Origin of the sequence: Psychromonas arctica, from assembly GCF_036697365.1 — a bacterium.
GTDB classification, from domain to species: Bacteria; Pseudomonadota; Gammaproteobacteria; order Enterobacterales; family Psychromonadaceae; genus Psychromonas; species Psychromonas arctica_A.
In genome coordinates, this window is the sequence record NZ_JBAHZA010000006.1 from 115,343 (window position 1) to 173,013 (window position 57,671).

Annotated in this window: 49 protein-coding genes (2 of these 49 running past the window's edge); 43 read left to right on the forward strand and 6 right to left on the reverse strand. The window is 37.8% G+C overall.

The genetic code is table 11. The features are described from left to right. The 11 genes from V5290_RS08730 to fliD all read left to right on the forward strand — a co-directional run. Nucleotides 1–753: the 3' portion of a VacJ family lipoprotein gene (locus tag V5290_RS08730; protein WP_333384170.1), read on the forward strand. It extends 24 nt beyond the left edge of the window; 753 of the gene's 777 nt are visible here — the last part of the coding sequence; its start codon lies off the left edge, out of view; the stop codon is at nucleotides 751–753. Nucleotides 754–812: 59 nt separating this feature from the next. Beyond that, nucleotides 813–1,499 carry a (d)CMP kinase gene (gene cmk, locus V5290_RS08735; RefSeq protein WP_333384173.1) on the forward strand — a complete coding sequence of 229 codons (687 nt, stop codon included), beginning with the start codon at nucleotides 813–815 and terminating at the stop codon, nucleotides 1,497–1,499. Nucleotides 1,500–1,602: 103 nt separating this feature from the next. Further along, the gene (gene rpsA / locus V5290_RS08740) at nucleotides 1,603–3,273 is read left to right on the forward strand and encodes a 30S ribosomal protein S1 (RefSeq protein WP_113817975.1); all 1,671 of its coding nucleotides are present in this window, start codon (nucleotides 1,603–1,605) and stop codon (nucleotides 3,271–3,273) included. A gap of 83 nt (nucleotides 3,274–3,356) precedes the next feature. Continuing rightward, nucleotides 3,357–3,644, forward strand: a complete 288-nt coding sequence (ihfB, locus tag V5290_RS08745) for an integration host factor subunit beta (protein WP_113817974.1) — start codon at nucleotides 3,357–3,359, stop codon at nucleotides 3,642–3,644. Nucleotides 3,645–3,837: 193 nt separating this feature from the next. Beyond that, nucleotides 3,838–4,125 (forward strand): LapA family protein, encoded by a 288-nt coding sequence (locus tag V5290_RS08750; protein ID WP_333384178.1) that lies wholly within the window; start codon nucleotides 3,838–3,840, stop codon nucleotides 4,123–4,125. A gap of 6 nt (nucleotides 4,126–4,131) precedes the next feature. Continuing rightward, the gene (lapB, locus tag V5290_RS08755) at nucleotides 4,132–5,304 is read left to right on the forward strand and encodes a lipopolysaccharide assembly protein LapB (protein ID WP_333384181.1); all 1,173 of its coding nucleotides are present in this window, start codon (nucleotides 4,132–4,134) and stop codon (nucleotides 5,302–5,304) included. Between the two features lie 48 nt (nucleotides 5,305–5,352). Further along, complete coding sequence (gene pyrF / locus V5290_RS08760; protein ID WP_333384184.1) at nucleotides 5,353–6,057, forward strand: orotidine-5'-phosphate decarboxylase; 705 nt, start codon at nucleotides 5,353–5,355, stop codon at nucleotides 6,055–6,057. A 29-nt stretch (nucleotides 6,058–6,086) separates the two neighbouring features. Further along, the gene (locus V5290_RS08765) at nucleotides 6,087–6,773 is read left to right on the forward strand and encodes a MaoC family dehydratase (RefSeq protein ID WP_333384187.1); all 687 of its coding nucleotides are present in this window, start codon (nucleotides 6,087–6,089) and stop codon (nucleotides 6,771–6,773) included. Nucleotides 6,774–7,083: 310 nt separating this feature from the next. Beyond that, a complete protein-coding gene (locus V5290_RS08770; protein WP_333384190.1) occupies nucleotides 7,084–8,751 on the forward strand; it encodes a flagellin in 1,668 nt (555 codons plus the stop codon). Between the two features lie 92 nt (nucleotides 8,752–8,843). Then, nucleotides 8,844–9,224 (forward strand): flagellar protein FlaG, encoded by a 381-nt coding sequence (locus V5290_RS08775; protein WP_333384193.1) that lies wholly within the window; start codon nucleotides 8,844–8,846, stop codon nucleotides 9,222–9,224. Between the two features lie 218 nt (nucleotides 9,225–9,442). Further along, complete coding sequence (gene fliD / locus V5290_RS08780; RefSeq protein WP_333384196.1) at nucleotides 9,443–11,503, forward strand: flagellar filament capping protein FliD; 2,061 nt, start codon at nucleotides 9,443–9,445, stop codon at nucleotides 11,501–11,503. Between the two features lie 124 nt (nucleotides 11,504–11,627). Here the strand turns inward: fliD and V5290_RS08785 are convergent, their stop codons facing one another. Further along, nucleotides 11,628–11,927: a hypothetical protein gene (locus V5290_RS08785; protein WP_333384199.1), complete on the reverse strand. Its 300-nt coding sequence runs from the start codon at nucleotides 11,925–11,927 to the stop codon at nucleotides 11,628–11,630. 17 nt (nucleotides 11,928–11,944) lie between these two features. After that, nucleotides 11,945–12,340 (reverse strand): flagellar export chaperone FliS, encoded by a 396-nt coding sequence (fliS, locus tag V5290_RS08790; protein ID WP_333384202.1) that lies wholly within the window; start codon nucleotides 12,338–12,340, stop codon nucleotides 11,945–11,947. A 374-nt stretch (nucleotides 12,341–12,714) separates the two neighbouring features. On the opposite strand from fliS, the gene V5290_RS08795 reads away from it, so the two are divergent. The 6 genes from V5290_RS08795 to V5290_RS08820 all read left to right on the forward strand — a co-directional run bounded on the left by V5290_RS08795 (nucleotide 12,715) and on the right by V5290_RS08820 (nucleotide 20,688). Further along, the gene (locus V5290_RS08795) at nucleotides 12,715–14,166 is read left to right on the forward strand and encodes a sigma-54 dependent transcriptional regulator (RefSeq protein ID WP_333384204.1); all 1,452 of its coding nucleotides are present in this window, start codon (nucleotides 12,715–12,717) and stop codon (nucleotides 14,164–14,166) included. A gap of 182 nt (nucleotides 14,167–14,348) precedes the next feature. Beyond that, nucleotides 14,349–15,431, forward strand: a complete 1,083-nt coding sequence (locus V5290_RS08800; protein WP_333384207.1) for a sensor histidine kinase — start codon at nucleotides 14,349–14,351, stop codon at nucleotides 15,429–15,431. Beyond that, nucleotides 15,431–16,855 (forward strand): sigma-54 dependent transcriptional regulator, encoded by a 1,425-nt coding sequence (locus V5290_RS08805; protein WP_333384209.1) that lies wholly within the window; start codon nucleotides 15,431–15,433, stop codon nucleotides 16,853–16,855. Before V5290_RS08800 ends, V5290_RS08805 begins: the two co-directional genes overlap by 1 nt. Before the next feature lie 197 nt (nucleotides 16,856–17,052). Continuing rightward, on the forward strand, nucleotides 17,053–18,012 hold the full coding sequence (locus V5290_RS08810) for a Fe(3+) ABC transporter substrate-binding protein (protein WP_333384569.1): 960 nt from the start codon (nucleotides 17,053–17,055) through the stop codon (nucleotides 18,010–18,012). Next, complete coding sequence (locus V5290_RS08815) at nucleotides 18,005–19,636, forward strand: ABC transporter permease (RefSeq protein WP_416351610.1); 1,632 nt, start codon at nucleotides 18,005–18,007, stop codon at nucleotides 19,634–19,636. Before V5290_RS08810 ends, V5290_RS08815 begins: the two co-directional genes overlap by 8 nt. Beyond that, nucleotides 19,636–20,688, forward strand: a complete 1,053-nt coding sequence (locus tag V5290_RS08820; protein WP_333384217.1) for an ABC transporter ATP-binding protein — start codon at nucleotides 19,636–19,638, stop codon at nucleotides 20,686–20,688. The genes V5290_RS08815 and V5290_RS08820 overlap by 1 nt, the downstream gene beginning before the upstream one ends. 99 nt (nucleotides 20,689–20,787) lie before the next feature. On the opposite strand, the gene glnD is transcribed toward V5290_RS08820, so the two are convergent. Together glnD and map are read right to left on the reverse strand one after the other, a co-directional pair. Next, nucleotides 20,788–23,397 carry a [protein-PII] uridylyltransferase gene (glnD, locus tag V5290_RS08825; RefSeq protein ID WP_333384220.1) on the reverse strand — a complete coding sequence of 870 codons (2,610 nt, stop codon included), beginning with the start codon at nucleotides 23,395–23,397 and terminating at the stop codon, nucleotides 20,788–20,790. Between the two features lie 56 nt (nucleotides 23,398–23,453). Beyond that, nucleotides 23,454–24,242 carry a type I methionyl aminopeptidase gene (gene map, locus V5290_RS08830; RefSeq protein WP_333384223.1) on the reverse strand — a complete coding sequence of 263 codons (789 nt, stop codon included), beginning with the start codon at nucleotides 24,240–24,242 and terminating at the stop codon, nucleotides 23,454–23,456. 400 nt (nucleotides 24,243–24,642) lie between these two features. Here map and rpsB point away from each other — a divergent pair, with 400 nt between their 5' ends. From rpsB to tilS, 17 genes are all read left to right on the forward strand, one after another. Next, a complete protein-coding gene (gene rpsB / locus V5290_RS08835; protein ID WP_113817957.1) occupies nucleotides 24,643–25,374 on the forward strand; it encodes a 30S ribosomal protein S2 in 732 nt (243 codons plus the stop codon). 99 nt (nucleotides 25,375–25,473) lie between these two features. After that, entirely contained in the window at nucleotides 25,474–26,343 is an 870-nt protein-coding gene (tsf, locus tag V5290_RS08840) for a translation elongation factor Ts (RefSeq protein WP_333384225.1), read from the forward strand. Between the two features lie 192 nt (nucleotides 26,344–26,535). Continuing rightward, a complete protein-coding gene (gene pyrH, locus V5290_RS08845; protein WP_113817955.1) occupies nucleotides 26,536–27,276 on the forward strand; it encodes a UMP kinase in 741 nt (246 codons plus the stop codon). Between the two features lie 50 nt (nucleotides 27,277–27,326). Further along, nucleotides 27,327–27,884 (forward strand): ribosome recycling factor, encoded by a 558-nt coding sequence (frr, locus tag V5290_RS08850; protein WP_113817954.1) that lies wholly within the window; start codon nucleotides 27,327–27,329, stop codon nucleotides 27,882–27,884. Between the two features lie 66 nt (nucleotides 27,885–27,950). Beyond that, nucleotides 27,951–28,694 (forward strand): polyprenyl diphosphate synthase, encoded by a 744-nt coding sequence (uppS, locus tag V5290_RS08855; protein WP_333384572.1) that lies wholly within the window; start codon nucleotides 27,951–27,953, stop codon nucleotides 28,692–28,694. Nucleotides 28,695–28,744: 50 nt separating this feature from the next. Continuing rightward, nucleotides 28,745–29,596: a phosphatidate cytidylyltransferase gene (locus V5290_RS08860; protein WP_333384229.1), complete on the forward strand. Its 852-nt coding sequence runs from the start codon at nucleotides 28,745–28,747 to the stop codon at nucleotides 29,594–29,596. 2 nt (nucleotides 29,597–29,598) lie between these two features. Further along, nucleotides 29,599–30,795: a 1-deoxy-D-xylulose-5-phosphate reductoisomerase gene (gene ispC, locus V5290_RS08865; RefSeq protein ID WP_333384231.1), complete on the forward strand. Its 1,197-nt coding sequence runs from the start codon at nucleotides 29,599–29,601 to the stop codon at nucleotides 30,793–30,795. Further along, nucleotides 30,789–32,162, forward strand: a complete 1,374-nt coding sequence (rseP, locus tag V5290_RS08870) for a sigma E protease regulator RseP (protein WP_333384234.1) — start codon at nucleotides 30,789–30,791, stop codon at nucleotides 32,160–32,162. The genes ispC and rseP overlap by 7 nt, the downstream gene beginning before the upstream one ends. Before the next feature lie 117 nt (nucleotides 32,163–32,279). Next, on the forward strand, nucleotides 32,280–34,703 hold the full coding sequence (gene bamA / locus V5290_RS08875) for an outer membrane protein assembly factor BamA (protein WP_333384237.1): 2,424 nt from the start codon (nucleotides 32,280–32,282) through the stop codon (nucleotides 34,701–34,703). Between the two features lie 91 nt (nucleotides 34,704–34,794). Beyond that, complete coding sequence (locus V5290_RS08880; protein ID WP_333384239.1) at nucleotides 34,795–35,304, forward strand: OmpH family outer membrane protein; 510 nt, start codon at nucleotides 34,795–34,797, stop codon at nucleotides 35,302–35,304. An 8-nt stretch (nucleotides 35,305–35,312) separates the two neighbouring features. Beyond that, nucleotides 35,313–36,335, forward strand: coding sequence for a UDP-3-O-(3-hydroxymyristoyl)glucosamine N-acyltransferase (gene lpxD, locus V5290_RS08885; protein WP_333384242.1), 1,023 nt, complete (start codon nucleotides 35,313–35,315; stop codon nucleotides 36,333–36,335). 10 nt (nucleotides 36,336–36,345) lie between these two features. Continuing rightward, the gene (gene fabZ / locus V5290_RS08890) at nucleotides 36,346–36,798 is read left to right on the forward strand and encodes a 3-hydroxyacyl-ACP dehydratase FabZ (RefSeq protein WP_113817947.1); all 453 of its coding nucleotides are present in this window, start codon (nucleotides 36,346–36,348) and stop codon (nucleotides 36,796–36,798) included. Further along, complete coding sequence (gene lpxA / locus V5290_RS08895) at nucleotides 36,798–37,586, forward strand: acyl-ACP--UDP-N-acetylglucosamine O-acyltransferase (RefSeq protein WP_333384246.1); 789 nt, start codon at nucleotides 36,798–36,800, stop codon at nucleotides 37,584–37,586. The genes fabZ and lpxA overlap by 1 nt, the downstream gene beginning before the upstream one ends. A 137-nt stretch (nucleotides 37,587–37,723) precedes the next feature. Beyond that, nucleotides 37,724–38,863 (forward strand): lipid-A-disaccharide synthase, encoded by a 1,140-nt coding sequence (lpxB, locus tag V5290_RS08900; RefSeq protein ID WP_333384248.1) that lies wholly within the window; start codon nucleotides 37,724–37,726, stop codon nucleotides 38,861–38,863. 30 nt (nucleotides 38,864–38,893) lie between these two features. Continuing rightward, entirely contained in the window at nucleotides 38,894–39,505 is a 612-nt protein-coding gene (gene rnhB / locus V5290_RS08905) for a ribonuclease HII (RefSeq protein WP_333384251.1), read from the forward strand. A 6-nt stretch (nucleotides 39,506–39,511) separates the two neighbouring features. Next, the gene (gene dnaE, locus V5290_RS08910; protein ID WP_333384254.1) at nucleotides 39,512–43,045 is read left to right on the forward strand and encodes a DNA polymerase III subunit alpha; all 3,534 of its coding nucleotides are present in this window, start codon (nucleotides 39,512–39,514) and stop codon (nucleotides 43,043–43,045) included. 3 nt (nucleotides 43,046–43,048) lie between these two features. Further along, complete coding sequence (gene tilS, locus V5290_RS08915; RefSeq protein WP_333384257.1) at nucleotides 43,049–44,407, forward strand: tRNA lysidine(34) synthetase TilS; 1,359 nt, start codon at nucleotides 43,049–43,051, stop codon at nucleotides 44,405–44,407. Here the strand turns inward: tilS and V5290_RS08920 are convergent. Beyond that, nucleotides 44,387–45,280 carry a GGDEF domain-containing protein gene (locus V5290_RS08920; protein ID WP_333384259.1) on the reverse strand — a complete coding sequence of 298 codons (894 nt, stop codon included), beginning with the start codon at nucleotides 45,278–45,280 and terminating at the stop codon, nucleotides 44,387–44,389. The genes tilS and V5290_RS08920 overlap by 21 nt on opposite strands. 295 nt (nucleotides 45,281–45,575) lie before the next feature. Here V5290_RS08920 and frsA point away from each other — a divergent pair, with 295 nt between their 5' ends. From frsA to V5290_RS08940, 4 genes are all read left to right on the forward strand, one after another. Next, a complete protein-coding gene (frsA, locus tag V5290_RS08925) occupies nucleotides 45,576–46,835 on the forward strand; it encodes an esterase FrsA (protein ID WP_333384261.1) in 1,260 nt (419 codons plus the stop codon). A gap of 55 nt (nucleotides 46,836–46,890) precedes the next feature. Continuing rightward, complete coding sequence (gene crl, locus V5290_RS08930; RefSeq protein ID WP_333384265.1) at nucleotides 46,891–47,262, forward strand: sigma factor-binding protein Crl; 372 nt, start codon at nucleotides 46,891–46,893, stop codon at nucleotides 47,260–47,262. Nucleotides 47,263–47,665: 403 nt separating this feature from the next. Further along, entirely contained in the window at nucleotides 47,666–48,775 is a 1,110-nt protein-coding gene (gene proB, locus V5290_RS08935) for a glutamate 5-kinase (RefSeq protein ID WP_113817938.1), read from the forward strand. Between the two features lie 38 nt (nucleotides 48,776–48,813). Then, nucleotides 48,814–50,061, forward strand: coding sequence for a glutamate-5-semialdehyde dehydrogenase (locus V5290_RS08940; RefSeq protein ID WP_333384271.1), 1,248 nt, complete (start codon nucleotides 48,814–48,816; stop codon nucleotides 50,059–50,061). A gap of 94 nt (nucleotides 50,062–50,155) precedes the next feature. On the opposite strand, the gene xseA is transcribed toward V5290_RS08940, so the two are convergent. Next, nucleotides 50,156–51,484, reverse strand: coding sequence for an exodeoxyribonuclease VII large subunit (xseA, locus tag V5290_RS08945; RefSeq protein WP_333384275.1), 1,329 nt, complete (start codon nucleotides 51,482–51,484; stop codon nucleotides 50,156–50,158). A gap of 178 nt (nucleotides 51,485–51,662) precedes the next feature. On the opposite strand from xseA, the gene guaB reads away from it, so the two are divergent. From guaB to aceE, 5 genes are all read left to right on the forward strand, one after another. Next, the gene (gene guaB / locus V5290_RS08950; RefSeq protein ID WP_333384278.1) at nucleotides 51,663–53,129 is read left to right on the forward strand and encodes an IMP dehydrogenase; all 1,467 of its coding nucleotides are present in this window, start codon (nucleotides 51,663–51,665) and stop codon (nucleotides 53,127–53,129) included. Nucleotides 53,130–53,294: 165 nt separating this feature from the next. Continuing rightward, a complete protein-coding gene (guaA, locus tag V5290_RS08955; protein ID WP_333384281.1) occupies nucleotides 53,295–54,875 on the forward strand; it encodes a glutamine-hydrolyzing GMP synthase in 1,581 nt (526 codons plus the stop codon). A 111-nt stretch (nucleotides 54,876–54,986) separates the two neighbouring features. Then, nucleotides 54,987–55,523, forward strand: a complete 537-nt coding sequence (ampD, locus tag V5290_RS08960; RefSeq protein WP_333384576.1) for a 1,6-anhydro-N-acetylmuramyl-L-alanine amidase AmpD — start codon at nucleotides 54,987–54,989, stop codon at nucleotides 55,521–55,523. A 350-nt stretch (nucleotides 55,524–55,873) separates the two neighbouring features. Beyond that, entirely contained in the window at nucleotides 55,874–56,623 is a 750-nt protein-coding gene (gene pdhR / locus V5290_RS08965) for a pyruvate dehydrogenase complex transcriptional repressor PdhR (protein WP_333384284.1), read from the forward strand. Between the two features lie 194 nt (nucleotides 56,624–56,817). Continuing rightward, nucleotides 56,818–57,671, forward strand: the beginning of a protein-coding gene (gene aceE, locus V5290_RS08970) for a pyruvate dehydrogenase (acetyl-transferring), homodimeric type (protein WP_333384287.1). It continues 1,807 nt past the right edge of the window; 854 of the gene's 2,661 nt are visible here — the first part of the coding sequence; its start codon is at nucleotides 56,818–56,820; the stop codon falls past the right edge of the window.

Genomic DNA, 57,671 nt, shown 5'->3' on the forward strand with positions numbered 1-57,671 from the left:
ATATTTCTGTTAATGGTAAACGGTACTGTTTTCGCTCAATCTGTTCAGGGTAATAAAGAAACTTATATGAGTGACCCTATTGAGCCAGTTAACCGTTTAGTTTGGGACTTTAACTACTATGTATTAGATGATTACATCTATAGGCCTGTCACAGAAAGTTATGTTGATTGGGTCCCTAAAGCAGGACGTGAAGCAATTAATAATGCTGTGCAAAATTTAGAAGAACCTTCAACGATTGTAAATAATCTATTGCAACTCGAGTTCCAACACGCCACGGATGCGTTTTTCCGTTTTGCATTTAATTCTACATTTGGTGTATTTGGATTATTTGATGTTGCTAAGTACGGTGGCGTAGAGCGTCGAAGAGAAAGTTTTAGTAATGTATTGGGCAATTGGTCTGTACCGCAAGGGCCGTATCTCATGGTGCCTGTAACCGGACCAAGTAGTGCGCGTATTTTGGTGGGTAGCATAGTAGATAACTTATACTTTCCAACAACATATTTTACCTGGTGGCAAACGGCTACCATTTGGGCTTTTGATGGGCTTGATGCGCGTTCAAGCGTATTAGGTCAAGAAGCTTTAATAGAACAATCTCTTGATTCTTATACTTTTGTAAAAGAAGCTTATATTCAGTCTCGCATTAATGGGCTACACAAAGACAGTAATGAGTTTTTTAAACTCAAACAACAATCAGATCAACAGCAAGTACAAGATCAAGCAGATCTAAGTGACTTCTTAGATGAAATAGATTAAATAATCGCAAAATAAAATAGTTAATAAATACATTAGTTAATTACAAGGTTGAACGCACAATGTCAGTTTCCAATTTAATCACTATTGATGGCCCAAGTGGCTCAGGTAAAGGTACAGTGTGCCATATTTTAGCTAAAAAACTAAAATGGCACTTGTTAGATAGTGGCGCGTTATATCGCATATTGGCATTTGCTGCATTAAAAAAACAACTCCCATTAAACGATTCAGCGGCCTTAGCTTCATTAGCATTAACACTTGATGTTTCTTTTGTTTCTAATGGTAGTGGCGTAGATACTTTATTAAGTGGTGAGAATATTGGCGATAAATTACGTACTGAAGTGGTAGGACAAGCTGCCTCTGAAGTCGCTTCAATTGAACAAGTACGTGCAGCACTACTTGCCCGCCAACAAGCTTTTTTACAAGCGCCTGGGTTAATTGCTGATGGCAGAGACATGGGAACCGTGGTATTTCCAGACGCCTCGGTGAAAATATTCCTAGATGCGAGCGCTGAAGAACGCGCTAAGCGCCGTTTTAATCAGTTGCAAGATAAGGGGTTTAATGTTAGCATCGCGCAAATTTTAAGCGAAATTAAAGAGCGTGATTATCGTGACCGTAATCGAGCTGTTGCTCCATTACGACCTGCTGATGACGCATTTGTGATTGATTCTACCTCATTAACTATCGATGAAGTGGTTGAGCAAATACTCAACTTGACGGCGCTGAAATTAAAAATTGCAACTGAATAATCAGTTGCGTACTAAAACTGCTTCATGGATGAAGTGGTAATCTTTCTTGCCTCCCATACGAATGGACTGTATGTGGTTGTATAAAATAAGTGTGAATAAATAGATGATGGAATCTTTTGCTGAACTATTTGAAGAATCTCTTCAACAAGTAGAAACTCGCCCAGGTACAATTGTTAAAGGTACAATCGTACGTATTAGCAACAACTTAGTATTCGTTGATGCAGGTCTTAAATCTGAAGCTGCTATCCCAGTTGAAGAGTTCAAGAACGCTGCTGGCGAAGTTGAAGTTGAAGTTGGCGATGTTTGTGATGTAGCGTTAGACGCTGTAGAAGACGGTTTCGGTGAAACTAAACTTTCTCGCGAAAAAGCTAAACGTCACGAAGCTTGGATCCAATTAGAGAAAGCGTACGAAGACCAAGAAACAGTTATCGGTGTTATTAACGGTAAAGTTAAAGGTGGTTTCACTGTTGAATTAAACGGTATCCGTGCTTTCCTACCTGGTTCATTAGTTGACGTACGTCCAGTACGTGACACTGCTCACCTTGAAAACAAAGATATTGAATTCAAAGTGATCAAGCTAGACCAAAAACGCAACAACGTTGTTGTATCTCGTCGTGCTGTTATCGAAACTGAAAACAGTGTTGAACGTGATGAACTTCTTGAGAACCTACAAGAAGGTCAAGAAGTTAAAGGTATCGTTAAGAACCTAACTGACTACGGTGCTTTCGTAGACTTAGGTGGTGTAGACGGCCTATTACATATCACAGATATGGCTTGGAAACGCGTTAAGCACCCAAGTGAAATCGTAACTGTTGGTGAAGAAATCAACGTTAAAATCCTTAAGTTTGACCGTGAGCGTACTCGTGTATCTCTAGGTCTTAAGCAATTAGGTGAAGATCCATGGGTTGCAATCGCTAAGCGTTACCCAGAATCAACTCGTCTAACTGGTAAAGTTACAAACTTAACTGATTACGGTTGTTTCGTTGAAATTGAAGAAGGCGTAGAAGGTCTTGTTCACGTTTCTGAAATGGATTGGACTAACAAAAACATCCACCCATCTAAAGTTGTTAACTTAGGTGATATGGCTGAAGTTATGGTTCTAGACATCGATGAAGAACGTCGTCGTATTTCTCTAGGTCTTAAGCAATGTAAAGCTAACCCGTGGGAAGAGTTCTCTTCAACACACGATAAAGGTCAAAAAGTTTCTGGTAAGATTAAATCTATCACTGACTTCGGTATCTTCATCGGTCTTGACGGTAACATCGACGGTCTAGTTCACCTTTCTGACATTAGCTGGGAAGTTGAAGGCGAAAAAGCTGTACTTGACTACAAAAAAGGCGACGAAATCGAAGCTGTTGTATTACAAGTTGACCCAGAGCGTGAACGTATCTCTCTAGGTATCAAGCAAATCGCTGCTGACCCATTCAATAACTACCTAGCAGAATTCAAGAAAGGTGCTATCGTTACTGGTACTATCTCTGAAGTTGATGCTAAGGGTGCTACTGTTACTCTTACTGAAGGCGTTGAAGGTTACATCCGTGTTGCAGATATCTCACGTGACCGTATCGAAGATGCATCTACAGTATTAAAAGCTGGTGAGTCTGTTGAAGCTAAATACGTAGGTGTTGATCGTAAAAACCGCGTAATCAGCCTATCTATCAAAGCGAAAGATGAAGCAGATGAGAAAGATGCTATCGATAGCTTGAAGCAACAAGACGAAGCAAGCATGGGTAATGCAATGCTAGACGCGTTTAACGCTGCTAAAGGTAAATAATTAAATGTGGCTGGTAACAGCCACGTTTAAAGCATTAACCTGGAGTCTGTTTTAATTTGTATTCACATAATACGAGGTAAGTTATGACTAAGTCTGATCTAATCGAAAGACTAACCAGCAAACACTTTCAATTGTCGGTTAAAGAAGTTGAAGATAGTGTAAGAGAAACATTAACGCTAATGACTAATTCTCTCGCTTCTGGCGAAAGAATTGAAGTGAGAGGTTTTGGTAGTTTTTCTTTACATTACCGTGCTCCACGTATCGGCCGTAATCCTAAAACAGGTGATAAGGTTGAATTAGGTGGAAAGTATGTTCCTCACTTTAAGCCGGGTAAAGCGTTGAGAGAACGTGTTAATGCGTTAAATACCTAAATATTCAAATGGTGTCGAAAGACACCATTTTTTTACCTGCCTATTTATATCTGCTTTTTTTGATTCTTTTCATTCAACTGTATTAATTTGATCACTATCTGAGTCGATAATCATAAACGAAGCATATCAATGATTTATTCCCTGATGGATTTATAATACACTCAGTACTTCTTGTTCTTGTGTGGGTATCAGTATGAAAAGATTTCTAGCTATATTAATCACAGTGATATTTTTTATTATCGTGATTGTATTAGGTTTACAAAATCAACAATCGGTTACATTTAATTATCTTATTGCGCAAAATGATTTACGCCTATCAACCTTATTAGCGATTATATTTTCTTTTGGTTTTATAATTGCACTATGTCTTGGTAGTTATTTTCATCTTGCTTTGAAAATGAAATGTCGTCAGTTGAATAAATTGAATATAAAACAGCGTCGAGAGTTAAATGACTTACGTGATCGTATCGAAAAAGAATAATTCTTAGTGCAAGAATTATTCTTCCTCCTACTTCCTGTCGCCGCCTTTTATGGTTGGTACATGGGTGTGCGTAGCGTTTATCAAAAGAAACAAAAAAAAGGTAATCAGTTAAGTAGAGAATATGTACAGGGATTAAACTTTCTGTTAAATGAACAACCGGATAAAGCGGTTGACCATTTTATTGCTTTGCTTGATGTTGATGATGAAACTATTGAAACACACCTCGCTTTAGGCAATTTATTTCGTCAAAATGGCGAGGTAGATCGTGCAATCCGAATTCATCAAAACCTGATTGCTAGACCTTCGTTGACTATAGAACAGCGCGATTTAGCGATGTTACAACTAGGTAAAGATTTTTATCAATCAGGCTTATTTGATCGAAGTGAAGAAACTTTTATTCAATTAAAAGAATCTCCAGAATACAGACAAGTCGCACTTGAAAACCTATTACTTATTTATCAACAATTAAAAGATTGGCAAGAAGCTATTAATTGTATTGAGCAAATGGATAAAATAGGTAAATCACAAGCTAAACCAAGAACCTTATCTTATTTATATTGTAGTTTAGCAGATCAAATGAAGCAGCCTGAACAGCAAAAGCAGGCGGTAAAGCTATATCAAAAAGCACTCTCAACCTTCCCTAAATGTATCCGAGCTTGTTTGGCAATGGCTGATTATTATGAACAAAACCAACAATTAGATAAAGCCTTAGAAATATTAGAGGAAGTTCCTGAGCTAGATATAGACTTTACAGAAGTTATTTTAGAAAAATTATACACCCTGCATAAACAGGCTCACACTGAGCAAGATCTTATGTTGTATTTAAAACGTATTATTCATCTGGGTGCTGGTGCAAGTGCGGTTATTTTGTTGGCTAAGTTAATTGCAGAGTTTCAAAGCATTGAAAAAGCACAAGTCTTCATGCTGCAAGAGTTACGCCGAAATCCAACAATGAAAGGCTTTAATCACTTAATGACTTATCATTTAAGTCTAGCGCAATCTGATAATGAAAAAGATAGCCTGCTATTTTTGCATAAATTAGTGAGCGAACAGATTACCTTTAGGCCTCAATATCGCTGTCAAAAATGTGGGTACTCCACTAAAAAACTATTTTGGCAATGCCCATCCTGCAAAAGCTGGGGAAGAATTAAACCAATAAGAGGCTTGGATGGTGAGTAAATATGTTAGTAACAAAAAATTAGTTAACCCTCGTAGATAGGAAAAGAGATGAGTGAATTAGTCGATCCAAAAGTTGTTATTGCTTTAGATTATGATAATAAAGTGCAAGCACTTACTTTTATCGAGCAACTAGATCCAACAACCTGCCGTTTAAAAATTGGTAAAGAGATGTTTACCCATTTTGGCCCTGAGTTTGTACAATTATTAGTCTCCAAAGGTTTTGATGTCTTTCTTGATCTAAAATTTCACGATATTCCTAATACCGTTGCTAAAGCTGTAAAAGCTGCTGCGGATTTAGGTGTATGGATGGTCAATGTACATGCTAGTGGTGGCCGTAGAATGATGGAAGCAGCGAAAGCCATTTTAGAACCTTATGGTGATAAAGCCCCGTTATTAATTGCTGTAACAGTATTAACAAGTATGGATCAAAGTGACTTAACTGAGTTAGGTATTAACCTGACACCAGCTGAGCAGGTCAAACGTCTCGCTTTACTTACGAAATCTTCTGGATTAGATGGGGTAGTTTGTTCTTCGCATGAAGCTGAAGAATTGAAAGCCTTATTAGGTAAGGACTTTAAACTAGTAACACCAGGTATTCGACCTGCTGGAAGTGATGCGGGCGATCAACGCCGTATCAAAACGCCTAAGCAAGCAATTGATAGTGGTTCCGATTATTTAGTAATTGGTCGTCCTATTACACAAGCTGAAGATCCTGTTGCTGTACTACATAATATTAACGACTCTTTAAGCTAATTAAAGATCGTTATGGAACCTTCGTTTTTATGAAAAAGATCGATATTAATAAATATAAAACAGATTTCATGCAAAAGATTGCCTTTGATTTTAAGCAATGGATGTCACCGGCAATTCGCGATTATTATGCGTTGTTTTTAAAAACAACACATTATAAAAGAGCTCACCTTTTAGCTTGGATTAAAGAATATTCGGTTTTAGAGAATGGGCGTTCTGTAAAAGTTGCACAACAACCTATACAAGTCTCCTCAGAAGCTCGAGAACTATTTTTATGCTTACAAGCTAAAATTGGTGAAGAGGTTCATGTTGGTGAATGGTTAACGATAACGCAAGATAGAGTTGATCAATTTGCTAATGTGACCGGCGATCATCAGTGGCTTCATAACGACGTTGAGCGTGCTCAGAAAGAATCTCCTTTTAAAACAACTATTGCTCATGGATTCTTAACATTATCATTACTACCTTATTTAACTGATAGTGTTAATCCAGAACGTTCTAGTTATGCGAATGCTAAAATGACAGTTAACTATGGGTTAAATAAAGTACGCTTTCCTTATCCTGTTAAAACAGGTTCAGTAATTAGAGCACATAGCCGTCTCATTAAAGTCTCTCCTATTAAACGTGGGCTTGAAATTGAAAAAGAGATCTCTGTGGAGATCCACGGTACGCGCCGTCCTGGTTGTGTTGCAGTGTCGGTTGTAAGAGTTTACTTTTAATTCAATTTTTTATATTTAAAAAATGCTTCTTGATAAGGCGTTGAATCTTCTGATTCAACGCCTTTTTTTATGAATAAAAAATATTAATTAATTTTAGAAAAGGGCTAAAGATCTTTTTCCTATGGTCGATATAGTCATTAAGTCTGAACATTGACTGCTTTAACAAGGAACCGTTAATACAAAGTAATTAAAAATAATGGCTAAAAACATTAAAGTTATTTTTTAAGCGGTCGATAAAACACTATGACAAATTATTACAACTAATTTCATTATTATGAATTTAAGAAAGATATAAACCAAGGAGCTCATCATGGCATCAGTAGTAAACACAAATGTAATGTCGCTTAATGCACAACGTCAATTAGGCAAAACGCAAGCAGCATCAAACCAAGCAATGGAACGTTTATCTTCTGGCTTGCGTATTAACAGCGCAAAAGATGACGCTGCTGGCTTAGCAATTTCAACGGGAATGAATTCTCAAATTAAAGGTTTAACTCAAGCCGTTCGTAACTCGAATGACGGTATCTCAATGGCACAAACTGCTGAGGGCGCGATGGATGAAATGACTAACATCCTACAACGTATGCGTGAACTATCAGTACAATCTGCCAACGATACAAACTCTTCATCTAACCGTCAGGCAATTCAAGAAGAAGTTGATCAATTACATGATGAACTTGACCGTATTGCTAATACTACTGAATTCAATGGTAAGAAAATTTTAGATGGGTCAATGGGATCTGCAACATTACAAATTGGTGCAAATGAAGGTCAAACTTTAAGTTTTTCTATCGACTCTGTATCAACTAACGATCTTGGTTTAAACGGAGACCTGAATAAAGGCGAATTAAATGGTGGTCGTGTAAGTGGAGCAACAACAGGTACTGCTGGTGAAATGCTAGTGAATGGTGTTGATATCCCAGCATCTGAAAGTGGTTCAGCAACAGATATTGCAAAAGCAATCAACCTTAAAACAGCAGAAACTGGTGTAACAGCTAGTGCATACAATGTTATTCAAGGTAGTGATGAAAGTACAACAGTAACAGGTGTTACTAATGGTATGACTATCCAAGTCGGTACTAACTCAGCAGTAGAGCTAGGTGCGACATCTTCAATGGACAGCTTAGTTGAAACAATCAACCGTGATGTTTCAGGTGTTACTGCTTCTTTAGGCGATAACGGTGAATTAATCATGACTAACGACACAGGTGAAGACATCATCGTTGGTGGTGGTCAAGGTGCGTCGACAGGTGTAACTGATGGTACTTACACTGGCTATGTTGCATTAGATAGCGCTGATGACAAAGCTATTTCTGTAACAGGTACAGCAACTGCGAATGCTGGTTTTACAGTAGCAAATGGTGCTGATGCTATCACTGGTGGTGTTGCAACTACAGCGAATATTACAGAAGCTGATAAATTACAAATCAATGGTGTTGATATCGGTCCTGCAACGCTTGCTACAGATGCTGATGTAATTGCACATGTTAACTCTTACTCAGATCAAACTGGTGTAACAATTTCTGGTACAGCTGCAGCAGGTTACCAATTCTCTGCTGAAGATGGTGTTGGTATTGAAGTAACATCTAGTGCTTCTACTCAAGCAGGTCGTACTGCCGCATTAACAACTTTAGGTATGCAGAGCGAAATGGGTGGTAAGGTAATTGATAGTCTAGGTACAAACGTATCAACGATGAATAGTGCTTCAAATACTATTACTAAAGTTGATGATGCATTATCTAAAATCAGTTCTTCACGAGCTGGATTAGGTGCGATTCAAAACCGTTTAGATTCTACTATCTCTAACTTAGAAAATGTTTCTCAAAACTTATCTGCATCTAATTCTCGTATCCAAGATGCTGACTTTGCTTCAGAAACATCTAATATGAGTAAAGCACAGATATTACAACAAGCAGGTACATCTATGCTTTCACAAGCTAACTCATCTGCTCAAAGTGTATTATCATTACTTGGTTAATCCATTAGGATGGCTACTAAGTAATTGATTTAATAGCCTCCTATTTTATAGGGGGCTTTGTTGCTTAATAGATACGATAAAAGAGGTTGATTATGTCAGAGCTCAATAACGTGATTCCACCGGCTGGATATCAAACATCCAACATAGATAAACCTATGACCTCAGTTAGTCAGGTAATGAATAGCCTCACTGAAAATATTAGAGGTGAAAAAGAATTTACACCGGATGCTGAAGCTGTAACTGCACTAAGTAAAGAAGAAATAACTCAGACAGTGCAAGAGATGAATGATTTCTTACATGATATGAAGCGTAATTTATCATTTTCCGTAGATGATGAATTAGGTAAAAGTGTTATTACAGTTAAAGACTCTGATAGTGATGAAGTCATTCGACAAATTCCATCTGAAGAGTTGGTTGTGTTACGTAAAAAGATGGATGATGTGGCAGGTATTTTATTTGACACCAAAGTATGAAGAGTTGCCTGAACGAAAACCGTTAATAAGCGTGATAGAGTTTCAGCGTTTCTCGCTGTAATAGTTATCAAATACTTAATAAATGGCAGACAACATAATATATCTCTTAACCTAACTAATATTAAGTTCGTTTAAGTCTTGTAAATACTATTATGGCTTACTTTTTGCTTACTTATATATAGATATACAGTAATAAAACAGAGTAATAAGGAACAACAATGACATCGATTACATCGACAGGCTTAGGGTCTGGACTTGATATTAATAACATCGTTACTGCCATTGTTGCAGCAGAAAAAGATCCCGCTGCAGCTTCCATATTAGCTGACACTACAGAAGCCACCGAAAAGATTTCTGCTTTTGGTACCATCAACAGTGCGTTATCAGACTTTCAAGACTCTTTTGCTGACTTATCTCGTTCTTCAACTTTTTCTGCGACTAGTGCTAGCAGCAGTGATGAATCGATTTTAACTACAACCCTAGGGTTAGGTGCTGAAACAGGCAGTTGGAGCTTTGAAGTTAAGCAACAAGCGAAAGCACAAACCATTGCTTCTTCTCCTGATAAATCTTATTCCGAAGCAACTTCACAGGTAGGAACAGGTACCATCAGTTTGAGCTATGGTACATATAATGACGATGGTACATTTTCGATTAACCCTAATAAGCCTGTTGAAACCTTAACTATTGACGCTGAAAATAATTCTTTAGATAAAATGCGCGATACAATCAATGAAGGTGATTACAGTGTTTCTGCGTCATTAATTAATGACGGCAATAATTACCGTTTAGTGTTAACTAACAAGGAAACAGGTGAAGAGAATGCTATGCAGTTAACTGTTGAAGATGATGATGGCATTAATAACGATGGGGTTGGATTATCGGCTTTTACCTTTACAAGTGATACTAAAAATATGCAGCAAACGGCTGTTGCTCAAAATGCAATAATGGTCATGGACGGCATCGAGATTAGCCGCCCAAGTAATAATATTAAAAATGTGATTGAAGGGGTAACACTGAACATTGCTGGTGAAACTGAACCCAATACCAAAGTATCGCTTACTATTGTTCCTGATATGAGCACAGTAGAAGAGCAGATTTACGCTTTTGTTGAAAATTATAATGGCACTGTTAAGCAGATGAATGCGTTAAGCAACTATGGTGCAGATGTTAGAAGTAATGGTATTTTGAGTGGCGATTCAACAGTACGAAACATTAAAGGTCAAATGCGTGATATTTTAAATACTAATATCTCACATCTCGAGGGTAGTGTGCGTAGTTTTGCAGATTTAGGTATGTTAACTAATCGTGATGGTACTTTAGCGTTGGATGCTGAAAAATTAAATAAGATCATGAACACTGATATGCAAAGTGTTGCAGACTTCTTTACCGCTTCAGGTGGTGCAACAGATAACTATATTGATTACGAGAGTAAAGGCCGTTCTACGGTACCTGGGTCTTATGATATTGCTGTAACAAAATTAGCAAGTAAAGGCGAGTTAACTGCTTCATCTACTATTTCAGTTCCTTTCAGTATCGATTCCGATAATGATAGTTTTAAAATGCGTCTTGATGGTTACCTATCTGGTGATATTGAATTAGCTTCAAAAACTTATGACACCATTGAGGAGTTTACTACAGAGCTACAATCCAAAATAAACTCAGATCCTAACTTTGTTGAGAACGATTTAAATGTAAGCATTCTAGAAAATGCAGGTATGATTTCTATTGTTTCCAACGCATATGGTTCAATGTCTACAGTCGCGATAACTGAGATCGAGGATCCTGGCTTCTTCTCTTCACAATTAGGCCTAACAGTTGCGGGGGGATCAGTAGGCGAAAATGTTGAAGGGGTAATTGATGGAAAACCTGCTTCAGGTCGAGGTCAATTTTTAGAGTCGACAGAAGGGAACTCAAAAGGTTTAAAAGCTGAAGTAACTGGAGGAGAGTTAGGGGAAAGAGGTAAAATATCCTACTCTCAAGGGATCAGCTCAATGCTTAATAGTATGCTCGATGGCATTATCGATTCTAACGTAAGTTCATCGGATGGTGATATTGGGGTCAGCGGATCTACCATCGATACTAAATTTGACTCTTTGTACAAACAGATTGGTTCGTTACAAGAAGAAAAAGAGAGTTTAACCTTTAGAATGGATAATCTGGAAGAACGTTTATATTCGCAATTTAATGCCATGGATAGTGCAGTGTCTAATCTTAATTCAATGAAAGATTATTTAAAATCAGCGTTAGATGCTCTGCCAGGTTATACCAAAGATAAATAAGGGTAATAAGTCATTAAATAGTCATTGAGGTTAAAGTCTATTAACCACTTCAATTAAATTGTCTACAGGAAAGAATATCTATTGCATAGTGGGTGTATATAGTTCAATCAATGAGTAGGCAATTTTATTTATAAGCTTTAATTTTTTTCTTATTGCGCTGTAATACTAATGATTTTTCTTTAAGTTCTATACTGATCACTTCAGCCCTTTGTTGCAGTGTGTCTAGGCTTTCTTGTAGTCGTTTAAGAGGAGCTATTACTGCGAGTAATTGCTCCTCCGTATAACTACCTATACAAGCTTTTAGTTGTTTTCCAAAAGTTTCTTGTTGTTGCAAGAATTGCTCATATTGCTGCTCATCTAATAATTTATGAAGATATTTTTCAGATTCCAGTAACCTGTCGATACTTGCTTGTACATTGGTCATGATAGCCTACTGAGTGATTAACGGTTGTATTGTTGACGTATATCTAGCGGAATTCCATCCCAACCAGATTTTATTTCAGTAATTAGCTTAAGTACTTCCGTTAATGGTTCTGCATCATTTTGACGATTTGCTAGGTTAACTCGGCGCATCATATAAGCATATAGATCATAGAGATTAGTCGATATTTCACCACCTTTTTCCATATCTAAACTATTTTGTAACTCTCCAATAAGACCAATGACACGTGTTAGCATAGTGTTTCTATTTTCAATTTCTTTACGCTCTATTGCCCCTTTTGCTCCAGCTAAATTTCCTTGTATATGCTGCATAATTAAAGAGACTAAAGTATGAGGATCTGCTTGCTCAATGTTATTCATACTCGAGTTTTTATATTGTTGAAGCGAACGACGCATATTACTTTCCTTGCTAAAAAACAGTTAATCTAAGATATTTTTATGGGAGTTTACTACTTACGCTATTCAATAATGCACCTTTGCTGGTGTTTTATTGAAGAGATGTTTGTACCTTTGACGCCTAAATATATCTTTTATACATATTTCTAAAGCCATTTTTATGACTTATTGAAGTTTATATTAGTACTTTAAGCAAAAATCAGGCCTATTATTTTAATGAGTATGATTAAATTATTTGCTTTTGTACATTATTCGCCAATAAAATTATTTAGAGTGTCATTTTACGGTCATTGTCATCTTTTTGACGATTTTAAATGCAATAATCAAAAATTACTCTACACTAAGAGGTAGTTTAATTTTTACGGATATTAATTATGCAGCAACGAGCTTCAATTTATTTAGTCGATACCACAACGGAACAAACAGCAATATTAGAAACCGTTTTACAATTTGTTGGGGAAACTTATCAAATTGTTAGTATTGAAGATCTAGAAGATCAGTTAGCTGATAGTCCTGCGTTAGCAATTATATATGGGGATCAAGCGAGCCACCTTGCTGCTGCCTTATTACAGTTTCCTAAAATTCCTTTTATTAGTTTTTCTGGTGATGTTACTGATCTTGAAAGTAACCATATCGGTGTACTCAGTATACCTATTGTTTATTCTGAATTAACGCAGTTATTGCATTACTGTCAAAACTTCTTGAACCCTAACCATCAACTAAGTAAAGCCAATAAGTATCTAATTACTTCTTTAGTAGGTAAAGGACGTCGTATTCAAGAGATTCGTTATCTAGTAGAACAAGTAGCAGAAAGCAATGCGAATGTACTAGTGTTAGGAGAGTCAGGGACAGGAAAAGAGGTAGTTGCTAGAGCAATCCATGAAGTATCTAAACGTAAAAAAGGCCCATTTGTTCCTGTTAACTGTGGGGCAATACCTGCCGAGCTATTAGAAAGTGAATTATTTGGACATGAGAAAGGCGCTTTTACAGGTGCTTTTTCTGCTCGTAAAGGACGCTTTGAACTTGCTGAAGGTGGTACTTTATTTTTAGATGAAATTGGTGATATGCCAATGCCGATGCAAGTAAAATTGTTACGTGTATTACAAGAAAGAACCTTTGAGCGTGTTGGTGGTACTAAATCCATACAAGCTGATGTACGAGTGGTAGCTGCAACGCATCGTAATCTAGAAGAGATGATCATCGAAGGGACTTTCCGTGAAGATCTTTTTTATCGTTTAAATGTATTTCCTATCGAAAAACCTGCACTCCGTGATCGTCAAGAAGACATTCCTCTATTACTACAGGAACTTTTATCTCGTTTAGAGGGAGAACATAAGGCGACACTGCGTTTTACTCAGCGTGCATTAGACTCCTTAATGCAACATAGCTGGCCTGGCAACGTGCGTGAATTATCTAATTTGTTAGAACGTCTCTTAATTTTACATAGTAATAAGATTATCGATATTACAGAGTTACCAGTTAAGTACCGTTATTCAGATAACCAAGGTGAGGTGTTAGAGCAAGTACAATATAGCATCGAGCAAGAAGAGTTAATGGAGCGTGATGCCTTATCTGGCATGTTTGGTGGTGCACCTATTTTATCTGACGAGAGTGAGGCTGAGGAAGAATCGTTGGGGTTCTTGGGGCATTTACCAGCTGAAGGAATGAATTTAAAAGATAAGCTGGTGGAGTTTGAGATAGAAATGATTCGACAAGCCATCGACTCCCAAGATGGAGTCGTGTCGCATGCCGCAGAGCTATTATCGATGCGTCGCACTACATTGGTTGAAAAAATAAAAAAATATGGTTTAAATAAAGAGATGTAGTCTTATTTTTTAAGCTTGTCTAAGTGCTTTAAAAAAACCGTACTTTCTAGTACGGTTTTTTGTTTTTGAGACTGTCATTTTTATGGCTAATTATATTTATCTATTTGTAATTTAATAGAATTTTTTGGTTGGCATAATAACTGCTTAGTAGAGGTATCTATACTTATTTATTAGGTGTCGCCATGACTACTACACAATCAACTCAAGCATCATCGTTACAAACAGAAAGCTATGTAGGGGAGCTAGAACAACTTCGTGCTCAAGCCAACTACATGGATCAATTGTACAACGAGTTGCCTTCTGGTTTGATTGTCATTGATGGCAACGGAATTGTTGAGCAAGCGAACCGTGTTGCAATACAGTTGCTAGGGGAGCCATTAGAAAATATGCGTTGGAGCGATATTATCAAACGCTCATTTAGCCCTAAAAATGATGATGGTCATGAAATTTCCTTAAAAAATGGTCGTCGTATTCAACTTTCAATTTCCTCATTGGAAGGGCAACCAGGGCAACTTATTCTACTTACAGATTTAACGCATACTCGCCAATTACAGGAGCATGTGGCGACCTTAAAGCGTTTATCTTCTTTAGGGAAAATGGTCGCGTCATTAGCACATCAAATCCGCACACCTTTATCAGCAGCTATGTTATATGGTGCAAACTTAGCGAATAAAACACTTAATGAAACCGCGCGTTCACGCTTTCAGGGTAAGCTGATGAATCGTTTACAAGATTTAGAGACACAAGTAAATGACATGTTGTTGTTTGCACGTAGTGGTGAACAAAAAATAGTTGAGGAAGTGTCCGTTGCTGCACTCTTAGAGGAAGTTAGAAATGCCAGTGATGCCATGATGTTAGGGGTCTCAGGCAATCTACAATGTAAGCTGCCTGATCCAGATCTATTTATTTTGGCGAATAAAAATGCACTCACTAGTGCGATGACTAATTTAATCTCCAATGCCGTTGAAGCAACTGGACAAGGCGCTCATTTGTACATCAGTGCAATCCAGCGTGGTGAAGACAAAATTGAAATCTCAGTGATGGATAATGGCCCCGGCATTGAAAAACAACGTTTAGCCAAAGTAATGGAAGCTTTTTATACCACTAAATCACAAGGCACAGGTTTAGGCTTAGCAGTGGTTCAAGGGGTAGTGCAGTCCCATAAAGGAACTGTTGAAGTTAAATCTGAAGTAGGTAAAGGCAGTTGTTTTACCTTAGTGCTGCCACTTCATCGAGTGCAATTAAGTAAAGTGGTAGGAGCGTAATGATGAATCATAATAAATCACAAGGTAAACTATTAGTCGTAGAGGATGATGCTGGATTGCGCGAAGCGTTAATTGATACATTGTTATTAGCTGGATACGATTGTCAAGAAGTCGACAGTGCTGAGTCAGCATTAATAGCGCTTAGCAAATCAACCTTCGATCTGGTAGTGAGTGATATTCAAATGGGAGGAATGAGCGGTCTAACATTATTGCAAAATATTAAAAGTAAATATCCAGAAACGCCTGTGCTATTAATGACTGCCTATGCCACTATTGACGATGCGGTAAAAGCAATTCGCGATGGTGCAATAGATTACTTAGCTAAACCTTTTTCGCCGGAAGTATTATTAAATCAAGTCAGCCGCTATGCACCTGTGCATAAAGTACCTTCTTGTACCCCTGTGTTTGGCGACCCTTCAACAGCTTCATTGCTAAGTGTTGCTGAAAAGGTTGCTGGAACAGATGCCTCAGTAATGATTACTGGCCCGAGTGGTTCAGGTAAAGAGGTTTTATCCCGTTATTTACATGATAAGTCTGCACGCAAAGACAACCCTTTTATTGCCATTAACTGCGGGGCAATTCCTGATAATATGCTGGAAGCCACTCTGTTTGGTTATGAAAAAGGCGCCTTTACAGGAGCGATTCAAGCTTGCCCTGGCAAATTTGAACAGGCACAAAACGGAACAATTCTGTTAGATGAAATAACTGAAATGCCATTAGAGCTGCAAGTTAAATTATTACGAGTATTACAAGAGAGAGAGGTCGAACGTCTAGGATCTCGTAAAACGATTAAATTGAATATTCGAGTCTTAGCAACAAGTAACCGAGATATTAAAAAAGCTGTAGAGGCGGGTATTTTTCGAGAAGATTTATATTATCGTCTTAATGTTTTTCCTCTACAGTGGTTACCTTTACATCAACGTAAAGGTGATATTTTACCTTTGGCAATGCATTTACTAGCCAGTCATGCAACAGACCAAGCACTTCCTATTCCTCAATTATCTGAACAAGCAGAACAGTTGTTAATTAACTACACATGGCCAGGTAATGTTCGAGAATTGGATAATGTAATGCAGAGAGCACTTATTTTGTCTGTAGGGGATACCATTGGTTGTGAGGCGTTAATATTAGAAGATCAACAATTTGAACACATAATTCAGCCAACAATGACAAACTCTGCGAACTTTTATGTAGACAGTAACCTTATAAATACACCATCAAAGCAAGTTGAAGCAGAAGTGATAGTAACCGATGATGGTTTAGGGCAAGGATTGAAACAACAAGAACAAAAAATGATCTTAGATGCTTTGCAAACCTGTCGTGGAAAACGTAAAGATGTTGCTGAGTTATTAGGTATTAGCCCACGTACTTTACGATATAAAATTGCTCGCATGAAAGAGCAAGGCGTTGCACTCCCAGTATAACTAATTGTTGAGTTATGTATGATATTGTTAAAGAAGCATCAAAATAAAAATTTGTGCATAAATTAAGCTTGTAAATAATAATTGTTATCAATAGAATGGTCGGCCATTCATAATGATACTTATTTATAGGAAGAAATATGTTTATCAAAAAAGGTTTAACTGTTTTGTTTGCTGGTGCATCTGTATTGGCTAGTTCAATGTCTTTTGCTGCCGGAGAAGTCAATGTGTATTCTTATCGCCAGCCTTTTTTAATTGAACCAATGATGAAAGAGTTCACTGATGAAACTGGTATCAAAGTTAACATTTTATTTGCAAAAAAAGGGCTAATTGAGCGTATCAAGCGAGAAGGTTCATTATCTCAAGCAGATGTCATGTTAACTTCAGATTTTAGTCGTTTAGCATTGTTCACTGAAGATGGTTTAGCACAACCAGTCAATAGCGATGTAATCAATGAAAATATCCCAGAACAATACCAAGGTGCTGACAAGCAGTGGTTTGCATTAACAACTCGTGCTCGTAGCATTTACTCTTCTGTCGATCGCGTTGGTCCAGCTCCTTCTATTACTTACCAAGATCTTGCTACACCAGCTTTTAAAGGGAAAGTATGCATGCGCTCTGGTAAACATCCTTATAATGTTTCTTTGTTAGCATCGATTATTGCACATGAAGGTGAAGCAAAAGCAAAAACTTGGTTAGAAGGATTAAAAGCCAATTTAGCTCGTAAACCACAAGGTAATGATCGCGCACAAGTTAAAGCTGTTAAAGAAGGTTTATGTGATTATGCATTAACCAATAGCTACTATTTAGGCAAAATGCTTAACGACCCAAAACAAGTTGCTTGGGCTGAAGCAGTACATATCAATTTCCCTAATCAAGAAACTACTGGCACACACATGAATATTAGTGGTGTTTCATTAGTTAAGTATGCACCTAATAAAGAAAATGCGGTTAAATTAATCGAATTTTTATCTGGTGATGTTGCACAACAAATGTATGCTGAAGATAACTTTGAATATCCTGTAAAAGTTGATGTTAAACCATCGGAATTGGTTGCATCTTGGGGGGAATTCAAACAAGATAAGATTAAATTATCAGACGTGGCTGCACAACATGAAGCAGCTATCAAGTTACTGGATGAAGTGAAATTTGATCTCTAACCCGTTTAATCTTTACAAGTTACTACCTTGGGTAGTAACTTGTATTTTGTTATCTCCTGTTTTTGCTATATTTATTAATGCTTTTAATTTCGATGAAAGTGGTAGTTTTAAGCATATTTTAGACACTGTCTTATTCGATTATATTCATAATTCGATTCTTGTTATTCTATTTGTTATTCTGATTAGCCTTGTCTTTGCGTTACCTTCAGCTTGGTTTGTCGCATGTTGTGAGTTTCCTACACGTAAAAAATTACAGTGGATTTTGATGTTACCTTTAGCAATGCCGCCATATATTGTTGCTATTGTTTACACTGACTTATTAGATTTTGCTGGGCCTGTTCAACTTACTTTACGCGCTTGGTTTGGCTGGCAATCAGTCACAGATTACTACTTTCCTGATATTCGTACCTTATTCGGTGCTTCCTTTATTTTAGCGCTATCATTATTTCCTTATTTATATTTGTTACTACGTGGTGCTTTTTTAACCCAGTCAGCTGGACTATTTCAAGCGGCAAGAACATTAGGTTTATCACCTTATCGTGCTTTTTGGAAAGTGAGCATCCCACTCTCCCGCTCTGCAATGGCCGTTGGAATATCTTTAATTGCGATGGAAACATTAGGGGATTTTGCGACGGTTAATTATTTTGCGGTTCATACGTTGACGACTGCAATTTATGATACTTGGTTGGAATTAGGCAGTTTAACGACAGCGGCTAAGATATCTTCTTTGATGTTATTGGCTTTAGTTATTTTAATTTCCTTAGAGAATTATAGCCGACGCAAACAACAAGTTTATCAACGTAATAACAGTGGAAGTACCGATCTTCGTTTTCATCTTACTGGCTGGAAAAAGTGGGGAGTGCTTGGTTTTACTTGGTCCTTATTAGGGCTTTCATTATTTATTCCAATTGGAACCTTGATTTATTATGCCGTGAATTATTTCATGGAGTCATTAAACGATCAGTTATTTAATTATACGTTAAATAGTTTATGGCTTGCTTTTTTAGTTGCTATTTTGGCGCTATTAGTTGCGCTTATTGTTAATTTTTATCAGCGTTTAAGCCCGGGAATATTAGCTAAATCCAGTATTCGCTTATCTTCTTTAGGCTATGCTGTGCCAGGTACAGTCGTTGCTATTGGAGTGTTGATTCCATTAACTAGCTTAGACCTATTACTAAATGATTTATTAATCAAATGGGATATATCACCCGTTGGACTTGTTTTTTCTGGCTCAGTCGCTGTGTTAGTTTTGGGCTACTTGGTTCGTTTTAGTGCTATAGCTGTAGGCAGTGTTGACAGTAGCTTAGTGCAAGTCTCTCCATCATTAGATTTAGCCTCTAGAACCTTAGGTAATGGGCCTGCAAAAACCTTGTGGCGTGTTAATATACCATTGATTAAAAAAGGATTATTAACTGCCTTTATTTTAGTGTTCATTGAATCAATGAAAGAACTACCTGCGGCTTTGCTTTTACGTCCTTTTAATTTTGAAACATTAGCTACTTATGTTTATCAATATGTCTCTGATGAGATGATAGAATACGCAGCTTTACCAGCTTTAATGATCATTGCATTAGGCTTGATTCCATTTGTTGTAGTTAATCGTTTGTTGGAGCAAAAGCATTAATGAGTGCGTTAGATATAAAAAACCTCAGTTGTTCGTATCAAAAAACGTCTGTATTAGCTGGGTTAAACCTGACTTTAGAAAATAATGAGATAGTTTGTCTACTAGGTGAAAGCGGTTGTGGTAAAACGACCTTATTAAGAGCGGTAGCTGGGTTACAATCTGAGCTTTCTGGTGATATTAGCATCCAGCAAAAAGTACTTAACGACCCACAAACTAACATTCCGCCTGAATTACGAAAAATAGGACTTATTTTTCAAGATTATGCATTATTTCCACATTTAAATGTCTTTGATAATGTAGCTTTTTCGCTAGCAACTAATATGTCTAAAAGTGAAAAACAACAGCGTGTTGAAGAGGTCTTAGCCTTAGTTCAGCTGAGCGATATGGAAAAGCGCTTCCCACATCAGCTATCTGGCGGACAACAACAACGTATTGCCATAGCTCGTGCATTGGCATATCAACCTGATTTAATGTTATTAGATGAGCCTTTCTCTAATCTAGACCAGCACGTTCGTTTTCAACTAATCCACGAAATCCGTCATCTCTTTAAACAGCGTCAAATGAGTGCACTATTCGTTACCCATTCTAAAGAAGAAGGCTTTGCTTTTGCAGATCGTATTGCTTTAATGAAAGCTGGAAAAATAGTACAAATAGATACCGCGCAAAAATTATATCGAGCACCTAACTCCATCTATGTTGCAGACTTTATGGGGCAAGCTAATTATATTGGTTTAAATATTTTAGATGACTATAGCTATCAGAGTTGTTTTGGCGTGTTATACACACAAGCTAAAATAGACCAGCCAAAGGAAGCGGCATTACGCCTTTTATTAAGACCTGAACATATTGATATCACACCAGATCAAAGTGGTAAAGCTGTGGTTAAACAGGTTGCATTTCAAGGGGCTTCTCAACAGATAACAGCACAATTTGCAGGGCAGGATTTTTTAATTAAGTACAGTAATCATACTTGCGATAGTGTTTTCTTCCAAGAAGGAGATAAAGTAACATTAAGCTTATTAAATCATGATTTTGTGGTATTTGCTGATTAAGTAGTACTGCGTTTCTAATCTATTAATAACAACTACAACTAACAAAAACCAGTGCTTAGAAAGTCACTGGCTTTTGTTATGATTATAGATCCAATATAGTTATGTACTAGGACTTAACTCGTACATAAGACTAACCTTTAACGCATCCTCCTGCTCTTTACTTAGCGCATCCCCTTCAACAGTAGAAACAATAAATAAATCTTCCGCTCTTTCACCAATAGTCGTGATTTTTGCTGTATCTAACATTAATCCATGTTCTACAAATACTGTGCCTATATTTGCTAAAATACCCGGAGCATCAAAGGCAACCACTTCAATTTGTGTTCGCTTGCGGCGTGTCGGTAAGAAGGTAATTTGAGGTTCAAATTTAAAGGGTCTTTTGACTCGCTCTAAACGAATAATATTAGAGTTAACTATATTTGGTTTTAATAATGTATCAATAATCGCTTCTTTAACACGTTGAATTTTATCAACGTCAATATGTTCACCATCTTCTTCTAGTACTGTAAAAGTACTTAGTGAGTAATTATCACGACTAGAGAGGATTTTTGCATCTTGAACACTAAGTTTTTTATTATCTATTTCAGTAACCACTGATGAAAACAAAGTGCGAATATCTCTACTATAAACAAAAATTTCACTGCCTCGCGCATTTTCAGTACTGATTAATACCATTGGTCGGTCATGATCTTGATGCGCTAATAAATGTTTTGTATGCCAACAGATTTGTGCCGATGTATAACGGAAAAAGTAGTTTAATCTAAAACGCTTCCATAGAGGCTGTACTTGCGCTTCACTAATACCTTGTTCTGCCAAAATAGCTAAGGCTTTAAATTGGCGATCACGAATTCGGTCGCGGACATCTGGTGGGTTTTCTAAACCACGGCGTAGCATGGTTAATGTTTTATAGTATAAATCACGCAATAGAGAAGCTTTCCAGCTATTCCAAGTATCTTCATTAGTTGCACAGATATCTGCTACGGTAAGGCAATAAAGTAGATTCAGGTGTTTCTCGTCTCTTACTGTTTTAGCAAACTCAATGATTACATTAGGGTCACTAATATCACGGCGTTGTGCCGTTACAGACATGGTTAAATGGTGCTCAACTAACCAAGCCACCACTTTGCTTTCGTGACGAGTTAAACCATGTAAACCACAAAAAGCGAGTGCATCTACAGCACCTAATGTTGAGTGGTCACCTTGTTGGCCTTTAGCAATATCATGGAAAATAGTGGCTAAAAACAGTAATTCAGGCTTCTCTAAGCTTTTAAATATTTCATGAGCTAGGGGATGCTCTGCTTTACTATTGGGATAGTTATTAATTAATTTAGCAAGTTTGTGTGTATGTGCATCAACAGTGTAAGCATGGAATAGGTCAAACTGCATTTGCCCTACAATGCGACTCCATTGGGGGATATAAGCAGCTAACACACCGTGTTCATACATTAATGTAAAAGGTAAGCCCATTCCTCGAGGATGTTTTATAATCTCCATAAAGACTGAACGGCATTCTGGGATATTTTGCAACCAGTGGGTTAAGCATCGACGAGCTTCACGTAGTTCTCTTAAGGTTGCTGAGTAGATACCCTTGATGCGTTGGTCATTTGCGATATGCACAAATAATTGAATCATTGCTTCTGGGTTTTCTTGGAAAAAACCAGAAGTGGTTAATTCAATTTTATTACCACGGATTCTGAAATGCTCATCAATATCATGGAATTCTGTTGCTACATTACCTAAGATGGCTTCATCAAAGTATTGTAATAACATCTCATTGAGTTCTTTAACACGGCGGATGGTTTGATAGAACACTTTCATCATCTGTTCTACTGCTTCATTACGCTGTCCGGTATAGCCTAATAATTTAGCCACATCACTTTGAAAGTCAAATAGTAAACGATTATCAGGGCGGTTTGTAACTGTATGCAGAGCAAAGCGAATCGTCCAGAGTTGTGACTGACAATCGCTAATTTCATGATATTCAGCTTGTGTAATATAACCGTATGAGGTGAGCTCTAATAAACTTTGCGCATCAAAGTGACGTTTAGAAACCCAAGCAATGGTTTGAATATCTCGCAAGCCACCACAACCATTCTTGATATCAGGTTCTAATGTATAACCATCACCACGGCAATTTTTATGGCGTCCAAATTGCTCTTCCTTTTTAATGGTGAAAAATTTATCTGATGGCCAAAAATCGTCTTCTGCGATCACTTCTTGGAGCTTATCAAAAGTATTTTGATTACCTTTTAATAAGCGAGACTCAATCATACTGGTTGCAATGGTAATGTCTGCTTTACCTTGTTCGACACAATCTTTAATAGTACGAACGCTGTTACCGACATCCAGTTTTAGATCCCAGAGTAGGGTGATTAACTGGCTGATCTTTTCCTCTGAAGCTTGGCTGAAACCATGATCGGATAATATTAATAAATCAATATCAGACTTCGGATGTAATTCTCCACGACCGTATCCACCCACGGCTAATAAACTCAGATCATAACTTTCATCTAAGCCAACTAAGTCCCACAGTCGACCTAATAGTTCATCAACATACAAGGCACGCATCGCTACAATATCATTAATATGTTGTTTAGCTTGAAACTGCTCAAGTTGCCAATCAGAAAATGTTTGAAGATGATTTTTGAGAAAAGGAATCGTGAGATCTTGTGGTTGAATATTTAGCGGAGAATACTGTTCAAAGTCCATTTAAAGCCTCGATATTGTAACCTGCATACAAGGGTGTATGCAGGTTGTCTTTACGTTTATGCTGGGTTAATAATACGCTCTATTGTTTCTTCAGGACGTAGTGTTAAAATTTCAACACCCGTTTCTGTCACTAATAAAGTGTGTTCCCATTGCGCTGATAGTTTCTTGTCTTTAGTGACAACAGTCCATTCGTCACGTAATACTTTACAGTCTCGTTTACCAGCGTTTAGCATTGGTTCAATAGTAAAACATTGCCCGGCTTTTAAAACTTCACCCGTACCTTTTTTACCGTAATGCAATACTTGAGGCTCTTCATGGAAGCCTGCTCCAATACCATGGCCACAGTATTCACGCACAATTGAGTAGTTATGGTTTTCTGCATGCTTTTGAATCGCAGCTCCAATATCACCCAAGCGCACACCTGGCTTAACCATGTTAATGCCGATATATAAACATTCCTGTGCAACACGAGATAGACGTTCAGCAAGGATTGTTCCTTTGCCAACCATGAACATTTTTGATGTATCGCCATGGTAACCGTCTTTGATTACTGTGATATCAATGTTTAGCGCATCGCCGTCTTTCAATGGTTTGTCATTGGGAATACCGTGACATACTACATAGTTTAAGGAAGTACAGATTGATTTAGGAAAACCGTGGTAATTTAAAGGTGCTGGAATACCGCCTTGTACATTGACTATGTAGTCGTGACAAAGTTGATTCAACTCGTTAGTTGTTACACCTTTCTTAACATGCGGTTCAATCATAGTTAATACATCAGCTGCTTGTTGACCTGCAACGCGCATTTTCTCTATTTCTTCTGGGGTTTTGATCAGTCCTGCCATGAGAGTTCTCTACACTTTTTTGAATAAAAATTTATAGTGTAACTATAAAGAATTTTAAGCTTTGGTGCTAGACAAAATAATAGCAACGGAGTTTAAAGCAAAGGACTCATTGTTCATAAATAACGGGCTTAAAAAAAGCGTTATTCGATACGCTATTTATTGAGCTAATTTAGTAACTGTGGTATAAAGCGCACCGAGATTGATAGATTAATTTTTTGATCGCTCTCTCAAATAATCCAGATAATCTATTCACTATTTATAACATATTGAATATTAAAGATTATTATTTAAATAACACACACGCATCGACACGTCACTCGGGGTGCCTTTTTCTGTTTAAGAAATTAATGGTCGAGTGTATGGGATGTGTGGAGGCCTAACCCCTTAAGAGGAAATTCAAATGGCAACAGTATCAATGCGCGATATGCTACAAGCAGGCGTTCACTTCGGTCACCAAACTCGTTACTGGAACCCAAAAATGAAACCATTCATTTTTGGTGCTCGTAATAAAGTTCATATCATCAACCTTGAAAAAACAGTTCCAATGTTTAACCAAGCGCTTAACTTCTTAGAAGCTAAAGCAGCTAAAAAAGGTAAAATCCTTTTTGTTGGTACTAAACGTGCAGCTTCAGAAGCTGTTAAAGAAGCTGCAATTTCATGTGATCAGTTCTACGTAGATCACCGCTGGTTAGGTGGTATGTTGACTAACTGGAAAACAGTTCGTCAATCGATCAAACGTTTGAAAGATCTTGAAACTCAAAGCCAAGACGGTACTTTTGACAAGCTAACTAAGAAAGAAGCGCTAATGCGTACTCGTGAATTAGAAAAGCTTGAAAAAACACTTGGTGGTATCAAAAACATGGGTGGTATCCCAGATGCAATCTTCGTAATCGATGCAGATCACGAGCACATTGCAATTAAAGAAGCGAATAACCTAGGTATTCCAGTTATCGCTGTTGTAGATACTAACTCTTGCCCAGATAACATCGATTACATCGTTCCTGGTAATGATGATGCTATCCGTGCAGTTAAGCTTTACTTAAGTGCAGCTGCTGAAGCTGTTAAAGAAGGCCGTACTGCAGAAGTAGTAGTCGCTGAAGGTTTTGTTGAAGAAGAATCAGCTGAGAAATAAGCACTTCTTTTAATAGAAGCTCTTATTAACCAATATTTGGTTGGTTATCAGGGGTCTATATGGCCCCTTTTTTATAGAAATAATATAGGAATTCAAACGATGGCTATTACAGCTAAGCAAGTTAAAGAACTTCGTGACCGCACAGCTGCGGGTATGATGGATTGTAAAAAAGCATTAGTTGAGGCAGATGGCGACATCGAGCTTGCAATTGAAAATATGCGTAAATCAGGTGCAATTAAAGCAGCTAAAAAAGCAGGCCGTATTGCTGCTGAAGGTGCTATCTTTGCTAAAACAGACGGCACTACAGCATTAATCATTGAAGTTAACTGTGAAACAGACTTCGTTGCAATGGATAAAAGCTTCTTAGCATTTGCTGAAAAAGCAGCTGATATCGCACTTGCAAATAAAGTTGATTCAGTTGAAGCACTAAACGCACTTGCATACGATGACATTACAGTTAACGAAGCACGTGAACTTTTAGTTGCTAAAATCGGTGAAAACATCTCTGTACGTCGTTTACAAATCGTTGAAGGTGAAAACCTAGGCGCTTACGTACACAGCCGTAAAATCGGTGTTATCTCTGTGCTAACTGGCGGTGACGCTGAACTAGCTAAAGATATCGCAATGCACGTTGCAGCAGCAGCTCCTCAGTTTGTTAAACCTGAAGATGTACCTGCAGACGTAGTTGCTAAAGAAAAAGAAATTCAATTACAAATCGCAATTGAAAGCGGCAAGCCTGCTGAAATCGCAGAGAAGATGGTTAATGGTCGTATGGCTAAGTTTACTGGTGAAGTAAGTTTAACTGGTCAATCTTTCATTAAAGATCCATCAATCTCTGTTGCTAAACTTCTTAAAGGTGCAAGTGCAGACGTAGTCTCTTTTGTGCGTTTAGAAGTTGGTGAAGGTATTGAGAAAAAAGAAGAAGATTTTGCTGCTGAAGTTGCTGCAACAATGGCTGCTGCTAAGTAATCTACTTCAAAACAATAGGTAATGTTTAATACATAGACCGTTGTAAAAAGAACCGCGGCATGACTGCGGTTCTTTTATATTAAAAAGTAATAGAATTTTTCTGTATAATCACCTATTTTAGACTTATTTTTTAAAACTCTTTTTATAATTCTTTTAAAAAATCGGTATTATTTCAACTTAAGGAATGGAATTATGAGCACTAACCCTAAATCAGCTTATCGTCGTATTTTATTAAAATTGAGTGGCGAAGCGCTCGTTGGTGAAGAAGGGTTCGGTATTGACCCAAAAGTGCTAGATCGCATGGCATTAGAGATTAAATCTTTAATTGAATCGGGTGTACAAGTTGGGTTAGTTATTGGTGGTGGTAACATTTTCCGTGGCGCTGGCTTAGCACAAGCAGGGATGAACCGTGTTGTGGGTGACCACATGGGTATGTTAGCAACAGTTATGAATGGTTTAGCAATGCGTGATGCGTTACATCGTTCACACGTAAACTCTCGTTTAATGTCAGCGATTCCATTAAATGGTGTATGTGACGATTATAACTGGGCAGAAGCAATTAAGTACTTAAAGCTAGGGACTGTTGTTATCTTCTCAGCTGGAACTGGTAACCCATTCTTTACAACTGATTCTGCTGCTTGTTTACGTGGTATTGAAATTGAAGCCGACGCAGTACTAAAAGGCACTAAAGTTGATGGTGTTTACGATGCAGACCCAGTTAAAAACCCAGATGCTAAATTATACAGTGTATTAGATTACCAAACTGTATTAGAAAAAGAATTGCAAGTGATGGACTTAGCTGCCTTTACTCTAGCACGTGATCATAGCTTACCTATTCGTGTCTTCAACATGAACAAACCTGGTGCATTAAGCCGTGTTGTATTAGGTGGAGATGAAGGTACAACTATCACTCACGCAGAAGAAAATATTTAATTATTAATCAAATAGCCTTGATATAGACTCAATTAAGTTAGGAAAAAGATATGATTAACGAAATCAAAGATGATGCACAAACTCGAATGAACAAAAGCATCGAATCATTTAAAAGCCAATTAGCAAAAGTGCGTACAGGCCGTGCGCACCCGAGCTTGTTAGATGGTATTATGGTGCCTTATTACGGTTCAAATACACCACTACGTCAAGTAGGTAATGTTTCAACTGAAGATGCACGTACATTAACTATTACCGTATTCGATGCGACGTTAATTGCAGCAGTAGAAAAAGCTATTATGGGCTCTAACCTAGGTTTAAACCCTATGTCTGCAGGTACGGTTATTCGTATCCCTTTACCGCCATTAACTGAAGAACGTCGTAAGGATTTAATTAAAGTCGTTCGTGGTGAAGCTGAAAATACACGTATTGCTATTCGTAATATTCGTCGTGATGCTAATGGCGATTTTAAGGACCTTGAGAAAGAAAAAGAGATCAGTGAAGATCAACAAAGACAAGGTGAAGAGTTAGTTCAAAAAGCGACTAATGAAAGCATTAAAAAAGTAGATGAAGTATTAGCTGTTAAAGAAGCTGAATTGTTAGAAGTTTAGTTCTAGCTATTATTAAACATATGCACCTTTTACTTTGTAGCAGGTGCATTTTACTTTTTGTAAAGGATTACTGTGACTACAGAAACGCTTAATAACAAACTTCCAAGACACGTCGCTATTATCATGGACGGAAATGGTCGTTGGTCTGAAAAACAAGGCAAACATCGCGTTTTTGGCCATAAACATGGCGTAACGGCATTACGTAAAACAATCACCTTTGCAAGAGATAGCAAGCTTGAAGCTTTAACTATTTTTGCTTTTAGTAGCGAAAACTGGAAACGCCCTGAACAAGAAGTAAGCATGTTAATGGAGCTTTTCTTTATGGTGTTAGGACGTGAAATTAAAAAGCTACATAAAAACAATATTAAACTAACCATCATTGGTGATATTTCAGGTTTCAGTGAGCGATTACAAAAGAAGGTAAAAGAAGGTCAAGAGTTAACGAAAAATAATACTGGTTTAGCCCTCAATGTCGCCGCTAACTATGGTGGACGTTGGGATATTGCTAATGCAACTAAAAATATTGCAATCCAAGTACAAAATGGTGAATTATCTGTTGATGAAATTGATGAAAGTTTACTATGCAAAACCCTATGTTTGAGTGATTTACCAAGTGTAGATCTGATGATTAGAACAGGTGGCGATTATCGCATTAGCAACTTTTTATTATGGCAATTAGCTTACGCAGAACTTTATTTTACCGATACATTGTGGCCCGATTTTGATGCGGATGCCTTTCAGTTAGCACTCGATGTATTCTCAGGTAAAGAGCGACGTTTTGGACAAACTAGCGCTCAAGTAAACTGCTAAATCATACCAAGCTAAGTATTTTGGTCTACAGACAATAACGGGACTTTTCTGTGAAACAACGAATTATAACTGCGCTGGTATTAGCGCCCTTAGCGATTGCTGCTATTTTTTTCTTACCACTTAAATTTTTTATCTTATTCGCTACGGTTGTATTTCTATTAGCTAGTAAAGAATGGGCTGGGTTTGTCAGCAAAGAACCTTCCTCTAAAATCTTATACGTTTTTGCAATTATCTTAGGTATTAGCCTGTTCTTAATCCCTTCAGAACATATTTGGATAGAGCACACATTAAATCCTTATATTTCATCAGGTTTAGTTGTAGCAGCAGTATGGTGGTGTGTTGCACTATTGATGGTCATAGGTTACCCCGGTTCTGCTAAACGATGGAAATCTAGTCGTGCCACCAAAGCTTTATTTGGATTGTTAACATTGGTACCATTTTTTTGGGGCTTAGTAGTACTACGTTCAGTGAATATTAATGTTGATTTCTATTTTGGTTCTCAATTAGTTATGTATGTTTTCTTGCTTGTTTGGGCCGCTGATTCCGGTGCTTATTTTGCAGGGCGTCAGTTTGGTAAACGTAAGTTGGCACCGAATGTTAGTCCAGGTAAAACCATTGAAGGTTTATTAGGTGGGGTAGTCTGTGCTGCTATTGTTGCTTACTTTGCTAGCCAATATTTCGCTATAGCGGATAACAAATTAGTTATATTTTTTATTGCTTCAATCATTACCACATTAGTCTCTGCATTAGGTGATTTGACTGAAAGTATCTTTAAACGCGAAGCTGGCTTAAAAGATAGTAGCAATTTATTGCCTGGCCATGGCGGAATTTTAGATCGTATCGATAGTCTTACTGCCGCTTTACCTGTATTTTCGCTTATTTATATCTATTGGTTAGCTTAATCATGAAAAATTTAGCGGTATTAGGGGCAACTGGCTCGATTGGTGATAGTACGCTTAGTGTATGTCGTCAGAATCCAACACTGTATAATGTGCAATTTCTTTATGCCGCAAGTAATGTACAAAAAATGTTGGCATTATGCATTGAATTTACCCCTCAATATGTTGCCCTTGCTAATACAGAGGCTTCAGCCCAATTAAATAAACAGTTACAAGACCATAATTTAACCTGCCAAGTACTTAACGAGAATGACGTTCTTGCATTATTGGGTAGTGAGCAGATTGATTCCGTGATGGCTGCTATTGTCGGTGCTGCTGGATTAAAAACAACCTTAGCTGCTGTCCATGCCGGTAAAGAAATATTTCTTGCCAATAAAGAATCATTGGTGATGTCTGGCGCTCTATTCATTGAAGCAGTAAAAGCATCTGGTGCAAAGTTGTGGCCAGTTGATAGTGAGCATAATGCCATTTTTCAATCTATGTCGGCAAGCCTACAAGAAACAATCGGACATTGTGATTTAAAAGAAGCTGGCGTTTCTAAAATATTGTTAACCGGATCGGGCGGTCCATTCTTGAATAAAGATTTAGGTGAATTTTCTGATATTACACCAGCAGCTGCTATTAAACATCCGAATTGGTCGATGGGACCTAAAATCTCTATTGATTCAGCAACTATGATGAATAAAGGCTTAGAGTATATCGAAGCTAAATGGTTATTTAATGCGAATAAAGAACAGCTACAAGTTATTATCCATCCCCAATCAGTAATCCATTCGATGGTGCAATACCAAGATGGAAGTGTGATATCACAAATGGGGAATCCAGATATGCGTGTGCCTATTGCACATGTAATGGGTGGAGAAAAACGCATCAAAAGTGGTGTAGATAATTTTGATTTCTTTAGTACAAATGATTTCAGTTTTGTAGCACCTGATTTCAACCGTTATCCATGTTTAAAGTTAGCCATTGATGCTTGTTATCAAGGCCAACATGCTACCACTACGCTTAATGCTGCTAATGAAATTGCAGTACAAGCCTTTTTAGATGAACGTATCTCCTTCCCCGCCATTGCAGTCGTTGTTGAAGAAGTGTTAAATCAATTAACACCACAAAAAATATCAACAATTGACGAGTTACTGTTGATCGATAAAATAGCTAGGCAGTCAGCTGCTGACATAATTAATCGGGGTATCACTTGTTAGATTTTCTTTGGAATACAGCTTCATTTATTATTGCGTTAAGCATCTTAGTGGCGATTCACGAATACGGGCATTTTTGGGTAGCTCGTCGCTGCGGTGTAAAAGTACATCGTTTTTCGCTAGGGTTTGGCAAAGTTTTATTTAAAAAGATAGATAAGCATGGCACTGAATTTGCGGTAGCTGCTATTCCCTTGGGCGGCTATGTGAAAATGCTGGATGGACGAGTAGAAGAAGTACCTGAAGAGTTGAGTGAATTTGCCTTCAACAATAAAACTGTTTGGCAGCGTATAGCGATTGTAGCAGCTGGACCAATTGCTAATTTCTTATTGGCTATCGTCGCTTTCTTCATTATGTATAGCATTGGTGTAAACAGTGCTAAGCCAATTATAAATGGCATAAAAGATAATTCACCCGTGAGCACAATTAACCAGCAGTGGTTTGAAGTTGAGGCTGTAAACGGCCAATCTGTAAATGACTGGGAAGCATTAAACCTAGCATTAATTGCTCAAATTGGTGAACCGAGCGTTGACATAACCATTGCGCCTATTTTGCGCTCAAACTCACAAATAGTTAATGAACCAAGCCAAACTTACACAGTCTCATTACAAAATTGGCAATTTGATCCTAAAAAACAATCTGTAGTGAGTAGCCTTGGGTTTATCCCATATTCGCCTCAAGTGCACCTTGTTGCTGCTAATATAAGTGATGATAGTGCTGCACAGCGAAGTGGTATTTTAAAGGGTGATAAACTGATTGCGATTAACGGTCAAGCACTAGACGACTGGGCACAATTTGTAAAATTGATTCAAAAGAATCCTAATAATTCGTTACAATTACAGATTGAAAGACAAGCTCAAAGTCAAACTATTACATTAACACCTGACTCCAGAGAGTTAGCTAATGGAGATATTCAAGGGTTTATTGGATTGGCGCCGCAGGTAGATGATTACCCTGAGCAGTTCCGTGTGAATTTACAATATGGTGTTATTGAAGCTGCGTTGAAGGGGATCGATAAAACGTGGCAGTTATCTGAATTGACCTTTAGTACATTGGTGAAATTGGTTACTGGAGATTTATCAGTTAAAAACCTAAGTGGGCCTATTGGTATTGCTAAAGGCGCAGGGATGAGCGCAGGTTATGGGTTTGTATACTTTTTAGGATTTATTGCACTAATCAGTGTTAACTTGGGTATTATGAATCTCATTCCATTACCGGTATTAGATGGAGGGCACTTAGTGTATTACTTCATCGAGGCTGTTACTGGTAAAGAAGTTTCTGAACGAGTTCAAGAAATTGGTTTTAAAATCGGTGCCTGTGTACTGGTTACTTTTATGTCAATCGCCGTACTTAATGACCTTAATTTATTATAAAGTACAAATAAATAGACTGTGAGAGTAATTATCATTAAATGATAATGATACACTGCGCTATTAATCTATATGTTTAAACTGTTTTGCACTCCAGTGCAGTAAAGGATTTCGTAGAGAATGTTTAAGAAATATTTTTTGGCCATGGCATTAACTGTCACAGGGTGCTTTTCTAACTTTGTTACTGCAGAAGAGTTCACCATCTCCGATTTACAATTCGAAGGCTTACAACGTGTCACTTTAGGTGCAGCATTATTAAGTTTGCCAATTAGAGAAGGCGATTTAGTCGATGATTATGACTTATCGCAAGCAATAAAAAAGTTATATAGCACCAGCTATTTTGAATCAATCCAGTTGTTTAGAGACGAGTCTGTACTTGTTTTTAAAGTTAAAGAGCGCCCAACGATCAGCGCAATTGAATTAACTGGCAATGACAAGTTAAGTGAAGAGCAAATATTAGATTCATTGAAATCATCATCAATACAGGTTGGTGATACATTAGATAGAACAGTTTTAACTAGTATTGAAAAAAGCTTAGAAGACTTTTACCACAGTGTCGGGAAATACTCTGCTCAAGTTGAAACTATTGTCACTCCTCTACCAAGAAATCGTGTTTCTCTACAGTTTGTTTTCCGTGAAGGGTTAACTGCCAAAATAGAGCAAATTAATATTGTTGGCAATAGTGTTTACTCAGATGAGCAATTATTAAAACGTCTAACTCTTAGTGAGTCTAATGGTTGGTGGGATCTATTTGCTGATGATAATTACCAAAAGCAAAAGTTATCCGGTGATTTAGAGGTAATTAAAAGCTATTACTTAGATCGAGGCTATATCCGCTTTAAAATTGATGAAACACAAGTTGCGCTAAGACCTAATAAAAAAGGAGTTTACGTCACTGTAAACGTTAAAGAGGGCGATATTTACAATGTATCAGATGTGACATTTATTGGTGACTTATTAGGCCATGATGATGACATTAAAAGCTTAGTTTCTTTTAAAAAGGGTGATGTTTATGCTGCGTCAGAAGTTGCTGCTGTTGAACAGAGTATTAGTAAATACTTCGGTCGTTTAGGCTATGCTTTCCCTGAAATCAACACATACCCTGAAATTGATGATGAAACAAACACCGTTGTCGTAAACTTTTCTGTTGATCCAGGCCAACGTGGTTATGTGAGATATATTAATATCTCTGGCAATACTTCGACGAAAGATGTGGTATTACGTCGTGAAATGCGCCAAATGGAAGGTGGGTGGTTATCCAGTGAAAATATTGAGCTTTCACGTGCCCGTTTAAATCGTCTAGGTTACTTCTCAAAAGTAGACATTGATACTGAGCGTGTTAGCGATGACCTCGTTGATGTGAATGTCAATGTTGAAGAACAATCATCTGGTAGTTTTAATGCTGGTATTGGTTTCGGTACTGATTCAGGCGTTAGCTTGAGCGGTGGTATTCAAGAAAGTAACTTCTTAGGTAGCGGTGATAAAATATCATTACAAACTAAAGTTAATGATTACAGTTTAAGTGCTGATCTTAGTTACACTACACCTTATTTGACTAAAGATGGAGTCAGCGGTGGAGCTCAAATCTATTACAATAAATTTGAGGCTGGTGATGCAAATATTGTTGATTATACAAATACTACTTATGGCTTGAAATTAAGTGCAGGTTTTCCTGTTAATGAAATTAACCGTTTAGGTTTCAGTATTGGTTGGGAAAACAATGGTATTTCTCAGTTGAATGGCTACGAACAGTTAAGTGATTTCTGGGATATATATGGTTCATTTCAAAAATCTGATGGTAGCGCTAACTTTAAAAACTTTGATGCAAGTGCGACATGGACTCGTAATAACCTTGATAGAGGACAGTTAGCAACACAAGGTATGTCTCATACATTAAAAGCTGAAGCAACAATTCCTGGCTCAGACTTACAATATTTCAAAATTAACTTTGATATCCGTAATTATCAACGCTTAACACTTGACGGTTCGTGGACAACCTTATTACGAGGCAGTTTAGGATATGGTAACGGCTATGGTACATTTGAAGGAAGCGATCAAATCCTGCCATTCTTCGAAAACTATTATGTAGGTGGGTATCGTACTATACGTGGTTTTTCGAGTAACTCAGTCGGGCCTCGGGCTTTCTATACGGGGGTGAACAATAGCGGTAATACAACGAACACCTATACTGATAGTGCTGTAGGGGGTAATGCAAAATATACATTAAGTGCGGAACTTATCTTCCCTACGCCGTTCTTAGATGAAGCTTATTCAAGACAATTGCGTAGTAGCGTGTTTATTGACGCGGGTGAAGTTTGGGACACAGAGTTTGATTATGACACTTATTCTTCTTACAGTTGTTCGCGTAATTGTGATTATGCAGGTGACTATTCTAAACCTGGACGAACGCGTGTATCGATGGGTACTCAGTTAACTTGGGTATCACCTTTAGGGCCATTAGTCTTTACCTTAGCTGTACCATTAAAAGACTACGCAGGCGATACAACTGAAATATTCTCATTCAATATTGGTGATGTTTTCTAGTTATTATCTTGCTTGATTAAGCCAATAAGAGTGCGCAACAGCGCACTTGTTTTTTCTTTTTATAACTATTTTATTAAGACGGAGTTACAACATGAAGACCTTTTTTAAAGTTATTACATTAGCAACTGCAATGGGTACTATTTCAGCTGTAAACGCAGCAGAAGCACAAAAAATTGGTGTAGTATTTCCATCAAAAGTAATGCAAGAATCTCCGCAACGTGCGCAAGTAATTAAAAAGCTAGAGGCGGAATTTAAAGGCCGTTATCAAAAATTACAATCTCTAGAAAAAGAGATTAAAACGTTACAAACTAAAATCCAGAAAGATGGTGAGCTGTTAGGTAAGAGCGAAGTTACTAAATTGCAACGTGAATTAGAAGTAAAAGTCTCTGAATATAAATTAAGCCGTAAAGCATTCGAAGAAGATCAACGTCGCCGTCAAAGTGAAGAGCAACAAAAAACACTTAAAGTGGTACGTGATGTAATCAGCAATATTGCTAAAGAAGGCCAATACGACATCATTCTAAATGGTGAGCAAATTGTATTTTCTAAACCTGGCTTAGATATCTCAGATCAAGTTATTCAAGAAATTAGTACTAAATAGGGTTTATTATGGCTCACTTATTAGCAAATTTAGCAACACAGCTATCAGCTCAATTAGGCGGAAACGGTGATTTAATCATTGAGCGCTTGGCAACATTTGATAGTGCAAAACAAGGGGATATTACCTTTGTTTCAGATAAGAAATTACTGACACGATTATCTGAATGCACTGCTAGTGCTATCGTATTGCCTAGCGAATTAAAGGACTCTTATTCTGGCAATGCATTATTTATGGATAACCCATACGTGGGATATGCATTATTAGCTCGATTATTTGATACAACGCCAAATTTGAGCGCAAATATTGCAGACTCTGCTGTTATTCATGAAACTGCTAGCATTGGTAAAAATGTTGCTATTGCCGAGAATGTTGTGGTTGGTAAAAATGCTAAGGTTGGCGATAATAGCCAGATATTTGCTAATACAGTGATCGGTGAAGGAACTGAATTAGGGAATGATTGTAAAATCTACCCTAATGTCTCTATTTATCATGCCTGTGAAATTGGTAATAACGTGATAATTCACGCCAATACGATTATTGGATCTGATGGGTTTGGTAATGCACCTTATCAAGGTACTTGGGTGAAAATTCCACAGATTGGTAAAGTTATTATTGGTGATGATGTCGAGATTGGCTCAAGTACCACTATTGATAGGGGCGCCCTTTCAGATACTGTGATTGGTAAAGGCGTAAAAATTGATAATCAATGTCAGATAGCCCATAACGTAAAAATCGGTGAACATTGTGCAATTGCTGGTGGCACGAATATTGCTGGTAGTACGGTGGTAGGCAAGCATTGTATTATTGGTGGCAGTGTGGCAATGAATGGTCATATTACTATTACAGATAGTGTTGTCATTACTGGTGACAGCATGGTGATGCGTAGCATTAATAAGTCTGGCGTGTATTCTTCTGGTGTCCCGGCACAAGAGAGCAAAGCTTGGCGTAAAACAACAGCTTATACATTAAAAATTGAAGAATTATTCAAGCGAGTAAAACAGCTTGAAAAGCAATTAGAAGAAAAAAACTAAGGAAGTTATCGTGTCAAACGAATTAAATAGTCTGGACATCAAGGAGATCATGGATCTTCTACCGCATCGTTACCCATTTTTATTACTTGATCGCGTTGTCGATCACGTACCAGGTGAAACTTTACAAGGTTACAAAAATGTATCGTTTAATGAGCCTCAATTTACTGGGCATTTCCCTGGTACGCCAGTTTTTCCAGGAGTATTAATTTTAGAAGCATTAGCACAAGCTACCGGTGTGTTGGCGTTTACTAAGCACGGGAAACCTGCTGAAAATGAGCTATACTTCTTTGCTTCAATTGATAAAGTAAAATTCCGTAAGCCAGTTGTTCCTGGTGATAGACTGGATTTAGACGTGACATGTATCGGTGAGAAACGTGGCATGGGTAAATTTGAGTGTAAAGCTAAAGTTGATGGACAAGTGGTTTGTCAAGCCGAAATTATGTGTGCAAGAAGAGAGATCTAATGATTGATTCAACAGCAAATATTCATCCAACAGCGATAGTTCATGAAAATGCAGCTATCGGAAAAAATGTAGAGGTCGGTCCTTATAGCATCATCGGCGATAATGTTGAAATTGGTGATGATTGCTGGATTGGTCCACACGTTGTAATCAAAGGCTCCACCAAAATGGGTAAGGGTAATAAAATCTACCAGTTTGCCTCAATCGGTGAAGACTGCCAAGATCTTAAATATAAAGGCGAAGTGACTTATTTAGAGATTGGTGATAATAATGTATTTCGTGAAAGTTGCACGATTCATCGTGGTACAACACAAGATGAAAGTACTACTAAAATTGGCAACAATAATTTATTAATGGCTTATGTGCATGTTGGGCATGATTGTGTTCTGGCAGATAATATTATTATGTCAAATAATGCAACTTTAGCGGGTCATTGTAAAATCGCTAATAACGTGATTATTGGTGGTTTATCTGCATTACATCAGTTTTCACGAGTAGGTGAACACGCTATGATTGGTGGTTGTTCGGCTGTTAATAAAGATATTCCGCCTTACTTTATTGCGTCAGGAAATTATGCTGAGGCGCAGAGTATTAACTCTGTAGGTTTAAAACGTCATGGTTTTAGTAGTGCAACCATTATGCAAATTAAACGTGCTTATAAAACAATATGTCGCCAAGGTAAAACATTAGCGGAAGCGAAAGCGGAGATTGCAGCTAATGTTGAAGATTGCCCTGAGTTAAAAACCTTGTTAGATTTTATTTCTGATGAGAATCGCGGTATTGTTCGCTAAGCCGATTTGTTTAAAATATTTTAAAAAATAGGCTCTTTTTGAGCCTTTTTTTTTACCTGCTGTAAATAGATGCTCTACCAATGAGAGCACATTATTTAATGTAAGCGGTATAACCTAGAAATGATAAGAAGATAACCATGACTAAACCATTACGTATTGGATTAATCGCCGGAGAAACCTCGGGTGATATTTTAGGGGAAGGTTTAATTAAAGCGCTTAAGTTGCAATATCCTGATGCTATTTTTGAAGGTATTGCTGGTCCTCGTATGATTGCTCAGGGTTGTACTGCATTGCATCCTTTAGAAGCCTTGTCAGTAATGGGATTTGTAGAAGTATTAGGGAAGTTGCGCAGCATTTTGCGTATTCGTAAATCCATTACCCAATACTTTATCAAGAATCCACCAGATATTTTTATTGGTATTGATGCACCTGATTTTAATTTAACGGTGGAGCTTAAATTAAAACAGCAAGGTATTAAAACCATCCATTATGTTAGCCCTTCTGTGTGGGCGTGGAAGCAATGGCGTATTCATAAAATAGCTAAAGCAACGGATCTAGTACTGGCTTTTTTACCTTTTGAAAAAGCGTTTTATGATAAGTTTGATGTACCTTGTCAATTCATTGGACATACCTTAGCTGACCAATTACCACTTAAACGTGATCAATTAGGGGCCCGAAAACAACTGCAAATACATCCTGATAAAAAGGTGTTAGCTTTATTGCCTGGGAGCCGTAAAGCCGAAGTGGAAATGCTCGGTCCTATTTTTTTACAAGCGGCCCAAATTATCTATCAAAAATATCCAGATTATTGTTTTGTTGTACCTGTAGTTAATGAACGTCGCAGACAACAATTTCAAGCACAAATCGATGCCTTAGCCTCACCATTACCAATCACGTTATATGATGGCCAATCTAGTGCTATTTTACAGTCTGCAGATTTAGTTTTACTCGCTTCAGGTACGGCTGCTTTAGAAGCAATGTTAGCTAAAGCTCCGATGGTCGTTGCCTATAAAGTATCACCATTAACCTATATGATTGCTAAAGCGTTAGTCAAAGTGAAGTATACTTCCCTGCCTAATCTGATTGCAGATAAAGAAGTCGTTAAAGAATTAAGCCAAGGCGATTGTACAGTGGATAATATTGTTGCTGAGTTAACACGTTTAATCGAACATGATGGCCAGCAAATGGTAGAAACCTTTACAGAGTTGCATCAACAAATCCGTTGTGATGCTGATACACAAGCAGCTAATGCTGTGATTAATTTATTAAACCATTAATTGATAATTTCCCAATAGAGAAGATTAAACATGAAAACAGAGTTCCCTGAAATTGCCTACCCGGATTTACCAAATATTGCCGGGGTAGATGAAGTTGGGCGTGGGCCTCTGGTTGGCGATGTAGTAACTGCAGCAGTTATTTTAGATCCCAATAAGCCAATAAGTGGATTAACAGACTCGAAAAAGCTAAGTGAGAAGAAGTTAGTCCTATTATTTGATCAAATTAATGAAAATGCATTAGCAGTGAGTATCGGAAGAGCCTCTCCAATAGAGATAGATGAGCTCAATATATTGCACGCAACTATGCTTGCTATGCAACGAGCAGTACAAGGGTTATCTATTCAACCTGGTTATGTGTTTATCGATGGTAATCGTTGCCCTCAATTACCAATGCCAAGTGAAGCAGTAGTTAAAGGTGATTTACGTGTGGCAGAGATAAGTGCCGCTTCTATTATTGCAAAGGTAACACGTGACCGTGAAATGGTAGAGTTGGATAAACGTTACCCAGCCTACGGGTTTGCTAAACATAAAGGTTATCCAACTAAGGCTCATTTTGAAGCATTGCAAACACATGGAGTGATTGCTGAGTACCGTCAAAGCTTTAAACCTGTTAAAGCTATTTTAACTGCCACATCAAAGTAGAGTTTTATGCCTGAAAGTAATCAACAAACTGCGGTTGTTAACGCGGATCCTAAATTTATCCATCTTCGAGTTCACAGTGATTTTTCAATGGTGGATGGTTTAACTAAGGTTAAACCATTAGTGGCTAAAACAGCGGCGATGAATATGCCTGCCTTAGCCATTACTGATCAAACTAACTTTTGTGGTCTCGTTAAATTTTATGGTGCGGCGCATGGTGCAGGTGTAAAGCCGATCATTGGTGCTGACTTTTGGGTACAAAGTGAATTATTAGGTGGCCAACAATTTCGTTTAACCGCATTAGCAATGGATGCCGTGGGTTATAAAAATGTCACTGAGTTAATTTCAAAGGCTTACTTACGCGGTCATATCAATGGCCGTGCTGTCATTGAACAAGAGTGGTTAATAGAGCACCAGCAAGGCGTCATTATACTGTCCGGTGCTAAAGATGGCGACTTAGGTAAAATGCTGCTCAAAGGCAATAAAGCAGCAGTCGCTGAAATCACTGCTTTCTATAAAACGCATTTCCCAGATCGTTACTATTTAGAGTTAATTCGTACCAATCGCGTTGATGAAGAAAACTACCTGCACTTAGCGCTTGATTTAGCTGCTGAACAGCAGTTACCTGTAGTGGCAACCAATGAAGTGGTGTTTGCCGATAAAGCATTATTCGATGCCCATGATATACGAGTGTGTATCAACCAAGGTTATGCACTTGGCGATGAAAAGCGTCCAAAAGACTACAGCCCTGAGCAATACTTGCGTAGTGAAGAGGAGATGTGCGAACTCTTTTCTGATATACCAGAAGCCTTGCAAAACAGTGTAGAAATAGCCAAACGTTGTAACGTTACATTACGCTTAGGTGAATACTTTCTGCCTGATTTTCCAACCGGCGATTTAGAGATCGATGAGTTCTTTTGTAAAGTTTCTAGAGAAGGTTTAGAAGAGCGCTTAGATTTTTTATTTGATAAAAACAGTGAAAACTTTGCTGAGATTAGAAAACCCTATGACGAACGACTTGAAGTTGAGTTAGAGGTTATCAATAAAATGGGATTCCCTGGTTATTTCTTAATCGTAATGGAGTTCATTCAGTGGAGTAAAGATAACAATATTCCTGTTGGACCTGGCCGTGGTTCAGGTGCTGGATCATTAGTGGCTTACGCATTAAAAATTACCGACTTAGACCCATTAGAGTTAGAACTGCTTTTTGAACGATTCTTGAACCCTGAACGTGTATCAATGCCCGATTTCGATATCGACTTTTGTATGGATCGTCGAGATGAGGTAATTGACCACGTAGCTGAATTGTATGGACGTGATGCGGTATCGCAGATTATTACTTTCGGTACGATGGCTGCTAAAGCGGTTATTCGTGATGTAGGGCGAGTATTAGGTCATGCTTATGGCTTTGTTGATAGCATCTCTAAATTAGTGCCGCCTACACCGGGTATGACGTTAACTAAAGCATTTGAAGAAGAGCCGAGACTGCAAGAGCGTTATGACGGTAGTGAAGATGTACGTGCTTTAATTGATATGTGCAGAACTCTGGAAGGTACTATCCGTAATGCTGGTAAGCATGCTGGTGGTGTAGTTATCTCGCCAACTACCATTACCGATTTTGCACCATTATATTGTGATGATGAAGGGCATAATCCGGTTACTCAGTTTGATAAAAATGATGTAGAGACCGCTGGATTAGTCAAGTTTGATTTCTTAGGTTTAAGAACATTAACCATTGTTCAATGGGCACTAGACATGGCTAATGCCCATAAACATGAACGTGGTGAAGAGCCGATTTACATCGAAAAAATAGACTTAACTGAGCCTGCTTGTTTTGAGCTGTTAAAGCGTTATGAAACCACAGCGGTATTCCAATTAGAGTCTCGGGGTATGAAAGATTTGATTCGTCGTCTTCAACCCGATTGTTTTGAAGATATGATTGCATTGGTGGCTTTATTCCGACCAGGTCCATTGCAGTCAGGCATGGTAGATAACTTTATTGAACGTAAGCATGGCCGTGAAGTCGTCTCTTATCCAGATGAAAAATGGCAACATGAATCGCTGAAAGACATCCTGTCACCAACTTACGGTATTATTTTATACCAAGAACAAGTAATGCAGATTGCCCAAGTATTATCTGGATACACGCTAGGTGGCGCGGACATGTTACGTCGTGCTATGGGTAAGAAAAAGCCTGAAGAGATGGCTAAGCAACGTGCAACCTTTGAATCTGGCGCTATTGAAAACGGTATTGATGGCGAATTAGCCATGAAGATCTTTGACTTGGTAGAGAAATTTGCGGGTTACGGTTTTAACAAATCTCACTCAGCGGCTTATGCGCTAGTATCTTATCAAACCCTATGGATGAAAACCTTCTACCCATCGTATTTTATGGCCGCGGTAATGTCTGCAGATATGGATAACACCGATAAAGTCGTTATCTTAGTCGATGAGTGCCATAACATGGGCTTGACACTTTGCCCACCAGACGTAAATGAAGGACTATTTAAATTTAACGTCGATAAAGACTTACGTATTATTTACGGTATTGGTGCAATTAAGGGCGTTGGTGAAGGTCCTATTGATGCCATTATTGAAGCTCGTACTGAAGGTGGTAAGTTTAAAGATCTGTTTGATTTTTGTAACCGAGTCGATTTGAAACGTTGTGGTAAACGTATTATTGAAAAGTTAATCCTAGCAGGTGCTTTGGATAACTTAGGGCCACATCGTGCAGCGTTAATGGAAAACTTAGCTGATGCATTAAGTGCTGCCGCACAACATAAAAAAGCTGAGTCATTTGGTCAAAGTGATTTATTCGGTGTGTTAACGACTGATCATGATGAAATTGAAGATAAATTTTCTGTTGTGGAAAAATGGCCGGAGAAACAATGGTTAAAAGGTGAAAAAGATACTTTAGGGCTGTACTTAACAGGTCACCCAATTAACCAATATGAACCCGATTTACGTGCTATTAATTGTTTAAAGTTAGGTTCATTAACAGTTAATGGGCGCGGTCAAAATAGCCGTGTTTGTGGGTTAGTGTTAGCAATGCGTGTGATGGTTACCAAAGCGGGTAAGCGCATGGGGATCTTAACCTTAGATGATAAAAGCGCACGTATGGACGTGACCATTTTTGCTGATCTATTAGATCAACATGAAGCCTTATTAGTAACTGATAATATTGTGGTACTACAAGGGCAAGTAAGTGAAGATTACTTCAATGGCGGATTAAAAATGAATGCCCGGGAAGTAATGAGTATCGACCAAGCTAGGGAGCGTTTTGCAAGTAAGTTGCGTTTATCAATCTCTTCTAACGTATTACAAAAGCAATCATTAGCTGATTTTCAAGTTCGTTTGAAGGAAGTACTTTCTCCCGCTGCTGGTGGTTTATGTCCTGTCTTTATTAACTATCAAAACCATCAAGCACAAGTAGAAGTGGAGTTGGGAATAGAGTGGTCAATTACGCCTAATGATGATTTGTTGTTTGAATTAGGTCGCTTGTTAGGTGAAGAAAATGTCACCTTACATTTTGACCAAGGGTAATCGATGCAAGCGAAGTTTAACCAACAGTTATTAAGCATTATTTCGAAGTTACCGGCTATTACTGCGGCACCAAGGTTTGTTGTCGCATTGAGTGGTGGAGTAGATTCAATTGTTTTATTGAAGTTGCTCGTTGGGTTTCAACAACAGCATTCTGGTTATCAAGTCATAGCGCACAATGTAAATCATGGTTTAAGCGAGCATGCTGAGCAATGGAATGAGTTTTGTAAAACGTTTTGTAATGAGTTAAATATTGAATTATTAAGCTCAAAAGTGAACATTCAAAAAAACAGTCGTAATAGCTTAGAGGCTTTGGCTAGAGAGGCTCGTTATCAGTGTTTTTTGAAGAAGATGGCCGATAACGACATTATATTGACAGGGCATCATCAAGATGATCAGTTGGAAACTTTATTATTAGCCTTAAAAAGAGGATCTGGTAGTACAGGTTTACAAGGCATTAGAAGTTATCAAACATTTCATTCAGGTTACTTAGTCCGCCCTTTATTAAACTTTTCTCGGCAACAAATTATCGATTATGCTCAAATAGAGGGATTAACCTGGGTAGAGGATGAAAGTAATCAGGATATTCATTTTGATCGTAATTTCATTCGTCATCAAATCGCACCTTTGCTTTCTCAACGTTGGCCAGCAATCGCTAAATCTGTATCGCGTACAGCACAATTATGCCAAGAGCAGCAGAGTTTGGTAGATGAAATCGCTGCTGAAGATCTTCAGCAATGTTTAGAAATGAGGTTAGGTGATGAAACACTATCGATTAATTCGTTAATAAACCTATCAATTCCTCGCCGTAATAACCTATTACGTCACTGGTTAAAATCTAATGGGTTAGATTACCCCACTAGTAAACAACTATCGGTATTATGGGAAGAGGTTGCATTAGCTGAACAGGATAAACAACCTTGTTTAAAATTAGTTAAGCATACAATTCACCGATATTTGGGTAATCTTTATATCGTTCCAATTCAAAGTATTGCGCTACCTAAAGAACCGATTGTTTGGAAGGGGGAATCTTTATTGCGGGTTGATAAAGGATCGAGCCTCAATGAACGGACTTTAGCTATCGATTTTTCTTTAGTTGATACTGCAATACTTAAGCAACACACAATAACCTGCTGCTTTAGAAAACATCTTAATAGCAAGTTGACCTGTCAGCCAGAAGGGCGATCTAAATCCCGCTCAATTAAGAAACTACTGCATGAGTTTCAAGTGCCACCTTGGCAAAGAGAACAAGTAATATTTATATTTATCGATGAATATTTAGTAGAGGCATTAGGAGTATGGCAATGCCAGCTTACTCCTAATGTAGAGTTGCCTCGGTTACAGTTAGCGATGTGCTCTAGCTAATGCTTTATTTTGGTATAGATGCTGATCTGCTTGATCAAAAAGTTGTGCCGCACTGGTACCTATTTCCCAATGGCTAAAGCCAAAACTAGCCGAGAAATTAAGTTCTTTTAATAAACTATTTTTTTCTATCTCTTGTTTAATACGTTGCTGCACTTTAGCAATGGAGCAAGGAGTTGAAGGTTGTAAGATAATCACAAATTCGTCTCCACCTAAACGAAACACAAAGTCCGATGTACGAATACTTTTTGTTAGTACTTGTGCGAAAGCATTTAATACTTGATCGCCTTTACTATGGCCATAAGTATCGTTAATAGGTTTAAATTTATTAATATCCAAGACCATTAAAGATAAGCCTAAGTTAGTACGATTGCTTTGTTCGATTGCATGAAAAATAGTTTCATCGTAATAAGCGCGATTGCCGATATTAGTCAGATAATCTTTGTATACCATCGAGTTTAACTCAGAAAACTTTAAAGCATGCTTTAAACTCGGCTGCAATAACTGATGCAATTCCGATAATAACTTGTCTTCAGTGGTCGTAAAGGGAGTTGCACTTTGATAAGTCATCGTACCTAATCTTGGTGATAACCCTGCTGAGTCTAAATTAAAGTTTCGAGTAAAGTTGCTTTGTTGTGATTTTGATAAACTAAAAAAACCAAAAGCAGATTGAAAGCGAATATTAAAGGGACGGATAAAACTTGCCACCAAAGAGGCAAAATTTTCCATCATCTCTTTTAAGTCTAAACTTTTCTGTAATGTTTCCAGAGTCAGTAATTTGTCTTTTGTACTTAATAATGGCTCGCTGGAAAAAACAGTAAATAGCGGTGATTTAGTACCGGCATAGCTGTATTCTTTATTAGGGATGCTTTCCATATAATTTCCTTAGCGCACATTAGCGACATTAGTTTGACGTTTATTAAATCGAGTATAATTATTTAAATTAAAGCGAAATTCGTGCCACTTATTTTTATTATAAGTTAGTAGTGAAGTGCTCATAAAGTAAACAATTGATTCTAAGGAGTATTTTATTTTTCTTATTCGTTCGTTAGTCGTTTGGTTTGATCAGGGATTGTTTTAGTTAACCATTGTCGCTTATTTAGAACATGTTATTCTTTACCGGAACACCATGATTTTATTTGATAACTAATCCAGTTTTAATGAGAAGCCTATGTCTAAAAACTTATCTGAAGTGCTCTTTTCTCAAAAAAACAATGCAAAAGAGACATCTACATTAATAGCAAACAGTAGTTCTAAAAAACATCAACGACTCGAACAGTCAATGTTCGATGGCCAACAAAGTGTCGGTTGGTATCGTCTTCTTAAGTTATTACAGTGGTCATGGCAAGGAATCGATATTATTGATTGTTATGAAGTGATGGCTAAAATTAGTGCTTCTTCTAACAAAAGGAGTGATCCTAACTTATTGGATACGGTCGTAGGATTTCGTTCAGGTAATTGGAATTATGAATGGTCTAAGAAAGCGATGTCCTATCAAAAGAAAGCTAATCAATTCATGCAAGCTGGTGAGCAACAAAAAGCACAACAGTCTTTTTATCTTGCATCACAGTTGTACAGTGTTGCCAGCTACCCACATTTAAAAGGCGATGAATATAGTATTCAGGCACAAACACTCGCTGTTAGTAATTATCGCCAATCCTTTACTCAAAATAACAGTACGTTGTTAAAAGAAATTCAAGTCCCTTTCCAAGGCAAACATGTTACTACTTTTTTACATTTACCGAATGATGATGAAATTCATCCTGTGGTAATTGTTAGTGCTGGTATTGATTCCTTACAGTGCGACTTGTTACCTTTATTTGAAAAGTATTTAAAGCCTGCTGGTATCGCGATGCTTACTGTGGATATGCCAGGTGTTGGGTTTTCTAATCATTTAAAACTTACGCAAGATACATCACACCTACACCAAGCTATTTTGCATTATATAGATGAAATTCCATGGGTTGATCAATCTAGAGTCGCGTTAATGGGGATGCGGATGGGTGGTAATGCACTTAATCGCTTAGGCTATGTTGAACCTCAGCGCGTCAAGGCAGTAGTTAGTGTAGGTGCTGCAGTGGCAAGCATTTTTGACGATGTAAAACGGTTCAATCAATTACCAGTAATGACCTTGGATTGCTTAGCAAATCGTATGCAGTTGCGTCAGTCTGATGCAAGTTACCTTTATCAGTATTGTGTCCCATTTTCTTTAGTTAAGCAGGGGTTGTTAGGGCGTAAAAAAGTAAAAACGCCTTGTTTAAGCATTGGTCACAGCGGTGATCTCATGTGTAGTGAGCAAGATTTAAAGTTAATGGGGAGAATTAGTTACGAAAGTGAAGCTAAAATCATTGATAAAGCTCCCATATTTGATTCTTATTTGATAACTTTAGAATATTCTGCACAATGGTTAGCAAAACATTTACAAGAGTAAGTGGTATATTAAATACAGTTAAGTTAACAGTATGTTATTCAAGGAGCGTTAAAATATGTCTCAGACCCTAGGAAAAGGGCCATCACGTGGTCGTTTATTTAAGTTGTTTACCGAAATCGGCCCGTATTTTCGTCATTTACAATCTGATGAGAAAACATTTTTTTTTGACTGTTTAGAGATATGTGTTGATATTAAGAAAGATCCTGAAAATAGAACTTTTTTGGGCTGGTGGGTAGTGGTGAATAGGCAAGATACGCAATTTACTTATCAGCGCTTTAATGGTCTTTATAATTTGGAAGGTCAGTGGGTAGAAACTAAGATCACCAAAAAACAGATGCAACAATTAGATCAGGCATTTCAAGTGTTCATTGATAAATTAAGCGAATTAATCGATGTTGAAACAGGCTTCGAATTAACACCAGAATAGCTAGTAATTAAGGCATTATTTATTTTGCCCATAATATTCCTTTGAAAATGTTATACTTAAAACAGTAACTCATGTAGTTGCTGTTTTTTTTTAAGCTCAATAACACTGATTACATTAATTAACTGATCGATTTTACTTGTTAAAATCACTTATTTGTTTGTTGTAGTTTTTGTAAAAGGAATGACTCTTTTACTCAAATTATGCTTTAAATTAAGTTACCTTTTCTACGCAAAATTGAGAGCATTTATTTAATATAATTGGTATAACGATTAAACTTAGTATGATTCTCATCATGAAAATTAGGCGCTACCTACATTGCACAACATAATGTAGTGAGCTTCTTAAATATCACAGAGAACAGATACTTTGAGCCTTTTTATTTTTTTACATGAAGCATAAATAGATGAATGCGAATAAAAAAACAATTGTAGTTAAATTGGGAACCAGTGTTTTAACCAGTGGTACAAGTAAATTAGACCGTGCGCAAATGCTGGAGATTGTACGTCAATGTGCAATTCTGCATCAACAAGGTCACCCCATTATAGTGGTGACGTCAGGCGCAATTGCTGCTGGTAAAGAGCATCTCAATATGCCAGATATAGCACCTACTATTGCTAATAAACAGATGTTGGCAGCAGTGGGGCAAGGGCAATTAGTGAGAGAGTGGGAAAACCTATTTAAAATATACGGTTTACATGTTGGTCAAATGTTATTAACCCGTGCTGATTTAGGCGATAAAGGGCGTTTTCTTAATGCAAGAGATACCTTACATACGTTATTAAAGCATCGTATTATTCCATTGATTAATGAGAATGACGCCGTTGCAACACGAGAAATTAAAGTCGGAGATAACGATAACCTATCGGCACTTGTTGCGTTATTAGCAGATGCGGATCAACTGATCTTATTAACCGATCAGAGTGGTCTATTTACCGCTGATCCGCGTAATAATCCCGAGGCACAATTAATTACAGAGGTGAATGAAATAACAGAGGCGATTCATAATCTAGCTGGCGGCAGTGTCGGTGGTTTAGGGACCGGTGGCATGGCCACTAAAATTGAATCTGCAACCGTTGCTAATCGTGCTGGTATTGAAGTGGTGATCGCTTCAGGGCAACGTAAAAATGTTATTTTAGATGCGGCCAATGATATTTCCGTTGGCACGCGTTTTGTATCTGAAAACAATCGTTTAGAAGCAAGAAAAAACTGGATATTCGCAGGGTCGCGATCTGCGGGTACGATAGTGGTGGACCTAGGCGCTGAACACGCCATCTTAAACGGCGGAAGTAGTTTACTGGCTAAAGGTATACAGTCCGTTGAGTCTCAATTTTTACGTGGATACGTAGTATCCGTTTGTAATCAAAAAGGTAAAGAGATAGCACGTGGTATCGTACGCTATAAAAGCGTCGATATTGATAAGATCAAAGGTCAGCACTCAGATGAAATTGAAAAAATATTAGGTTATGAACATGGTTCCGTCGTTATTCATCGCGACGACCTAGTTATTTTATAATTAGACCCTCTCGCTGTGGGTCTGTAAAAGGAGTAGAAATGAATTTACAACAAATAGGTCAACAAGCAAAAGATGCAAGTTACGAGTTGGCAATCACTGATACGACGACAAAAAACGCAGCGCTAGAAGCGATTGCAATTGAATTAGAAGCAAATGTTGCAGACATAGTTGCTGCAAATAAAAAAGATATCGAAGCAGGTAAGGCTGCTGGTTTGACAGATGCATTATTAGATCGCTTATTATTAGATGAAACTCGATTAGCGGGTGTAATAAGTGATTTACGTAGCGTTATTGGATTAGCTGATCCGGTGGGTGAAGAATTTGACGGAAAAATTCTAGAGAACGGCTTAACACTTTCTAAACGTCGCGTACCAGTAGGTGTACTGGGTGTAATTTATGAAGCGCGTCCTAACGTGACTATTGATATTGCAGCACTGAGTTTGAAAACGGGTAATGCAAGCATTCTACGTGGTGGTAAAGAAACGATTAACTCTAACTTAGTATTAGTTAAGTTTATTCAAGCAGCTCTTGAAAAAGTTGGTTTACCAAAGACTGCTGTACAATATATTGAAAATACAGACCGAGCGTTGGTTGGTGAGTTACTAAAACTTGATAAATATGTGGATATGATTATTCCACGTGGTAACTCTGGTTTACAGAACTTCTGTAAAGAAAACAGTACTATTCCAGTTATTATTGGTGGTATTGGTATTTGTCATCTATTCGCAGAAAAAACGCTTAATGTAGAGAAAGCACTAGCAATTATTGAAAATGCAAAAGTACAACGTCCGAGTGTTTGTAATGCCTTAGATACACTATTAGTTGAAGCTGATATTGCAGAGACTTTCTTACCAAAAGTGGCAGCGCACTTATTGCCATTAGGCGTGACCTTAGTAGCAGAAGAAAAAGCAAAAGCGATTTTAGGTGATGATGCGGTTGCAGCACAAGAAGGTGACTTCTCTAAAGAATGGTTATCTTTAAACTTAGGCGTTAAAGTGGTTGCTAATTTAAGTGAAGCATTAGCACATATTCGCGAACATAGTTCTGCACACTCTGAAGGTATTTTGACTAACGACTTTACTATCGCTAATAAATTTATCAGTGCTGTCGATGCTGCTGCTGTGTATGTTAATACAAGTACGCGTTTCACTGATGGTAGCCAATTTGGTTTGGGTGCGGAAGTAGCGGTATCAACACAGAAACTTCATGCTCGTGGTCCAATGGGCTTACCTGAATTAACGACTTATAAATGGGTTGGTATTAGCGACCATCTAATTCGTTCATAAAATTAAATACCCTCTATTAAAAAGGGCTTGTTACTGTTGGTAACAAGCCCTTTTTATTTATCTTCATTAATGTAGATTTATTATCTCTATTAATTTAAATCACTTCAGCATTAAATTGTCCTTTATCTAAGGTCACTTGTACCTTATCTCCAACTTTTAACTTTGCTGAATCGGTGCATACCTTGTCTGAGTCGTCTTTCACAATGGCATAGCCACGCGCTAATGTCGCCAATGGGCTGTAGGCATTTAATTGCTGAATTTGGTGATGTAAGTGTTGTTCTGATTGATTAAGTTGAGCTGCCATCGCTTGAGTTAACTGACGCTTTAATTGTTGCTGCCTATGTTGAGCCATTGCAATGTAATGTACTGGACTAGATTGTTGTAATCTGTTTTTTAACTGCGAACTGATGGCCGTTTGTTGTTGCATCGTTTGCTGCATCGCATGTTGTAAACGTAAGCTTAATTCATCAAGATGTTGTGTTTGTTGTTGCAGTTTATGTTTAGGATCATGCTGTAATAGTGTCTGCTTTAATAATAACTGTTGGTGGGTTTTATGTTGCATGGTATTCAACATAGCTTGTTTCAAACGATTAACTAATGTGGTTAATTGCGAAGAAACAAAGGTCTTATGTTGGCTAACCAATTCAGCGGCTGCAGAAGGTGTTGCTGCTCGAAGGTCGGCAACAAAGTCACTGATGGTAATATCAATCTCATGACCAACCGCACTAATTACAGGTAATTGACTATGGTAGATGGCGTAAGCCACATCGGGTTCATTGAAACACCATAGATCTTCTAATGAGCCGCCGCCACGACCGACAATTAATACATCACACTCATTACGGGCATTGGCTAAGGTTATTTGAGAAGCAACAGAAAAAGCACTGCCTTGCCCTTGTACTTGACTAGGGTAGATAATCACTTGCAGACGAGGGTCTCGACGCTTCAATACACTGAGTATGTCATGTAATGCAGCGCCTGTTGATGAGGTGACAATACCGACACACTTAATTATCTCTGGTAAAGGTTTTTTAAGTGATTCAGAAAATAGTCCCTGTGCTGCTAGTTGACACTTTAACTCTTCAAATTGTTGTTTTAATAAACCATCACCTTCCGTAGCCATGGTTTCAACAATTAACTGGTAATCACCACGCGCTTCATAAAGACTTAATTTTGCCCGAACTAATACTTGTTGACCATGCTTTGGAGTAAAACCTGCACGGCTATTATTACCACGAAACATTGCACATTTAATTTGTGCACTATGATCTTTAAGGGTGAAATACCAATGACCTGAAACGGCAATGGTTAGATTAGATATTTCACCAGATAGCCAAATTACGCCTAAACCTGTCTCAAGTAGGGCTTTAGCTGCACGGTTTAGTGAACTTACGCTGTAAATGTTGTTGTTTTGAGTTGCCATAGCAGAAGTTTTTACCAAAGAAATCAGGGACTAAATATTAACACAGTAAAAACTCAGTATAAAAACATAAATAGTGTTGTACTTATTCTTGATTACGATTAAAATCCCACCGCAATATCCTACCCAAGCTAGACTTGGGTAACCCTAAAATACTCCCAACTATAAGTGAGATATTGCAATGCTAAGAATAGCAAAAGATGCGTTAACATTTGACGATGTATTATTAGTACCAGCTCATTCGACTGTACTACCAAACACTGCTGACCTAACAACACAATTAACAGAAAACATCTCGTTAAATATTCCTGTCGTTTCTGCTGCAATGGATACTGTAACTGAGGCTCGTTTCGCGATCGCTCTAGCCCAAGAAGGCGGCATGGGATTTATCCACAAAAACATGTCTATTGAGCTTCAAGCTGAACAAGTGCGTTTAGTTAAAATCCATGAAAGTGGCGTTGTTGCTACTCCAATTACTGTTTCTCCTGCTACTACATTAGGTGAAATCAAAGAATTAACTGCAAAACATGGCTTTGCTGGTTACCCTGTTGTTGAAGCATCAGGTGAATTAGTCGGTATTATTACTGGTCGTGATGTACTATTTGAAACGGATATGAATCGTCCTGCTTCAGAAGTAATGACTCCAAAACCTGAGCTTGTAACTGCTAAATCAAACACGCCTCGCGATGAAATTGAAGCATTGATGCATAAACATCGTATTGAAAAAGTGCTATTAACAGATGATAACTTTAAATTAAAAGGCATGATCACGGTTAAAGATTTCCGTAAAGCAGAACAAAAGCCAAATGCATGTAAAGATGAATTAGGTCGTTTACGTGTAGGTGCTGCTGTTGGTGCTGGTGCTGGCAACGAAGAACGTGTTGATGCACTAGTAGAAGCTGGCGTTGATGTTTTATTAATTGATTCATCACACGGTCATTCTCAAGGTGTATTAGACCGTATTAAAGCAACGCGTGCTGCTCACCCTAATCTAGAAATTATCGGTGGTAACGTAGCAACTGGCGAAGGTGCCAAAGCACTAGTCGCTGCAGGTTGTAGTGCGGTTAAAGTAGGTATCGGCCCAGGTTCAATCTGTACAACACGTATTGTAACTGGTGTTGGTGTTCCACAAATTACTGCTATTTCAGATGCCGTTGATGCGTTACAAGGTACTGGTATTCCAGTTATCGCAGATGGTGGTATTCGTTTCTCTGGTGATATCGCTAAAGCATTAGCAGCGGGTGCATCATGTGTAATGATGGGCAGCATGTTCGCAGGAACAGAAGAGTCTCCTGGTGAAATCATCTTGTATCAAGGTCGTTCTTACAAGTCATACCGTGGTATGGGTTCACTAGGCGCTATGTCTCAAGGTTCTTCAGATCGTTACTTCCAATCGGATAACGCAGCAGACAAGCTAGTACCTGAAGGTATTGAAGGCCGTGTTGCTTACAAAGGTAAAGTAAAAGAGATTATTCATCAGCAAATGGGTGGCGTACGTTCATCTATGGGCCTAACAGGCTGTGCAACGATTAAAGAGATGAATACAAAAGCAATGTTCGTTAAAATTACCAGTGCAGGTATGGGTGAGAGCCACGTACATGACGTTGCTATCTCTAAAGAAGCGCCTAACTACCGTACTGGTGGTTAATCTGACGCTTTAGTGAGGGAACTAGGCTCAACGCCTTTATTATTTAAGTTTATAAATAATAAAGGGTTATTAAGTGCCTAGTTATGCTTCAACACATAATTTCTTAAAAGACGATTTATATCGTCTTTTATTCATTTTTAGAAACAAAAAAATTAGGACAGCATAATGAGTAAGAACATTCATGACCAACGTATTCTAATATTAGACTTTGGCTCTCAATACACACAGCTAATTGCACGTCGTATTCGTGAAATTGGTGTTTACTGTGAATTATGGAGCTGGGATGTTGATGAACAAGACATCAAAGAGTTTAATCCAAACGGTATTATCCTTGCTGGTGGCCCTGAAAGCGTGATTGCTGAAGGCTCTCCTCGCGCACCTGAATATGTATTTACTGCTGGTGTTCCAGTATTAGGTATCTGTTACGGTATGCAGACTATGTCTCACCAATTAGGTGGTGCAGTAATTAAAGGCGAAGGTGAAGGTGAGTTTGGTTATGCACAGGTTGAAGTACAAGCTGAATCTACTTTCTTAGCTTCAATTCAAGATGCTGTTTCAGACCAAGGTAAAACGTTATTAGACGTATGGATGAGTCATGGTGATAAAGTGTCAGCTATTCCTGCTGACTTTACTACTGTTGCTAATACTGCTACTTGTAAATACGCTGCTATTGCCAATGAGGAGAAACGTTTTTACGGTGTTCAATTCCACCCAGAAGTAACTCATACTACTCAAGGTGAAGCAATGCTTCGTAACTTCGTTGTGGATATTTGTGGCTGTGAAACACTATGGACTCCTGCATCAATTATTGACGATGCAGTAGCACGTATGAAAGAGCAAGTAGGCGATGATGAAGTTATCCTAGGTTTATCAGGTGGCGTTGATTCATCTGTAGTAGCGATGCTTTTACAACGTGCCATTGGCGATAAATTAACATGTGTATTTGTTGATAACGGTTTATTGCGTTTAAACGAAGGCGCACAAGTGATGGAGATGTTTGGCGAAAAATTTGGTCTAAACATTGTTCATGTTAATGCAGAGCACCGTTTCTTAGAGCAAATGGCGGGTGAAAGCGATCCAGAAGCGAAGCGTAAAATTATTGGTCGTGTCTTTGTTGAAATTTTCGATGAAGAGTCTAAGAAATTATCAAATGCAAAATGGTTAGCTCAAGGTACTATTTACCCTGATGTTATTGAATCTGCAGCTTCTAAAAACGGTAAAGCACACGTCATTAAATCTCACCATAACGTAGGTGGATTACCGGATGATATGGCAATGGGTCTGGTAGAGCCATTACGTGAATTATTTAAAGATGAAGTACGTAAAATTGGTTTAGAACTAGGTTTACCGTACGACATGCTTTACCGTCACCCATTCCCTGGACCTGGTCTAGGTGTGCGTGTTTTAGGTGAAGTGAAGAAAGAGTACTGTGATTTATTACGTCGTGCAGATGCTATCTTCATTGAAGAATTACACAAAGCGGAATTATACCATAAAGTAAGCCAAGCATTTGTAGTATTCCTACCGGTTCGCTCTGTAGGTGTTATGGGCGATTGTCGTAAATATGATTGGGTTGTTTCATTACGTTGTGTTGAAACTATCGATTTCATGACCGCACGTTGGTCACATTTACCTTATGAGTTAATCGGTCATGTTTCTAACCGTATCATCAATGAAATTGATGGCATTTCACGAGTTGTGTACGATGTGTCAGGGAAGCCACCAGCAACGATTGAATGGGAATAATCTCAGATTGACGCATGAAATAGTTGTGTAATCGATTGATCAAAGGTGGCTTATTAGCCACCTTTTTTGTAGGTTTATTTTGTCAAAGTTAAAGGATACCGTGTGATTAATATGACTGGTTTGTTGCAAAATGCTGAATTTATTAAAAGCCCCTTCTATAACGAACGCCCTGATAATACAGATATTAGTTTATTGGTTATCCACTGTATTAGTTTACCTGAAGGGCAGTTTGGTACCGAGCATGTAAAAAACCTTTTTACTGGCGAACTAGATTGTAAAGCAGACTCTAGTTTTGCTTGTTTAGAAGGGCTAGAAGTCTCTGCCCATTGTGTGATTCGTCGTGATGGTAAAGTAGAGCAATATGTGCCTTTTGATAAGCGCGCTTGGCATGCTGGTGTCTCTTGTTTTGATGGTATTGAAAATTGCAATGATTTTTCTATTGGTATCGAATTAGAGGGGACTGATTGTACTGCTTACACTGAAGCCCAATATTTGTCATTAGCCAAAGTTACACAACAAGTGCAAAAAGAATTTCCGCTTATTACTCAACAACGTATCGCTGCACACAGTGATATTGCTCCGGGAAGAAAAACTGATCCAGGTAGTGGATTTGATTGGCAATACTATTTCAAATTGTTGAACTCTTGATATATGTTTTGCATGATTTATTTAATGCAATCACCTCACTCGTTATAAGTAATTAATATTAATGACTTTGTTTAACTAGCGAAGAATGGTCATTTAATCATACATATTAAATTAGTCATTAATCATGTATCTTTTATTCAGCTGCATTTATCAATATAAGGCCATTAACGAGGCCTTTAATTCAATAACCATCATATTTTCATGGACATTAAAAAAGATAAAAATCTAGACATAAATTGTTAATTTTGTTAATTTCTATAGTTAACTATTAAATTGGTAATACCATTTTACATTCGACTGTTATTTGCTCGTAACATTAACTCGTTACGTTTATATAATTTAAGGCTGTTATGACCTACGCAAAAATTAAACAACCTAAACTTGCTGATGTGATTGAATCACAGTTAGAAAGCATGATTTTAGAAGGGCGTTTAGAGTTGGGACAGAAGTTGTTGCCCGAGCGTGAATTAGCAAAACAGTTCGATGTTTCTAGACCATCTCTACGCGAAGCAATTCAGCGTCTAGAGTCAAAAGGGCTATTAACACGTCGTCAAGGCGGTGGTACTTACGTAAAAGAAGAGTTACGTAACCAATTAACGGATCCGCTGTTCGAGTTACTCAACTCGCATCCGGAATCTCAATATGACTTACTGGAGTTTCGTCATGCCATTGAAGGGTTTTCAGCTTATTACGCTGCATTAAGAGGCACCTCTGATGATTTGCATAAAATAAAAACAACTTTCAATGCTATTGATATGGCAAATTCAGCTGGTAACATCGAATTAGAAATAGAATCGGTTGCTGAATTTTATCAGGCAGTAATCGAAGCATCACATAATGTTGTGTTTTTACATTTAGCTCGTGGCATTAAGCCACTATTACAAAAAAACATTTCAGACAACGTGAAACAGCTTTATTTATATCCAGAAGTTGCAAAAAAAATTCATCAACATCGCTTTCAATTAATGGAAGCTATTTTGTCTAAGCAGCCGATGAAAGCGAAAGAAGCATCGGACCAGCATTTACATTATATTGAAGAAACACGCTTGGTTATGTTGCGTGAAGAGAGTGCATTTAAACGCGAGTTAGGTGCTTTTTAAAAACGACCTCCGTTTTATAGTATGGCGGATCAGCTGCTGCTGTTATTCATACTTATACTGATAATTATTTAGATTACTTATTGCCGAAATGGCATGCATCGTGCTGTGAAGCAGGTAGTGTTTAATGTAAATAATTATACAAAAACGCTTGGCTTTCGAGCTGAGATTATCTAGTGATATAGAAGGAAAGTGTCATGACTGACATCTTAAAAGATATTGATGCGCAAGAAACTTCTGAATGGCTTGAAGCATTAACAACCATTCTTGAAGATGAGGGCTCAGAACGTGCTCAGTTTATCCTTGAGCAAGTGATAGAAAAAGCACGTGTTGAAGGTGTTAATTTACCAACAGGTATCAACACTAACTACATAAATACTATTGCTGCATCTGAGCAACCAGCTTACCCTGGTGACCTTAAAGTAGAACAACGTATTCGTTCAATCATTCGTTGGAATGCGATCATGATTGTTATGCGTGCTTCTAAGAAAGATTTAGATCTTGGTGGTCACATGGCTTCTTACCAGTCAGCGGCTGCGTTTTACGAAGTATGTTTTAACCATTTCTTCCGTGCTCCAAATGAAACTGATGGTGGTGATTTAGTTTATTACCAAGGTCATATTTCTCCTGGTATTTATGCACGTGCTTTCCTTGAAGGTCGTTTAACTGAAGAGCAATTAGATAATTTCCGTCAAGAAGTTGATGGTAAAGGTCTACCTTCTTACCCACACCCTAAATTACTACCAGAATTTTGGCAGTTCCCTACGGTATCTATGGGTCTAGGTCCAATTGCTGCAATTTACCAAGCGCGTTTCCTTAAATACCTTGACGGTCGTGGTCTAAAACCAACTTCTGCACAACGTGTTTACGCTTTCCTTGGTGATGGTGAAATGGATGAGCCAGAATCTCGTGGTTCATTATCATTCGCTTCACGTGAAAAACTAGATAACCTATGTTTCCTAATCAACTGTAACCTACAGCGTCTAGATGGCCCTGTAATGGGTAACGGTAGCATCATTCAAGAACTTGAAGGCCTATTTACAGGTGCGGG

Bases quoted from the DNA above. Each gene is read 5' to 3' on its own strand.
- V5290_RS08775 (WP_333384193.1), top strand. From the start codon at position 8,844: ATGTCAGAGCTCAATAACGTGATTCCACCGGCTGGATATCAAACATCC.
- rnhB (WP_333384251.1), top strand. From the start codon at position 38,894: ATGAAAACAGAGTTCCCTGAAATTGCCTACCCGGATTTACCAAATATT.
- guaA (WP_333384281.1), top strand. From the start codon at position 53,295: ATGAGTAAGAACATTCATGACCAACGTATTCTAATATTAGACTTTGGC.
- V5290_RS08940 (WP_333384271.1), top strand. From the start codon at position 48,814: ATGAATTTACAACAAATAGGTCAACAAGCAAAAGATGCAAGTTACGAG.
- V5290_RS08920 (WP_333384259.1), bottom strand. From the start codon at position 45,280: ATGGAAAGCATCCCTAATAAAGAATACAGCTATGCCGGTACTAAATCA.
- V5290_RS08795 (WP_333384204.1), top strand. From the start codon at position 12,715: ATGCAGCAACGAGCTTCAATTTATTTAGTCGATACCACAACGGAACAA.
- frsA (WP_333384261.1), top strand. From the start codon at position 45,576: ATGTCTAAAAACTTATCTGAAGTGCTCTTTTCTCAAAAAAACAATGCA.
- ispC (WP_333384231.1), top strand. From the start codon at position 29,599: ATGAAAAATTTAGCGGTATTAGGGGCAACTGGCTCGATTGGTGATAGT.
- lpxA (WP_333384246.1), top strand. From the start codon at position 36,798: ATGATTGATTCAACAGCAAATATTCATCCAACAGCGATAGTTCATGAA.
- V5290_RS08750 (WP_333384178.1), top strand. From the start codon at position 3,838: ATGAAAAGATTTCTAGCTATATTAATCACAGTGATATTTTTTATTATC.
- frr (WP_113817954.1), top strand. From the start codon at position 27,327: ATGATTAACGAAATCAAAGATGATGCACAAACTCGAATGAACAAAAGC.
- V5290_RS08800 (WP_333384207.1), top strand. From the start codon at position 14,349: ATGACTACTACACAATCAACTCAAGCATCATCGTTACAAACAGAAAGC.
- cmk (WP_333384173.1), top strand. From the start codon at position 813: ATGTCAGTTTCCAATTTAATCACTATTGATGGCCCAAGTGGCTCAGGT.
- fliD (WP_333384196.1), top strand. From the start codon at position 9,443: ATGACATCGATTACATCGACAGGCTTAGGGTCTGGACTTGATATTAAT.
- rpsB (WP_113817957.1), top strand. From the start codon at position 24,643: ATGGCAACAGTATCAATGCGCGATATGCTACAAGCAGGCGTTCACTTC.
- pyrH (WP_113817955.1), top strand. From the start codon at position 26,536: ATGAGCACTAACCCTAAATCAGCTTATCGTCGTATTTTATTAAAATTG.
- V5290_RS08785 (WP_333384199.1), bottom strand. From the start codon at position 11,927: ATGACCAATGTACAAGCAAGTATCGACAGGTTACTGGAATCTGAAAAA.
- ihfB (WP_113817974.1), top strand. From the start codon at position 3,357: ATGACTAAGTCTGATCTAATCGAAAGACTAACCAGCAAACACTTTCAA.
- lpxB (WP_333384248.1), top strand. From the start codon at position 37,724: ATGACTAAACCATTACGTATTGGATTAATCGCCGGAGAAACCTCGGGT.
- crl (WP_333384265.1), top strand. From the start codon at position 46,891: ATGTCTCAGACCCTAGGAAAAGGGCCATCACGTGGTCGTTTATTTAAG.
- guaB (WP_333384278.1), top strand. From the start codon at position 51,663: ATGCTAAGAATAGCAAAAGATGCGTTAACATTTGACGATGTATTATTA.
- ampD (WP_333384576.1), top strand. From the start codon at position 54,987: ATGACTGGTTTGTTGCAAAATGCTGAATTTATTAAAAGCCCCTTCTAT.
- V5290_RS08770 (WP_333384190.1), top strand. From the start codon at position 7,084: ATGGCATCAGTAGTAAACACAAATGTAATGTCGCTTAATGCACAACGT.
- dnaE (WP_333384254.1), top strand. From the start codon at position 39,512: ATGCCTGAAAGTAATCAACAAACTGCGGTTGTTAACGCGGATCCTAAA.
- fliS (WP_333384202.1), bottom strand. From the start codon at position 12,340: ATGCGTCGTTCGCTTCAACAATATAAAAACTCGAGTATGAATAACATT.
- V5290_RS08810 (WP_333384569.1), top strand. From the start codon at position 17,053: ATGTCTTTTGCTGCCGGAGAAGTCAATGTGTATTCTTATCGCCAGCCT.
- V5290_RS08820 (WP_333384217.1), top strand. From the start codon at position 19,636: ATGAGTGCGTTAGATATAAAAAACCTCAGTTGTTCGTATCAAAAAACG.
- bamA (WP_333384237.1), top strand. From the start codon at position 32,280: ATGTTTAAGAAATATTTTTTGGCCATGGCATTAACTGTCACAGGGTGC.
- xseA (WP_333384275.1), bottom strand. From the start codon at position 51,484: ATGGCAACTCAAAACAACAACATTTACAGCGTAAGTTCACTAAACCGT.
- V5290_RS08765 (WP_333384187.1), top strand. From the start codon at position 6,087: ATGAAAAAGATCGATATTAATAAATATAAAACAGATTTCATGCAAAAG.
- V5290_RS08805 (WP_333384209.1), top strand. From the start codon at position 15,431: ATGATGAATCATAATAAATCACAAGGTAAACTATTAGTCGTAGAGGAT.
- V5290_RS08880 (WP_333384239.1), top strand. From the start codon at position 34,795: ATGAAGACCTTTTTTAAAGTTATTACATTAGCAACTGCAATGGGTACT.
- glnD (WP_333384220.1), bottom strand. From the start codon at position 23,397: ATGGACTTTGAACAGTATTCTCCGCTAAATATTCAACCACAAGATCTC.
- rpsA (WP_113817975.1), top strand. From the start codon at position 1,603: ATGATGGAATCTTTTGCTGAACTATTTGAAGAATCTCTTCAACAAGTA.
- pdhR (WP_333384284.1), top strand. From the start codon at position 55,874: ATGACCTACGCAAAAATTAAACAACCTAAACTTGCTGATGTGATTGAA.
- tsf (WP_333384225.1), top strand. From the start codon at position 25,474: ATGGCTATTACAGCTAAGCAAGTTAAAGAACTTCGTGACCGCACAGCT.
- proB (WP_113817938.1), top strand. From the start codon at position 47,666: ATGAATGCGAATAAAAAAACAATTGTAGTTAAATTGGGAACCAGTGTT.
- pyrF (WP_333384184.1), top strand. From the start codon at position 5,353: ATGAGTGAATTAGTCGATCCAAAAGTTGTTATTGCTTTAGATTATGAT.
- tilS (WP_333384257.1), top strand. From the start codon at position 43,049: ATGCAAGCGAAGTTTAACCAACAGTTATTAAGCATTATTTCGAAGTTA.
- lpxD (WP_333384242.1), top strand. From the start codon at position 35,313: ATGGCTCACTTATTAGCAAATTTAGCAACACAGCTATCAGCTCAATTA.
- map (WP_333384223.1), bottom strand. From the start codon at position 24,242: ATGGCAGGACTGATCAAAACCCCAGAAGAAATAGAGAAAATGCGCGTT.